Origin of the sequence: Phenylobacterium soli, assembly GCF_003254475.1 — a bacterium.
Classification (GTDB): Bacteria; Pseudomonadota; Alphaproteobacteria; order Caulobacterales; family Caulobacteraceae; genus Phenylobacterium; species Phenylobacterium soli.
This window is the reverse complement of the sequence record NZ_QFYQ01000001.1, coordinates 216,670-270,574: the sequence shown is the minus strand read 5'-3', so window position 1 is coordinate 270,574 and position 53,905 is coordinate 216,670. Positions and strand designations below refer to the sequence as shown.

The window sequence follows — 53,905 nt, the reverse complement described above, 5'->3', positions numbered from 1 at the left end:
TCGGGCCCTGGGAGCCGTGGATCAGCTTGCAGCTCTGGCCCTTGACGATGGCCACGCAGTCCATCGGCTCCATGGTCGCATGGGCCAGGTACGGGAAGTCGTAGGTGACCTCCACCGCCGCCTGGCCGCCTGCCGCCTTCGCCGCCTCGCCCTTGGAGCCGAAGGCCTGCCAGGCGGTCTTGCCCGTGGGCTGCGCCTTGCCGGCCGCGAGGTCGGCGTAGAGCTTGGAGAGCTGATCGGTGCCGCGGGTCTCCGCCTTGGTGAAGTCCCACTTCACCTTCAGGGCGTCGCGTCCCTGACGGGCGGCCCAGGTGTTGTCGGCCACGACCGCGACGCCGGTCGGGATCTGGAAGACGTCAACCACGCCGGGCACCTTGCGCGCCGCGCTGTCGTCGAACGAGACGACCTTGCCGCCGAACTTCGGCGCATGGGCGACCATCGCCGTCAGCATGTTCGGCAGGTGGATGTCCTGGGTGTAGGTGGCCGTCCCGGTGCTCTTGGCCACGGCGTCCTTACGGCGGACCCGGTCGGTGCCGATCAGGCTGAAGGTCTTCGGATCCTTCAGCACCGGAGCCTTGGGCGGCGCCACCTTGGCCGCGTCCGGCAGCAGCTCGGCGAAGGTCGCCTGCTGGGCGCCGCCGTTATGGCTGACGACGCCATTCTTCACGGCGATCTCGGCGACCGGCACGTTCCACTTCGTCGCCGCGGCCTGGACGAACATCGCCCGCGCCGCGGCGCCTGCGGTCCTGAGCTGCATCCAGGAGTTCGGGATGGCGGAGGAGCCCCCGGTGCCCTGAACGCCCATGGCCGAGTTGGCGTAGACCTTGGCGTTCGCCGCGGCGTGCTCGGTCTTCACCTTGTCCCAGTCGGCGTCCATCTCCTCGGCGGCGATGGCCGCCAGGCCGGCGTGGTTCCCTTGGCCGAATTCGATGTGCTTGCAGATCACAGTGACCCAGCCGTCGGGGGCCACCTTGATGAAGGGGCCGAAGGCGCCGAAGTCGTGCGGCGCGCCCATGCTCATGATGTCGACCATCATATTGGCGGGCGAGCAGCCGACCAGCAGGGCGCCGCCGGCGAGGGTCGCGCCGACGGTCAGGGCTTCGCGGCGGGTGGCGCCTTGCGCCAGGCGTTGCAGGGGCTTGTTCATCGTGCGGCCTCCCCTTAGACGCCGGCCGCCGGCTTCGGAGCCGGGACTTCGATCGGCGGCGGATTGGCGGCGACCTGCGGCAGGCCGGCGGCGTCCTTGATCGCCTCGCGGATGCGCTGGTAGGCCCCGCAGCGGCAGATGTTCCCGTCCATGGCCGAGGCGATCTCCTCGTCGCTCGGATGCGGCTTCTGCTCGAGCAGGGCGACCGCGCTCATGATCTGGCCGGACTGGCAGTAGCCGCACTGCGGCACATCGTGCTTCACCCAGGCCTGTTGTACCGGGTGGGCGCCGCCGAGCCCTTCGATCGTGGTGATCTTGGCGGTTCCCAGCACGCCGATCGGCGTCGAGCACGAGCGGATCGGCTGGCCGTCCGCGAGCACCGTGCAGGCGCCGCACTGGCCGACCCCGCAGCCGTACTTCGAGCCCGTCATCAGGAGCTCGTCGCGGAGCACCCAGAGCAGGGGCGTGTCGGCCGCCGCCTTCACGTCCACAGGTTTGCCGTTGATCTGCAGCGTCGTCGCCATGCGCGCCTCTCCCCGAACCGCTTTGCGTCGCGCCATCCTAACGCCGTTCAGACTGGCCCGTAAATCGCGCCGAGGGCTCTCCAGCAGTAGCCTCAAAGGTTGCCCCAAAGGTTGCCCTGGCGTCGCCTGGGCGGCTACTAGGCGCGGCAAGGGAAAAGAACAGGTTCGGGGACCCAGGACATGAAGACCTTTGGCTATGCCGCGGCGGCGCTCGCCATGAGCCTCGCGGCCGCGCCCGCCTTCGCCCAGGACGGCGCCCAGCTCTTCAACATGCAGTGCAAGATGTGCCACGGCCCGGCCAGCACGGTGATGGCCCCGGCGCTCGCCGGCGTCGCGGGCGCGAAGATCGCCGCCCGCCAGGATTTCGCCTATTCGCCCGCCCTCAAGGCCAAGGACGGCGCCTGGACCGACGCCAACCTCGACGCCTTCCTGAAGGCGCCGATGGCCTTCGCGCCCGGCACCCGCATGCCGGTGTCGGTGCCCGACGACGCCAATCGCGCGGCGATCGTCGCCTACCTGCACACCCTGAAATAGCCGCCGCCGATGGACGCCTTTCCCGCCTTCTTCCCCCTCGCCGGCCGGGTGGTGGTGGTGGCCGGGACGGGTCCCGCGGCCGAGGCCAAGGCGCGGCTGTTCGACGGCTCCCCCGCGCGGATCATTCGCCTCGCCGGGGAGGCGGCGTTCAATCCGAAGGCCTACGCCGGCGCGAGCCTCGTCTTCATCGGCTCCGATGACGACGCCTTCGCCGAGGCCGCTGCCGCGGCCGCGCGCGCCGCCCGCGTGCCGGTGAACGTGGCCGACCGGCCGGCCCTCTGCGATTTCACCACCCCGGCCGTGATCGACCGGGGCGAGGTGGTGGCGGCCATCGGCACCGGCGGCGCCTCGCCCATGCTCGCCACCCTGCTGCGTCAGGACATCGAGGCCCGTGTGCCGGAAGGCGCCGGCCGGGTCGCCGCCCTGTTCCGCGGCCTGCAGGACGAGGTCCGCCAGGCTCTGCCCGAGCCGCATCGCCGCCGCGCCTTCCTGCGCGCCGCCCTCAATGGGCCTGCCGCGCGGGCGGCGATGGAGGGCGACATGGAGCGCGCCTCGCGGCTGCTGCGCGACGCGCTCGCCTCCGGCCATGCCGGCGCCGGCATGGTGCAGTTCATCGACGCGCGCGGGCCCGCCGAGCGGCTGTCGCTGAAGGCCGCCAGGGCGCTCGCCGCCGCCGACGTGCTGATCGCGGACGAGGGCGCCGACGCCGAGGTCATGGGCCTCGCCCGGCGCGACGCCGACCGGCTGGAACATGGGGCGCCGGAGCGCCTGGCCGAGCTCGCCGCCCGCGGCCTCAAGGTCGCGCGTCTGGTCACCGCGGTCGAATGGCGTCGCGAGGCGCAGGCCCTGGCGGAGCTCGGGGTGGAGATCGAGGTCCTGCCCATCGCCACCTAAATAATGCCCGGATAAATATAGACAGGGAATTTTCGCCCGGGTATTAAGCCGGTTCATCTGGAGCCCGGCCATGCCTCACCCCATTCCCGAAGCCCGCCGCGCCGACGTCGCGGCCGCGCTCGTCGCCGCCTTCGGGACGTCCGAGCTGGACGCCGAGCCGGTCGTGCTCTCGGGCGGCCTCTCCGGGGCGCGCCTGCTGCGCATCCGGCTCGGTGGCGTGCCCTATGTGCTGCGGCTGGAGGCCGAAGCCTCGCCCTACGCCCCGCCGGCGCGGGCGCGGACCTACGCCTGCATGCGCGCCGCGGCCGAGGCCGTGCTCTCGCCCCGGGTTTGGCACGCCGATCCGGCGGCGGGGATCACCATCATCGACTTCATCCCCCAGGCGCCGCTCGCTGACTATCCCGGCGATGGCGAGGGGATGCTCGTCGAGCTCGCCCAGTCGCTGCGCGTGCTGCATCAGCTTCCGCCCTTCCCGGCGGAGGTGGACTTCCTGGACGGCGTCGCCGGCCTCATCGAGCGCCACCTCGCCGCGGGCCTGCTGTCGCCCGAGACGACGGCCGAGGTGTTCGAGCGCTTCCAGGAGCTGAGAACGCTCTATCGGCCCCGGCCGGCGGACCTCGTGTCGAGCCACAACGACCTCAATCCGGCGAACATCCTCTACGACGGGCGCCGGCTGTGGCTGATCGACTGGGAGGTGGCCTTCCTCGCCGACCGCTTCCTCGACCTCGCCGCGGTCGCCAACTGGTTCGGCCAGGACGCCTCGGGAGAGCGGCGGCTGCTCGGCGCCTACTTCGGACGCGAGCCCGAGGGCGACGAGCTCGGCCGCCTGCGGCTGATGCGCCAGGCCAACCACGTCTACTACGGCGTCATCTTCCTGATCGGCGCGGCCGCCGAACGGCCGGGCGTGCGGCTCGGCGGGGATGCGCTTCGCGGCCCCTCGCTCGAGGAACTTCGCCAGCGGCTGCGGACCGGCGGCCTGGACCTCGCGAGCTGGGAGAACCGCATCGCCTACGGCAAGGCGCGCCTCTCGGCGGCCCTCGTCGGGATGCGCGACACGACGTTCGGCGCCGCCCTCGCCGCCCTCTAGCGGTCGAGCGGGCGCTCCTTGGTCTCCGGCAGCAGCAACAGGCAGCTCACCACCGACAGGGCGGTGAAGGCGAACGGGTACCAGAGGCCGGAGTAGATGTTGCCCACGGCGGCGACGATGGCGAAGGCGGTGAACGGCACGAAGCCGCCGATCCAGCCGGTGCCGATGTTGTAGGGCAGCGACATGGCCGTGTAGCGGATCCGCGTCGGGAAGAGCTCCACCAGGCAGGCGGCGATCGGGCCGTAGAGCGCGGTGGCGGCGATCACGAAGACCAGCAGCACCGCGAAGGCGCCCGGCAGGTTCATGCGCGTCGGATCGGCCTTGGCGGGATAGCCGCCATGGGCGAGCGCGGCCTTCACCTTGGTCTCCACGCTGGTCTTCAGCGCCTTGGCGACGTCCTTCGGCAGGCCGCGCGCGTCGGCGGACGGGATGGTCACCAGCCCGACCCGGACCTGCGCCGTCGTGCCGGGCGGAGCGGCGACGTTCCGGTAGGAGACCCCGGCGTTGGCGAGCGTGCTCTTGGCGATGTCGCAGGAGGAGGTGAAGCTCGCCTTGCCGACGGGATCGAACTGCAGCGAGCAGTCGGCCGGATCGGCGACGACCGAGACCGGCGTGCGCGCCTCGGCCTCGGCCAGGGCCGGGTTCAGCGTCTTCGCCAGGCCATGGAAGCCCGGGAAGTAGGCGACCAGCATGAGGGTCATGCCGAACAGCATCACCGGCTTCCGACCGAACTTGTCGGACAGCCAGCCGAACACGACGTAGAGCACCGCGCTCACCGCCGTGGCGCAGATCATCAAGGTGTTGATGGTCTCCGGCGCAACCTTCAGGAACTTCTCCATGAAGGTCTGGGTGTAGAAGAAGGCGGTGTACCAGACCGCGCCCTGGGCGCTCATGATCGCCACCAGGGCGATCAGCACGATCTTCAGGTTCTGCCACTGGCCGAACGACTCGCGGAACGGCGCATCGGTGCCTTCGCCGCTTTCCTTCATGCGCGCGAACTCGGGGCTCTCGGAGAGCTTGAGGCGCATGAAGATCGAGATCGCCAGCAGGGCGGCCGACACCAGGAACGGGATCCGCCAGCCCCAGGCGTCGAAGGCCGCCGGGCCGAACGCCCGGCCGACGACGATGCGGCTCGCCAGGATCACCAGCAGGGCGGCGAGCAGGCCGAAGGCCGCCGAGGTCTGCACCCAGCCCGTGGACCGCCCGCGGGCGTTCACGGCCGCGTGCTCGGCAACATAGATCGCCGCCCCGCCGTATTCGCCGCCGAGCGCGAAGCCCTGGATGATGCGCATGAGCACGAGGAGCGCCGGCGCCATCAGCCCGGCGGTGGCGTAGGAGGGCAGCAGGCCGATGCCGACCGTCGCCCCGCCCATCAGGGCCACGGTCACCAGGAACGCGCCCTTGCGGCCCAGCCGGTCGCCGATCCGGCCGAACACCAGGGCCCCGATAGGGCGGAACAGGAAGCCCGTGCCGAACAGCGCCAGGGCGGCGATGTAGCCGGCGGTCTCGGGCAGGCCCGAGAAGAAGGTCTTGGAGATGATCTGGGTGAGGCTTCCGAAGACGAAGAAGTCGTACCACTCGAACGTCGTGCCGGCCGAAGACGCGGCCACCACCGTCGTCAGCGACGTCGTCTTAGCGGGCGCGCCTGCGCCCTCCGCGGAAACGTCCGCCATCCCGATCACCTCCCCGAACGCGAAGGGCAAGCTCTAGCACCGGTGATGGCTTTTCCAAGCCCGCGCGGTCAGGCGACGGCGCTGTTGTCTTCGACTTCCGCCCCCGCGACCTGGCTGAGCCGGGCGATCTCGGCGACCAGGGCGGCCGGCGAGATCGGCTTGCCGACCACCCCGTCCATGCCGGCGTCGAGATAGTGCCGCTGCTGGTGCGACAGCACATTGGCGGTCAGCGCGACGATCGGGGTGGCCGCGGCGGCCCCGCCCAGGGTGCGGATCCGGCGCGCGGCCTCCAACCCGTCGATGCCCGGCATCTGCACGTCCATCAGGATCAGGTCGAAGCCGCCCCGCTCTGCGGCCTCGATGCCGAGATAGCCGTCGGCCGCCGTCTCCACCGAGGCCCCGAGGCTCTCCAGCAGCTTGGTGGCGATCATGCGGTTGGTGGCGTTGTCTTCCACGACCAGCACCCTCAGGCCCTCGAGCACCGGCGCGATCTCGTCGGCCACCACCGCCTGGGCGTCGGCCGGCTCGGCGGCGATCTCCAGCCAGAAGGTGGAGCCCTGGCCCTCGGTCGAGACGAAGCCGACGTCGCCGGACATCATCTCGGCCAGGCGCTTGGTGATGGTCAGCCCCAGGCCCGAGCCGCCGAAACGGCGGGTGGTCGAGGCGTCGCCCTGGTCGAAGCGCTGGAAGATGCGGCCCTGGGCGTCGGCCGGAATGCCGACGCCGGTGTCCTCCACCTCGAAGCGCAGGGTGGACGCGGTCGGCGTGAAGCAGACGATCCTGACGTGGCCGGTCTCGGTGAACTTCACCGCATTGCCGACCAGGTTGAACAGCGCCTGGCGCAGCCGGACCGGGTCGGCGCGCACCCAGCCGACCTGGGCCGCCACGTCGGTCTGAAGCGTCAGGCCCTTGGCCTCCGCCTGGGGCCGCAACAGGCGCGCGACCCCCTCCACCAGGGCGGCGACGTCGACCGGCTCGCAGGCCAGCTCCAGGCGCCCGGCCTCGATCTTGGAGAAGTCAATGACGTCGTTGAGCAGCTCAGCCAGCATCTGGCCGCAGGACAGCGCCTCCTCCAGCATCCGCCGGCCTTCCTCGCTGATCTTCTCGGTCTTGAGGAGGTGCAGCACGCCCATGACCCCGTTCATCGGCGTGCGGATCTCGTGGCTCATGTTGGCCAGGAAGGCGGCCTTCGCCTCGGCCCCGGCCTCGGCCGCCTGCTGGGCTTCCCGGAGCGCGATTTCCTGGCGCTTGCGGGTGTCGAAGTCCTGGACGAGGCCCACGGCCTTCAGCCAGCGGCCGTTGCGGGCGACCTTGAGGTGGTGCGAGACGCGGATCCAGCGGGTCTCGCCGTCGGGGCGGACGATGCGCGCCTCGAACGCCTCGCCGGAGCGCTTCGAGCCGGTGTGCAGCGCCCGGAAGGAGGTGCGCACGTGCTCCAGGTCGTCCGGATGGAAGCCCGGGAAGCGCAGCTGGGTCGCCTCCTCGTAGGTGGCGTTCTTCTGGCCCGTCAGCCGCTGGAATTCGGGCGAGGCCCAGAAGGTCTTGGTGACGTGGTCGATCTCGTAGACGCCGGCGTCGGCGGCCGCGAGGGCGAGCTTGAGACGCCTTGCGTTGGCCTGGGCCTCGGCGCGGGCCTTGCGCATCTGCTGCTCGCCCCGGCGAGCGGCGTCGCGCGCCTCGGCCAGCTCGGTGATGTCCTCGGAGATGCCCTTCAGGACGAAGACGCCCTGCGCCGCCGGCTCGGTCCGCACGGTGACCCGCACCGTCATCCAGCGGTCGTGGGCCTTGATCTTGTGCTCGAACTGCGGCGCCTCGCCGGTCTTGGCGGCGCGGCCGAGGATCTTCTGCACACGCTTGCGGTCGCGAGGCTCCAGCAGGCCGGCGAAGTCGTCGGCGCTGACGACCTTCTCGCGGTCGAGGCCGATCATGCTGACGATCTCGTCGGACCACCAGATGCGGTCCTGCACGGGGTCGTAGCTCCAGATGCCGATGCCCGCCGAGGCGCCCAGCAGCTTGCGGGTCCGCCGCGCCTCGGCCAGCTCCTCGGCCCGCGCCCGCTCCTCGGTCGCGTCGCGCATGGTGACGATGTGGGAGCCGTCCTCCAGCATCTGGCGCCGCGCCGCGTACCAGGTGTGGGAGCCGTTCTTGCCGCGGATGCGGACCTCGGTCTCGAACACCCCGCCGGGCTTCGACTTGGCGAGCCGCGCGCGCACAGCCGGCCGGTCGTCGGGATGGAAGAAGTCGATGGCGGGGAAGCCGATGAGCTCGGCCTCGGTCCAGCCGGTCAGCCGCTCCCAGGCCGGGTTCACCAGCCGGAAGCGCCCGTCCGGGCCGACCACATGCATGAGATCCTGGCTGTTCTCGAACAGCCAGCGGATCATCTCAGGCTTGTCGGCCGCCGCGCTTGAAGCGCCTGTTCTGGCCATCGCGTTCCCTCACGAAGGGGACTCCCTTACACCTGTGAGGTAAACACAAGGTTTGACTGAGGGTGCGACCGATGGCGCACCCCAGGCCCTCTCCAAGCCTCTGTCCCGGAACGATTTTTGGCCTAGAACGCGTTTTCGCCGGTGATGGCGCGGCCGAGGATGAGCGCGTGCACGTCGTGGGCGCCCTCGTAGGTGTTGACCGTCTCGAGGTTCGCCGCGTGGCGCATCACGTGGTACTCGCCAGAGATACCGTTGCCGCCGTGCATGTCGCGGGCCTCGCGGGCGATGGCCAACGCCTTGCCGCAGTTGTTGCGCTTCATCATCGAGATCGCTTCCGGAACCCAGGCGCCCTCGTCGATCAGCCGGCCGAGGGCCAGGGCGCCCTCGAAGCCGAGCGCGATCTCGGTCTCCATGTCAGCGAGCTTCTTCTGCACCAGCTGGCGCGAGGCGAGGGTGCGGCCGAAGAGCGAGCGGCTGGAGACGTAGTCGCGCGCCGCGTGGAAGCAGAACTCCGCCGCGCCCATGGCGCCCCAGGCGATGCCGTAGCGGGCCTTGTTCAGGCAGGAGAACGGACCCTTCAGGCCGGAGACGTTCGGCAGCATCATGTCTTCGGGTACGAAGACGTCGTCGAGGGCGATCTCGCCGGTCACCGAGGCGCGCAGGCTGAGCTTGTTCTGGATCTTGGGGGTCTCGAAGCCCTTGGCCCCGCGCTCCACCAGGAAGCCGCGGATCACGCCGTCGAGCTTGGCCCAGACCAGGGCCACGTCGCTGATCGGCGAGTTGGTGATCCACATCTTGGCGCCCGAGAGCGAATAGCCGCCGGCCACCTTCTTCGCGACGGTGCGCATCGAGGCCGGGTCCGACCCGCCGTCCGGCTCGGTCAGGCCGAAGCAGCCGACGATCTCGCCCTTGGCCATGCCCGGCAGGAACTTCTTCTTCTGCGCTTCGGAGCCGAAGGCGAAGATCGGGTACATGACCAGCGAGGACTGCACGCTCATCGCCGAGCGGTAGCCGGAGTCGATGGCCTCGATTTCGCGGGCGATCAGGCCGTAGGCCACGTGGTTGACCCCGGCGCAGCCGTACTCCTCCGGGAGCGTCGGGCCGAGGAAGCCCAGCTCGCCCATCTCGGTCATGATCTCGCGGTCGAACCGCTCGTCGGCGAAGGCCGAGACCACCCGCGGCAGGAGCTTGTCGCGGGCGTAGGCGCGGGCCGCTTCCCAGACCATGCGCTCTTCCTCGGACAGCCGCGAGGCGAGGTCCAGCGGGTCATCCCAGCGGAAGGTCTTCTGGGCGGTCTTCTGGGGCGCGGTGTCGAGGGCCATGGCGGGTCTCCCTAGGTGAGCGGCGGCCTTATGGCCGGAAAACGGCGCGTCGGGTAGGCGCCTTTCCGTGTCGCGGGTGAGGTGGGGCCATTTTTGCAACTCATTCGCATTTACAGCTCAGATGGACCTAGTTAAGAACGCTTCGCAATTGCAACGGGAGAGCGTTCATGCGTCGCGTGTCGTCGGGCGTCGTCAGCTATCGGAAGCCGCGGGCGCGGCTGGCGGGGGCGCTGGCGGCGCTGGGCGGCGTCGCGGACGCGGGCGCGGCCCACGCCGATCAGGGCGTCGCCGTGGCCGCCGAGGTGCAGGGTGTGCAGGTCATCGGCCAGCGCCTGCCGCTCGACCGCGACACCGGCCTGTCGGTCCTGCCGAACAGCGTCCAGGACACGCCCCAGGCGATCAGCGTCATCGACCAGGCGCAGCTCAAGGCGCAGGGCGTGAACACTCTCGAACAGGCGCTGCGCAACGTGCCGGGGATCACCATCGCCATCGGCGAGGGCGGCACGCTCAACGGCGACCAGTTCAAGATCCGCGGCTTCGACGCCAAGGACGATGTCTATGTGGACGGCCTGCGCGACTTCGGCGTCTACACGCGCGACAGCTTCGCCTACGAGGAGGTCCAGGTGCTCAAGGGCCCCTCCGGCGCCCTCTTCGGGCGCGGGACCACGGGCGGGGCGATCAACACCCTGTCGAAACAGCCGAAGCTCGACGACTTCGGCGCGGTCGACCTCTTCGCCGGCTCGGGCGACTACTACCGGGCCCTCGCCGACGTGAACCACAGGATCGGCGAGACCTCGGCGATCCGCCTGAACCTCATGGGATCGAACACCGGCGTCGTCGACCGCGACCTCATCTATTCCAAGCGCTGGGGCGCGGCGGTCAGCGGCGGCTTTGGGCTGGGGACCGACACCACCGCGGTGGTCAGCTACCTGCACCAGCACGATCACCGCCGGCCCGACTACGGCTTGATCATCGTCCAGCCGCCGGGCAGCCTCACGGCGATGCCGGCGAGCGAATACGGCGTCGGGGTGGAGCGTTCGGCCTTCCTCGGCTTCCGCAACGACGTGGACCGGACCGACGCCGACATCCTGACCGTCCGCCTGACGCACAAGGCCTCGGAGGCCCTGACCTTCACCTCCGACACCCGCTACGGCGTCTATTCGCGCTACTTCCAGTACTCGACGCTCGACCAGTGCAACGCCGCCTGCACGACCGCCCTGTTCGACAAGGATCCGGCGACCGAGGCCTTCGGCGGCATCGGCGGCTCCAGCCCCTACGACATGGACGCCTGGGGCCTGCAGAACATCTCCACCGCCCGCTGGGACGCCCGGTTCGACCGGTTCCGCAACCAGGCGATCCTCGGCGTCGATCTCTCGAAGCAGGTGAACGACAAGTCGTTCCTCGCCTACGCCCTGCCGGCCGGCGTCACGACCCGGCCCAACATGCCCCATCCGATCGTCGACCCGAACCCGGACTTCCCGGCCGGCTACACGCTGTTCACCCCGATCCCCGGCCAGAACATCGCCTGCCCCAAGAGCGGCAACTGCACGACAACTGTCCTCGGCTCCACGGTCTTCACCAACGTCGCCGGCACGGGGACCCTGGCCAGCCGCGGCGAGAGCACCGACCTCGGCGCCTTCCTCACCGACCGGCTCTGGCTGATCGAGGAGTTGTCGCTGATCGGCAGCCTGCGGCTCGACCGCTACACCGCCGAACTGGAGAGCACCCTCTACAGCGGCGCGGCCTCGCCGCCCGGCGGCCTGAAGGTGCGCTCCAGCCTGACGAGCCCACGCGTCAGCGTGGTCTTCGAGCCTGCCGCCGATCGGACCTTCTATCTCTCCTGGGGCAAGTCGCAGACGCCGCAGGGAACCTCCGTCGTCGGCGCCGGCACGGCCCTGACCGTCACGGCCCGCGACCTCGCGCCGGAGGAGAGCGAGATCCTCGAGGCCGGCGCCAAGATGGCCATCCCGCACACGCGGCTGGCCGCCACCGCCTCAGTCTTCCAGGTGAAGAAGGACAACGCCCTCCAGGTCGACCCCGCAACGGGCTTCCTGCAGGCCCAGTCGGGCGAGCGCCAGGAGGTGAAGGGCCTCGAGCTCTCCCTCGCCGGCAAGCTGACCGGCGCCTGGCAGGTCTCGGCGGCCTACAGCTACCTGGACGCGAAGATCCAGGACTCCTCGTCCAACTGCGCCGTTCCGACGAGCACGAGCGGAACGCCCACCGGCATCGTCTGTCCGCTCGGCGTCACCGCAGCGATCCCCGTCCGCAACACCGTCGCCATCGGCCGCCAGGTCGCCTTCGTGCCGAAGCACGGGGCCTCGCTCTATTCGACCTACGACCTCTCCGGCTGGATCGAGGGGCTGAGCGTGGGCGGCGACGTGGTCTACCAGTCCAAGCTCAACCTCGCCTACCAGGCGCGCAGCCTGAGCTACGCCGACCGTTCGACCCTGGTGGCCTCCCGCATCGCCGAGGTCCCCGACAGCGTTACCCTCGACGCCTTCGTCAGCTACAGCCGCGGCCCGTGGCGCGTCGCGGTGAACGCCTACAACCTGGCCGACCGCCTGAACTACACCCAGGTGTTCTCGAACCGCGCGGTCCCGGCCCCCGGCCGCTCCGTCGTCCTCTCGCTGGGTGCGAGGTTCTGATGCTGATCACCCTCGAAGACGTCCTCTCCGCCGACCAGGTGGCCGATTTCCGCCGCCGCCTGTCGGCGACCGACTGGGTCGATGGCCGGGTCACCGCCGGCGAGCAGTCGGCCCGCGCCAAGCGCAACCTTCAGGTCCCGGAGGACGCGCCCCTGGCCCGCGAGCTCGGCGAGATCGTCCTCGGCGCGCTCGGGCGCAATCCCGCCTTCGTCTCGGCGGCCCTGCCGCTGCGGGTCTTCCCGCCGCTGTTCAATCGCTACGACCAGGGCATGGGCTTCGACACACATGTCGACAACGCGATCCGCTTCTCGGGCCCGGTCCGCTACCGGACGGACCTCTCGGCGACGCTCTTCCTCACCGATCCGGAGGACTACGAGGGCGGCGAGCTGATCGTCGAGGACTCCTATGGCGAGCACGACGTCAAGCTGCCGGCCGGCCACATGGTGCTCTACCCGGCGACCAGCCTGCACCGCGTCGCCCCGATCGTCCGAGGGTCGCGCTGGGCCTCCTTCTTCTGGATCCAGTCGATGGTCCGTTCGGACGAGAAGCGCGCCCTGCTGCACGATATGGACACCGCCATCCAGGCGCTCTCGGCCAAGGTCGGGCAGGGGGATGCGTCGGTGGTCAGCCTCGCCGGCTCGTACCACAACCTCATCCGCATGTGGGCGGAGGTCTGAGCACCGGCTCGGCCGCCCGCGCGAGGAGACGCCATCTTTGATGACGCTCGGCGCAACCGCCGGGCGGGTTCGGTGTTCCACCGGAGAACCGTGGCGCAAGGAACGGCCGCATGATCGCCGCCCTGGCATTCGCAAGACCCTTCGCCGTGCTGGCGGCGTTCGCCTTCCTCGCCGGATTTCTCGGCTACACGGCGCTCGGCCATCCGGCGCGGGCCATGGCCCAGGTCGAGCTGCGGCCCGCGGCGTCCTCGGGGCCGGCCTCCGACGACTGGAACCTGCCCAAGCACACCTGAGGCTGCGGCGGCTCAGCCGCCGCGCGCCACGAACCAGCCGTTCTTGAAGCCGTCCTGCGCCTTGCCGTAGCCGAAGGCCTCGCCCTCCGGCGTGGTGACGCGGCCGCCCGCCGCTTCCAGCACCGCGTGGCCCGCGGCGATGTCCCACTCCATGGTCGGTCCGTGCCGCGGATAGATGTCGGCGGCGCCCTCGGCGATCCGGCAGAGCTTGATCGAGGAATCCATCGCCTGCTCGCGGTGGAAGCCGTACTGCCCGCGCAGCGCCTCCAGCGTCTCGGGCTTCATGGTGTGGCTGATCAGGACCAGGGCCTTGCCCTCGGGCCAGCGGCGCACATGCACCGGCTCCGCCGCGCCGCCCTCGACCCGCTTCATCGCCTTGCCGCCCGAGGTGAACCAGCACTCGCCGGTCGGCGGGCAGGCCACCGCGCCGGCCACCGGCCGGTGGTTCTCGATCAGGCCGATGTTGACCGTGAAGCTCGGATCGCCGCGGACGAAGGCCTTGGTGCCGTCCAGCGGGTCGACCAGGAAGAAGCGCGGGCCGATGGCGTCGGGCGTGCCGTAGCGCGCCGCGTCCTCCTCGGAGATGATCGGCGTGTCGGGGAATTCCTTGCGCAGCGCCTCGAGGATCAGCGCCTCGGCGCGATGGTCGGCCTCGGTGACGGGGCTCTCGTCGGCCTTGTGCGTCACCGCCACGCCCGACCGCCACAGCGGCAGGATGAGCCGCGCGGCGGCCTCGCAGATCTCGGCCAGCTTCGGCCCCACGTCATTGGCCGCCACGTCGTTCATCGAATTTCCCTCGGGTCATCGCCCACGAACACCAGCCGGATGACCTCGGCGTCGATCACCTGCTTTCCGGCGTTCTCGAAGTTCACGGTCACCTTGCGGCCAGCCACCGACTGCACCTGGCCGAGCCCCCAATCCGCTTCCGCCGGGTGGCGCACGAGGACGCCCGGTTCGAGGAATGGATCCAGATGAGGTCGCATGGCTGGCGCTCTCATATGGGCCCGAGGGCGTTTTCCAAAGGCTCAAATCACGCCAAGGTCCCGACCATGACCGACATGCCGGCCCCCGAACCCAGCGCCGACCCGACCGCCGCGGCCGTGCGCCCGGCCGAGCTCGCCGCCTACCTGGCGGCGCGCATGTGTCACGACTTCATCAGCCCGGCGAGCGCCATCGTCTCGGGCCTCGACCTCCTGGAAGACCCCTCCGCGCAGGACATGCGCGAGGAGGCCATGTCGCTGATCGCCACCTCGGCCCGCAAGCTCGCCGACCTGCTGCAGTTCAGCCGGGTGGCGTTCGGCGCCTCGGCCTCGGCCGAGACCTTCGATTCCCGCGATCTCCAGAAGCTTGCCCAGGGCGTCTTCGCCCACATGCGGGCCGAGCTGGAATGGGTGGTCGAGCCTCCGGCGCTCAACAAGCCCGCCGCCCGCACCCTGCTCAACCTCGCGCAGATGGCCGGCGCGGCCCTGCCGACCGGCGGCGTGGCGCGGATGCGCGTGGTGCAGGAGGCCGGGTCGGTGGCCATCGCCGCCGAGGCCGTCGGCCCGCGGGCGCGGCTGCGTCCCGAGGTGCTGCGCGGCCTGCAGGGCCAGCCCCTGGGCGAGGGCCTGCACGGCCACTGGGTGCAGGCCTACTACGTGCATCTGTTCCTCACCGATGCGGGCGGCCGGGTGTTCGCCGACGTCAGCGAGGAGAAGGTCGTCTTCGCCGCCACCGTGCCGGTCTGATCCGCCGGGATTCCCGGCGGTAACGCTACCGGTCCTTAACCATCCCCGCGCGAGAATGGCCGGCGAGGATGGAGCCTTCTCACGTGAAGACCTGCCTGGTCGTCGACGACAGCCGCGTGGTGCGCAAGGTGGCGCGCCGGATCCTCGAGGATCTCGGCTTCGACGTGGCCGAGGCCGGCGACGGGGCCGACGCGCTCTCCTTCTGCCGCGCCACCATGCCCGACGCGATCCTGCTCGACTGGCACATGCCGGTGATGAGCGGGCCCGAGTTCCTGCGGCGTCTGCGGCTGGAGCCGGGCGGCGCCGATCCGCGGGTTATCTTCTGCTCCGGCGAGACGCGCATCGCCCGCATCCGCGAGGCGCTCGAAGACGGCGCCGACGAGTTCATCATGAAGCCCTTCGACGCCGACATCGTCATGGGCAAGCTGGCGCAGGCGGGCGTGGCATGACGCCCAAGGAGCGCGACTACATCGCCGGGCTCTGCGCCACCCACGCCGGCCTCAACATCGACACCGAGCGCGCCTACCTGATCGAGAGCCGCATGGCCGCGGTCGCCCGCCGCGAGGGCTTCGGCTCGGTGGAAGAGCTGGTGCGGGCGGTCCGCGACCGCGGCGAGGAGCAGGTGATCTGGACCGTCGTCGAGGCCCTGGCCCCGGCCCAGACGGCCTTCTTCCGCGAGCCTGCGGTGTTCGAAGCCTTGCTGCGCGAACTCCAGGAAGGGGTCGAGCTCGGCGCTTCGCTGCGCGTCTGGAGCGCGGCCTGCGGCACGGGACAGGAAATCTACTCCCTGGCCATGCTGCTCGAGGAGCGAGGCGTGGAAGGGATCGAACTCTTCGCCTCCGACCTCAACGGTCGGATGATCGAGAAGGGCAAGGCGGGGATCTACAATCAGTTCGAGGTGCAGCAGGGCCTCTCCGCCCGGCGCCTCGTGCGCCACTTCGACAATCACGAGGAGGCGTTCATCGTCTCCGCCGACCTGCGCCGCGCGGTGCGCTGGCGGCGGCACAACCTGATCGAGACGCCCAACGGCATGGGCAGCTTCGACGTCATCCTCTGCCGCAACGTCCTCGGCGCTCTGCTGCCCGCCGCCCGCGACAAGGTCCTGGCCCACCTCGCCGGCGCCCTGCGCATCGGCGGCCGGCTGGTGCTGGGCGCCGCGGAGACCGTGACGCCCAAGAGCGGCCTCGTGGCCGTGGCCGGCGAGCCGGGGGTGTTCGAACTGCCGGCCGCGGTCCGCGTCGCCGCCTGATCCGCAAAGCAAAAGCCCCGCCGCTGAACGACGGGGCCTCAAACCAGGATGCCCCTGGTCCTAGGGCTTTGACCTAGTGCTTGGCGTCCTGAGCCGTTTCGGAGACGGCCTGGCCGGCGGCCTGGACGTCCTTGCCGGCGCCTTGAACGGTGTTGCAGGCGGCCACGGCGAGGCTGGCGGCCAGGGCCGCCAGGACGACGATCTTCTTCATGGGGTCTTTCTCCCGGGAGTGTTGCGAGTCGCGTTCGCCGAACGCCTAAGCTGCCGCCTGGTTCCCGTTGGAGGCCTGGGGCTCCGCGCCCGGATTGGGGAAGATCAGGCGGGCGGTGACGCCGCCCCGCGGATTGCGCACCAGTTCGGTCCGGCCGCGCAGCTGCCGGGCGAAGGCGGTCATCAGGGTTCGCCCGACGCCGGAATTGGCGAGGGAGTCGTCGTTCGTCTCCCCGTCGTCGCTGATCTCCAGCTCGGCCTCGTCGCCGCGCACGGTGAAGCTCACGGTCAGCAATCCGCCGCGCTCGTGGAAGGCGTGCTTCTGGGCGTTGGTGATGGCCTCGACGGCGAACAGGGCGAGCGGCGCCAACCGGTCCGGATCGATGACCAGGGCGTCGACGGCAAGCTCCGTCTGCACCGCGGGCCCGTGGAGCATCTCGCCGGCCACCAGCTGGGCGGTCAGCTCCTCCAGGAAGGGACGCAGGTCGACGCGCTTGAGATCCGGGCCCTGGTAGAGCGCGCGGTAGATGAGGGCGAGGGCGGTGATCCGCTGGCGGGTGTCCGACATGGCCGCTCGCGCCGCCGGGTCGGACAAGGAGCGCTGCTGCATGTTGAGCAGGGACGAGATGACCTGCAGGTTGTTCTTCACCCGATGATGGATCTCGCGCATCAGCGCGTCCTTCTGGGCGAGGGAGTCCCGCAGCGAGGCGTCGCGCCCGACGATGGCGTCGGCCATGTCCTCCAGGGTCTCGGCGAGGTCGCGGATCTCCGGCGGCATCTGGTCGGCCTGGATCGGCCGGACCGAGAGGCGGCCGCGGGCGTAGAGGGCGGCGATGCGCTGCAGATAGGTGATCCAGCGCACCACCACGCGGTCGGTCACCAGCAGCACCGCCATGAGCGCCAGGGCGAAGGTGATCAGCGGGAAGACGATGCCGGAGAGCGGGTTCAGCCACGCCCAGGACAGCAGGCCCGGCGACTTAGCCGACAGCACCACATACACCGCCTCGCCGACCACGGGGGCGGCCGAGTAGACCCGCCGCTGGCCGCCCGGGTCGCGGTCGTACCAGACGTCGGACCCCTGGGTGCGGATCCGCGCGCGCCAGTCGGCCGGCAGGGTGGTGAAGGCCCGCGGGTTGGTCAGGGTGATGTAGCGGCCGGTGGCGTCGGCCAGGGCCACCTCCGAGTGGGCCGGCAGGATTGGGTCGGTCACCGAAGGCTCGAGGCTGGCCAGCCGGATCACCGCCACGAAGGCCCCGTCGAAGCGCCCGTCGGGGGCGGTCGCGCGCACCGCGGTGAGCACCGTCGGCTCCTGGGCGTAGGCCGAGCTGGCGTCGCGGGTGATGACCAGAGGCTGGCCCGCGGCGAGCTGCTGGAACCACGGCCGGGCGGCGCGTTCGCTGTCCGCCGGCACGTCGCCGGCGGCGCAGGCGACCCGGCCGCGGCTGTCGAAGCGGATCAGGTTGGCGTAGCCGGGGATCCGCTGGGTGACTTCGGCCAGGCGCTGGGCGCACTGGAAGCCGACCGAGCCCGGGGCCAGGGTCTGCAGCAGGATGTCGGCGCCTTCCATGCGGGCGCGGGCGGTCGCCGCGCTGCGCTCGGCGGCGAAGCCGAGGTTGCGTCGAAGTTCGACGCGCTCACGGTTGAAGGCGATCGCCGATTGCAGGACGCCGAGCAGCAGCACCGGCAGCAGGGCTGCGGCGAGGGCCGCGGTCAAGCGGACCCGGATCGTGCTCAAGGATTCCCAGGGCAGGCTCGCCATTAGCCCGTTTCCGTCCTACCGGACGGTGCTTAGCCGCTCCGCATCGGCGAGAATAGAGCGCATCGCATCGCTCGCCGGCTCCCCGTCGCGGTCGTAGGCGCCGCCCTCGAGGATGGCGTGCAGGGCGCGCCGCGCGCGGCTCACACGGCTCTTCACCGTGCCCACCGCGCAGCCGCAGATGTCCGCCGCTTCCTCGTAGGCGAAGCCGCCGGCGCCCACCAGGATCAGGGCTTCGCGCTGTTCCGGCGGCAGCATGGCAAGCCCCTGGCGCAGCTCGTCGAGGGCCACCGGCGCCTCCGGATCGTCGACGGCCACGAGCGTGCGCTCGGCCGCTTCCTGGTCGAGCTGGCTCTGGCGCCACGACCGGCGCTTCTCGGAATAGAACTGGTTGCGCAGGATCATGAAGGTCCAGGCCTTCATGTTGGTGCCCATCTGGAAGCTGGCCCGCGCGTCCCAGGCCTTCATCATCGCGTCCTGGGCCAGATCGTCCGCCGCGGCCGGGTCGCCGCACAGGGTGCGGGCGAAGGCGCGCAGATGCGGGATCAGCTGCACCAGCTCACGCTTGAAGGCTTCGTCATCCGCGGGCGCGGACGGCTTTTCCATGTCTTCGGCCATCAGCCGTTCTCCGAGGAGCGGCTGTCGGCCCGGCGCAGGATCTCGAGGAATTCGTCGGGCACGTCTTCGTTGACCACCTGGTCGAACATCTGACGCAGGCGCACGCCGATCGCCTGCTGGCGCAGGCGGGCTTCATCCAGGGCGGCGGACGACTTGCGCCGTTCGCCAGGAGGCCGTTGTTCAATCATATCGTCGGCGTCCCGCTCGCGCGGCGGCCGCCCCCTCATCGCATTCTCGTCGTCGCTCAACGCCCGACTCCGCGCTCGGTTCCCGCAGATGGGCGGACAAGATGCGAAAAACCGGCCAGTTTGGGAACTAGTTCCCCAGGCTGACGTTTTTGGACCATCATGGGGCCAGCGGGTGGGGTGTCCCTCCCGCATGGCCGCCACGCTCCACCCAGGGAGGGGTCATCCTTGAGTCTTCTCGCTCGACTCGCGCCACATCTGCCTTACGTGCGCCGCTACGCGCGCGCCCTTACCGGTGACCAGACCACCGGCGACCATTATGTCCGCGTGGCGCTGGAAGCGCTCGCCGCGGGCGAACGCGTTCTGGACCCCAATCTCACGCCGCGCGTGGCGCTGTATCACGTGTTCCACGCCATCTGGTGCACCTCCGGCGCCCAGCTCGAGGCGCCGCAGGACGAGGAAGCCGCGGTCGACGACACCACCCGCCGTCTGATGCGCATCGCGCCGCGGTCGCGCCAGGCGTTCCTGCTCACCGCGCTCGAGGGCTTCACCCCCTCCGAAGCGGCCCAGATCCTCGGCACCGACTTCTCCGACGTCGAGAAGCTGATCGCCGAAGCCCAGGCCGAGATCGACGCCGAACTCGCCACCGACGTCCTGATCATCGAGGACGAGCCGGTCATCGCCGCCGACATCGAGGCGCTGGTGAAGGAGCTCGGCCACTCGGTGGTCGACATCGCCGCCACCCGCACCGAGGCCATCGACGCGGTCGCCCGCAAGACGCCGGGTCTGGTGCTGGCCGACATCCAGCTCGCCGACGGCTCCTCGGGCATCGACGCGGTGAAGGACATCCTGGCCCGCTTCGACGTGCCGGTGATCTTCATCACCGCCTTCCCCGAGCGCCTGCTGACGGGCGAGCGGCCGGAGCCGACCTTCCTGATCACCAAGCCGTTCCAGCCGGAGACGGTGAAGGCGGCGATCGGCCAGGCCCTGTTCTTCCATCCGCGCAAGGCGTCCAAGCAGGCCGCCTGAGCCCGCGCAAGCGTCGCCGGAACGGCCTGCCCGGGCCGGCGTTGAAATCCGGGAGGGCGTCGCACCCGCGGCGCCCTTTTTGGTTTCGAGAGGAGCGCCTGCCATGCTGGGCTGGTCCCTGGTCTTCGCGGTGCTGGCGGTGATCGCCGGCTTCTTCGGTTTCTTCGGCCTGGCGGGCCTGGCGGCGACGATCGCCAAGGTCCTGTTCCTGGTCTTCCTGGTGCTGCTGGTGGTCAGCTTCTTGATCCGGGCCATCCGCGGCCAGTCGGTCGTCTGACCGCCGAAACGCTCGCGCAAACGACAACGGCCGCCGTTCACACGGCGGCCGTTTCCGTTCGGACTGTGGCTCGGATCAGGACGGAGGATTCTGCGGGTTGCCGCCCTTGGGCGCGAGCGGCGCGCCCTTCTGGTAGTTCTGCCGGCTCACCGCGCCGGGCTGCGGGGCGTTGAAGCTGGCCGCCTCGCTCGGCGCCGGGGTGTTCTTGGGCTGGGTCGAGGCGAGGTCGCCGGCCTTCCAGGCCCATGTGGCCGCGAAGCCCAGCACCGTCAGCGCGATGCCGAAGACCAGCACCCAGAAGATGTTGCGGCCGAGCCGGCCCTGGCGGGCGCGGGTGGCGCCGAGAGTGGAACGTTCTTGTGACGAATAGGCCATCTGGGGCCGCCTCCTACTGGTGCGGGAAATAGCTGAACGGGCCGGTCGAAGCCTGGTCGGCCATGCTCGGCGCGTCCGCGCCGGGCCGGTCGTTCTGGGATGCGCTCAACGAGCCGATCAGCCCGCTCGCCAGGGCCAGGCCCAGCACCGCGCAGATCGCCATCAGGCGCCGCCTGGCCGCCACCTGGCGGTGGCTCGGCGTCTTCAGCAGGGTGAAGCCGGCCGGGTGAGCGAACCGCGATCCGACGCTCGAACGCATGGCGGGCCCTCCTCTCGCCGGCGGGCTCGTTTTGCGCCCGCCAAGCTCGTAACGCCCGGCGCTTCCCCGCCGTTCCAAGCCATCCCGGCCCCGCGCCGGGCAAAGAAAAAGGGCGGGACCTCGCGGCCCCGCCCTCGTTCCTGGCGATGTCGTTCGACTTAGAAGTCCATGTCGCCCATGCCGCCCGGCATGCCGGGGGCCGCGGGCGCGTTCTTCTTCGGCGCTTCGACGATGGCCGCTTCCGTCGTGATCAGCAGGCCGGCGACCGAGGCCGCGTCCTGCAGGGCGGTGCGGACCACCTTGGCCGGGTCGATGACGCCGGCCTGCACCAGGTCGACGTACTCTTCGGTCTGGGCGTTGAAGCCGAAGGTGGCCGAGCCGTTCTCGAGCACCTTGCCGACCACGATCGAGCCTTCGACCCCGGCGTTTTCCGAGATCTGACGGATCGGAGCCTGCAGGGCGCGGCGCACGATGGCGATGCCGGCTTCCTGGTCGTCGTTGTCGCCCTTGAAGCCGTCGAGCACCTTGGAGGCCTTCAGCAGGGCGACGCCGCCGCCCGGCACGATGCCTTCTTCCACGGCCGCGCGGGTCGCGTTGAGGGCGTCGTCGACGCGGTCCTTCTTCTCCTTCACCTCGACTTCGGTGGCGCCGCCGACGCGGATCACCGCAACGCCGCCGGCCAGCTTGGCCAGACGCTCTTGCAGCTTTTCCTTGTCGTAGTCGGAGGTGGTGTCCTCGATCTGCTTCTTGATCTGGGAGATGCGGCCTTCGATGCCGGACTTGTCACCCGAGCCGTCCACGATCGTGGTGTCGTCCTTGGTGATGGTCACCTTCTTGGCGCGGCCCAGCATGTCGAGGGTCACGTTCTCGAGCTTGATGCCGAGGTCTTCGCTGATCAGCTGACCGCCGGTCAGGATCGCGATGTCTTCCAGCATGGCCTTGCGGCGGTCGCCGAAGCCCGGAGCCTTGACCGCGGCGACGCGCAGGCCGCCACGCAGCTTGTTGACCACCAGGGTGGCCAGGGCCTCGCCTTCCACGTCCTCGGCGATGATGAGGAGCGGACGGCCCGACTGCACCACGGCCTCGAGGACCGGCAGCAGCGGCTGGAGCGAGGAGAGCTTCTTCTCGAACAGCAGGATCAGCGGCTCTTCCAGGTCGGCTTCCATCTTCTCCGCGTTCGTAATGAAGTACGGGGAGAGGTAGCCGCGGTCGAACTGCATGCCCTCGACCACGTCGAGCTCGGTCTCGGCGGTCTTGGCCTCTTCGACGGTGATGACGCCTTCGTTGCCGACCTTTTCCATCGCGCGGGCGATCATCTCGCCCACTTCGAGGTCGCCGTTGGCGGAGATGGTGCCGACCTGGGCGATCTCGCTGTTGGCCGAGACCTTCTTGGCGGTCGACTTGATCTCTTCGATGACCTTGGCGACGGCCTTGTCGACGCCGCGCTTCAGGTCCATCGGGTTCATGCCGGCGGCCACCGACTTCAGGCCTTCCACGACGATGGCCTGGGCCAGCACGGTGGCGGTGGTGGTGCCGTCGCCGGCCTTGTCGTTGGTCTTGGAGGCGACTTCGCGGATCAGCTGGGCGCCGAGGTTCTCGAACTTGTCAGCCAGTTCGATTTCCTTGGCGACCGACACGCCGTCCTTGGTCGAGCGCGGGGCGCCGAAGGACTTTTCGATGACGACGTTGCGGCCCTTGGGGCCGAGGGTCACCTTCACCGCGTTGGCGAGGGTGTTGACGCCGCGGAGCATGCGGTCACGGGCGTCGGAGGAGAAATAGACGTCTTTGGCAGCCATTGTTGGCGTCCTTTTTCTGGAATGGGGGGAGGGGTGCGGTCGTCCCGCGGCCTCAGCCGCTTAGGCGAGCACGCCCAGGATGTCGCTTTCCTTCATGATCAGCAGGTCCTTGCCCTCGAGCTTGACCTCGGTGCCGGACCACTTGCCGAACAGGATGCGATCGCCGGTCTTCACGTCGAGCGGCTGGACCTTGCCGTTCTCGTCGCGCGCGCCGGGGCCGACGGCGACGACTTCGCCTTCCTGCGGCTTTTCCTTCGCGGTGTCGGGGATGATGATCCCGCCCTTGGTCTTCTCTTCTTCCTCGACGCGCTTGACGAGGACGCGATCTCCCAGGGGACGAAACGCCATGATGCTCTTTCTCCGTTCGAGACGGTTGTGAATTCAGGTGACGATGGCGGTAAGGCGAGGGTTGTTAGCAGTCCCAGCCCTTGAGTGCCAACGCCGGCGGGGGACGTAGGAAAACAGCTTTCCGGAGTCAAGAGACCGGCGCCGCGAACGCGACGGAACCGGGTTCTCATAAGCCCGTCCGCGGAACCTTGGCCTTGGGGCCGCCGTTGATCCCTCGGCAGGGATACGAGGGCGCCATGGCTTTGCATGCCTATCTGCGACGGGTGATCCGGGAAGGCGACCTCACCGTCCGCCTTCCCGGCGGCGAGGCCATCGTCCTGGGCGACGGGACGGGTATGGCGATCCGCGCGATCATCACCAGCCGCCGCTGGCTGGCCCGCATCGCCGCCAATCCCTCCATGGCGCTGGGCGAGGCCTATATGGAAGGCGGCCTCGTGCTGGAGTCCGGGACCATCCACGACCTCATCGACCTCGCCGGCCGCAACGCGCGGTATCGGCCCCTCAAGAGGGCGGGCGCCCTGCAGCGCTGGTGGCTGGATCGCCGGCTGCAGGCCAATGCCCGCCGCCAGGCCCGCGCCAACGTCGCCCACCACTACGACCTGTCGGTCGACCTCTATCGGCGCTTCCTCGATGTGGACCTGCAGTATTCCTGCGCCTATTTCCCGCATCCGGCGGCGAGCCTCGAGGAGGCCCAGGTCGCCAAGAAGCGCCACCTCACAGCCAAGCTGCTCCTGGCGCGCGGCCAGCGGGTGCTGGACATCGGCTGCGGCTGGGGTGGGCTGGCGCTCAGCCTCGCCGAGGCCGCGCAGGTGAACGTCGACGGCGTGACGCTCTCCACCGAGCAGCTCAACCTCGCCCGCGCCCGGGCCGAGGCCGCGGGCCTGTCCGACCGCGCACGGTTTTCGCTCACCGACTATCGCGACGTCGCCGGTCCCTACGACCGCATCGTCTCGGTGGGCATGTTCGAGCATGTGGGGCGGCCGAACTACCAGACCTATTTCGATCAGGTGGCGCGGCTGCTCGCCGACGACGGCGTGGCGGTGATCCACTCCATCGGACGGGCGGACGGGCCGGCCTTCACCCAGCCGTGGATCGCCAAGTACATCTTCCCCGGCGGCTACATCCCCGCGCTCTCCGAGGTGCTGCCCTGCGTGGAACGGGCCGGACTGATCGTCACCGACGTCGAGATCCTGCGGCTCCACTACGCCGAGACGCTCGCCGCCTGGCGCGCGCGCTTCCAGGCCCGGCGCGAGGAGATCGCCGCGCTCTACGACGAGCGGTTCTGCCGGATGTGGGAGTTCTATCTGTCGTGCAGCGAGATGGCCTTCCGCCACCGCGGGCACTTTGTCTTCCAGCTGCAGCTCGCCAAGCGCATCGACACCGTGCCGATCACCCGCGACTACATCGGCGAGGCCGAGGCGCGGCTGGCGACGCCGGCCCGGCGCGTGGCCGCCGCCTAGCCGGACGCGGCCAAACGGCTCCCCTCGTCGGCTAGCCCTTGTTCCGGAAGCCAACGTCTGTTTGAACTCTGGCGGACACGCTTCCGGAGAGAAACGCCATGCGTCGCGCCCTCGCGCTTGCCAGCCTGATCGCCCTTGCCACCGCTTCCACCGCTTCCGCCGAGACCTGGAAGAAGTACACCGAGACCAATGGCATCGCCTGGTCCTACGACGCCGACTACGCCTACAAGGACAAGGCCTCCGGCCGCGTGGTGGTTATGCAGGCGATCTCCAAGCCGGCCGCCAACCTCGGCCCCTCCGCCCCGGGCAAGCCCGATGGCGTCGGCAACGTCGTCGCCCTCGACTGCCAGAACAAGAACATGATCGTGCTCGGCGACTACAAGCCGTCCAAGCCGCTGGCGATCGCTGCCGGCTGGCGCTCGGAGACGCCGAAGAAGGTCACCGGCTCTGACAACGAGGCCCTGCTCGGCGCGGTCTGCGCCGGCGCCTCGGCCTACCCCGAGAAGTAAGCGCCTTTCCGCCTCCCGGGCCGCGGTCTAGCCTGACCGCGGCTCAAGAGGAGGACGAGATGCTCGATCACGTCAGCCTGAAGGTCGCCGACTTCACCCGCTCGGCCGCCTTCTACGACGCCGCCCTGCAGCCCCTGGGCCTCCGGCGGCTGATGGGTGACGGCCAGAACTACACCGGTTACGGCGACGACCGTCCGTTCTTCTGGATCGGCCGCGGGGGCGATCCCGGCTCGGGCGCGCACGTCGCCTTCGTGGCCAAGGACCGCAAGACCGTCGACGCCTTCTATGCGGCGGCCATCGCCGCCGGCGGGCGGGACAATGGCGGACCCGGGATCCGCGCCCACTATCACCCCACCTACTACGGCGCCTTCGTCCTCGATCCGGACGGCCACAACGTCGAGGCCGTCTGCCACGCGCCCGCCTGAGGCGAACCTGTCCAAAGCTTCACTGGAAACTCAAGGCCGAGCTTCCTATCTGAGCCGCAATGGGGTGGCTCCTGAAACTCATTCCAGCGATCGCGGCGCTCGCCCTGGCGATCGCGCTGATCTGCCTGGGCGCGGCGCCGCCGCTCTACAGCTAGCCCCGAACAGCTAGGCCCGGGGCTCAGCGCATGCCCACCGGGATGCGCTCGGAGTCCTTCTCGACGGCCGCGCGCTCGTTCTGGCCGCGGTATTTGGCGAACTCCAGGCGGGCGATGGTGCGGTTGTGGACCTCGTCCGGGCCGTCGGCGAGGCGCAGGGTGCGCTGGCCGGCGTAGAGCCTGGCGAGGCCGAAGTCGGAGGTGACGCCGCCGCCGCCGTGCGCCTGGATGGCGTCGTCGATCACCTTCAGCGCCATGGTGGGCGCCTGGACCTTGATCATGGCGATCTCGGTGCGGGCGATCTTGTTGCCGGCCTTGTCCATCATGTCCGCCGCCTTCAGGCAGAGCAGGCGCGTCATCTCGATGTCGATCCGTGCGCGGGCGATCCGCTCCTCCCACACCGACTGCTCGGCGAGCGCCTTGCCGAAGGCCTTCCGGGTCAGGAGCCGCTTGCACATCTTCTCCAGCGCCACCTCGGCCGCGCCGATCGTGCGCATGCAGTGGTGGATGCGCCCCGGGCCGAGGCGCGCCTGACTGATCTCGAAGCCCTTGCCCTCCTCCCAGATCAACGCGTCCTTGATCGGCACGCGGACGTTCTCCAGCACCATCTCGGCGTGGCCGTGCGGGGCGTCGTCGTAGCCGAACACCGGCAGCATGCGGATCACCTTGACGCCCGGCGCGTCGAGCGGCACCAGCACCTGGCTCTGCTGGATGTGCATCGGCGCGTCGGGGTCGGTCTTTCCCATGACGATCGCCACCTTGCACCGCGGGTCGCCGACGCCCGAGGACCACCACTTTCGGCCGTTGATCAAATAGTCGTCGCCGTCGCGCTCGATGCGCGTCTCGATGTTGGTGGCGTCGGAGGAGGCGACCGCCGGCTCGGTCATCAGGAAGGCCGAGCGCACCTCTCCGTCCATCAGCGGCCTGAGCCACTGATCCTTCTGGGCGCGGGTGCCGAAGCGCTCCAGCACCTCCATGTTGCCGGTGTCCGGCGCCGAGCAGTTGAACACCTCCGAGGCGAAGCCCACGCGGCCCATGATCTCGGCCACCGAGGCGTATTCCAGGTTGGTGAGTTGCAGGCCCTCGAAGCGGAAGCTCTCGTCGATCGGCGGGTGGCCGGACCAGGGCGGCATGAACATGTTCCAAAGGCCCGCCGCCTTGGCCTTCTTCTTCAGCTCCTCGAGGATCGGGATCACTTTCCAGCGCTCGCCCTCCTCGTGCTGCTGCTCGTAGGTGGGAACCGCCGGGTAGACGTACTCGTCCATGAAGGCCGAGACGCGACCCATGATCTCCTTCTGGCGGGGGGAGTAATCGAAATCCATGGCGGTTCTCTGGGAGGTCCTGTTCCGGCCCCAAGCGCGGGCGCCTCGGAAAGTTGCATCCGCCGTTCAAACGCTTGTTTGACTTGGGTCAAAATAGGCGCCAAGGGTTTCGCGGGACCGCAGGCGCCAGCGCCGGCGGAGATTGGATTTGGAGCGACCAGGATGACGATGACCGCCGAGCGGCCGGAGAGCGGATTTGGGCTGAGCCCGCAGGACGAGCTGAACGACCTGCGCATGTCGGACAAGGCTCTGCCGCTCTACAATCAGGTGAAGCAGTTCATCCGTGACGTCGTCGAGCCGGCTTCGGAGGAATTCCACCGCCTGGGCGAAGGCCGCCCGGACGTCTGGCAATACGCCCCCGGCCAGCTGGAAGTGCTCGAAGCGGCGAAGGACAAGGCCAAGGCCGCCGGCCTGTGGAACTTCTTCCTGCCGAACGCCGAGACCGGCGAGGGCCTCTCCAACCTCGACTACGCTTACATCGCGGTCGAGCTCGGCAAGAACCGGCTGGCGTCGGAGATCATGAACTGCGCCGCGCCGGACACCGGCAACATGGAAGTGCTGGAGCGCGTCGGCACGCCGGAGCAGAAGGAAAAGTGGCTGAAGCCGCTGCTCGAGGGAAAGATCCGCTCGGCCTACTGCATGACCGAGCTGAACACCGCCTCCTCGGACGCCAAGAACATCGACACCCGCGCCGTGCGCGTCGGCGACGAGTACATCATCAACGGCGAGAAGCACTACATCTCGGGCGCCGGCGACCCGCGCTGCAAGATCATGATCACCATGGTCAAGACCGGCGAGGAGAACGCTCCGCCGCACCTTCAGCAGTCTCAGATCCTGGTGCCGCTGCCCTGCGAAGGCGTGGAGATCATCGGCGGCCAGCAGGTGTTCGGCGACTATGACGCGCCGCACGGCCACATGCACATCCGCTTCAACAACGCCCGCGTGCCGGCCTCCAACATGCTGCTCGGCGAAGGCCGCGGCTTCGAGATCAGCCAGCTGCGCCTCGGCCCGGGCCGTATCCACCACTGCATGCGCGCCATCGGCTCGGCCGAGAAGGCCCTCGACCTGATGGTCACCCGCGGCATGAGCCGCGTGGCGTTCGGCAAGCCCATCATCCAGCTCGGCGGCAACCTTGAGATCGTGTCCCGCGCGCGGATCGAGATCGAGGCCATGCGCCTGATGGTGCTCAAGGCCGCCAAGGCCATGGACGTGCTCGGCAACCGCGAGGCCCGGGTGTGGATCCACATGGTCAAGGCCATGGTGCCGGAGCGGGTCTGCAAGATCATCGACCAGGCCATCCAGATGCACGGCGCCCTCGGCGTTTCGCAGCACACCCCGCTCGCCCGCATGTACGCCAACACCCGCACCCTGCGGATCGCGGACGGCCCCGACGAGGTCCACCACATGGTGGTCGGCCGCAACGAGCTGCAGCAGTTCCGCGAAGGCCCGCACGACAGCTCGATGTCGGCGGTGTTCCGGAACTAAGCGTCGCGATTATCGAGACGGAGAGGGCGGTCCAAGCGGCCGCCCTTTTCTTTTGCGCGGCCGCCAAGCTGTGCTGAAATCCGCCCAACAAGAACGGGTTGGGAGGATCACCATGAAGCGGATGCTGATGGCCGCGGGCGCGGCTATGGCCTTGACGGCGCCGGGTCTGGCGCACGCCGAGACCGCCTGCGCGGACATGGCCAAGGCGGCCCTGCCGCACGCAGAGGTGCTGTCGGCGAAGGTCGAGAAGGCCGGTCAGCTCGAGGCCTGCCGCATCGCCGTGGCGAGCCACCCGACCAAGGACTCCGACATCCGCATCGAGGTCTGGATTCCGCTCGGCGAGGCCTGGAACGGCAAGTTCCTGCAGGTCGGCAACGGCGGCTTCGCCGGCAAGGTCCCGGTGGCGCTGATCAGGTCGATGGCGGCCCGCGGCTATGCGGCGGCCGGCACCGACGACGGCCACGACAGCCCGGTGGGCACGAACGCGGCCTGGGCCCTCGGCCATCCGGAAAAGGTGGCCGACTTCGGCTGGCGGGCGCTGAAGGAGACCACCGACATCGGCAAGGCCATGGTCGTCGGGCAGAAGGGGCTCAAGCCCAAGCGCTCCTACTTCGCCGGCTGCTCGGACGGTGGGCGCGAGGCGCTGATGGAGGCCCAGCGCTATCCGGCCGACTTCGACGGCGTCGTCGCCGGCGCCCCGGCCAACTACATGAGCCAGCTGTTCGGCATCTCCGCGGCCCAGCAGCAGGCGCTCTCGGCGCCGGGCGGCTATCTCGGCGCAGCCCAGCTCCAGCTGATCCAGAAGGCTGCGCTCGCCCAATGCGGCGGCGGCGAGGCCTTCATCCGCGATCCGGGGGCCTGCCATTTCGACCCCGGCAAGCTGCAGTGCAAGGCCGGCGAGGCCGACGGTTGCCTGACCACCCCGCAGGTGCGCGCGGCGCGCGCGATCTACGACGGCCGCCGCGATCCGCGCACGGGGAAGATCGCCTTCCCCGGCTTTTCGCCGGGCGCCGAGGCCCAGCCCGGCAGCTGGCAGGCCTGGATCACCGGTGCGGATGAGGCGCGCCATTCCCAGGCCGCGGGCTATCAGTTCTCGTCCAACGCCTTCAAATACTTCGCCTTCGGAGATCCCGCCTTCGACTTCCTGAAGCTGGATCTCGGCGCGCAGTTCGATCGGGCGCACCGCAAGATGGCGCCGGTGATCGACTCCGACAGCCCGAACCTCGCGGCCTTCAAGGCCCATGGCGGCAAGCTGATCCAGTACCATGGCTGGAATGACCCGGCGATCCCGGCCCGCTCCTCGATCCGCTATTACGAGGACGTCCGCCGCACGATGGGCGAGCCCTCGGGCTTCTACCGGATGTACCTGATCCCCGGCATGCTCCACTGCGCCGGCGGGCCCGGGCCGGGCGAGGTGGACTGGGTCGGCCTGCTCGACGCCTGGGTGGTCGAGGGCAAGGCGCCTGAGGCCGTGGAGGCGAGCGCGGGGAACAACGCCGCCGCCGCGGCCAAGACCCAGCTCCTCTGCCCCCATCCCGGCGTCGCCCGCAAAACCGGGGACGCCTGGAGCTGCGCGGCGCGCAGGCCGTCCAAGACGAAGGGTTGATCCGCTCGATCAACCTTGGCGGAGCGGCAGCTTGGGTGTAGGCGAGCCCCGTTCCGCCATGGATCCCGCAACCGGCATAAGGCGCCCGGCGCATGAGGCGGCGTCTGGACGCGCAGACGCCCCGCGCCGCGAATCCGACGGACCTCCCCGGCTGAGCCATCTTCCGGCGCCGCGTATCGGCGACGTGGATCCGGCTCGCCCTCTTTCCGCGCGCGCGTCGCGCAGCAGACCCCGAACCGGAGCGGCCTGTGCCCGCCCCGTGGGAAGGGTCGCAACCCCGGAGGCAAACTGTGGCTCTTCTTCCCGCGATCTTCCTGATCGCCTCGGCGTTCGTCACCTCGGCGATCTCGGGCGTGTTCGGCATGGCCGGCGGCCTGATGCTCAAGGGCGCGCTGGCGCTCGTCCTGCCGGTCTCGGCGACCTTCGTCGCCCACGGGATCCTGCAGCTCGTCGCTAACGGCTGGCGGGCGATCCTTCACCGCAAGCACCTGGACTGGCGCATCGTGGCGGTGTTCGCCATGGGTTCGGTGGTGGCCGGCGGGATCATGGCCCTGATCGCCGTCGAGCCATCGAAGGCCACCCTCTACCTGCTGATGGGCGTGGTCCCGGCCCTGCTCTGGATCCCGCAGGGCTGGATCTCCCTCGACGCCGCCCAGCCCCGCCAGGCGCTGCTCTGCGGGGTTTCGGTGACGGGCCTCAACCTGACCGCCGGCGTCGCCGGGCCGCTGCTCGACATCTTCTTCGTGCGCACCGCCCTGACCCGGCACCAGATCGTCGCCACCAAGGCCGGGACCCAGGTCTTCTCGCACCTGGCCAAGATCGTGGTCTACGGCGCGCCGCTGATCGCCGTGCACGGCCAGGGCCTGCCGCCCTTCTGGGTGTTCGCGCTGGCCATCCCGCTCTCGATGGTGGGGACGGTGGTCGGCGGCCGCGTGCTGGAGATGATGGACGACCGCAACTTCAAGCGGATCTCGCGCTGGATCGTGACCGTCACCGGGCTGGTCTACCTGGTCGGCGCGGCCCAGCTTTACCTGGCGGGCTAAGCAAGAGCTGCGGAGCAAAAAAACAGCCGGGTTCTTTCGAACCCGGCTGGGGAAGTCATTAGGGAGGAAACGCCCAGGATGGGCGGACCCTGAAATAGGCAGGCCCGCGGGCCATGCAAGGCCCTCCCGCGATTATTTTCGCCGCGGTTGTGGAAAAACCGGTTTGCGCGTTCCGGACGTAGGTGCGGACCCCGGCGTCAGGCCCGCCTCACGCGGGCGTCAGGCCCAGCCGCCGCACGTCCACCGGCTCGCGGAAGAAGACCTGGTCGGCATGGGCCGCGACCTCCTCGGCGGTGTAGGGCCGCCCCGGCTGGAAGCCCTCGGTCTCGACCATCTTGATCTCGCGCACCCCGCGCGAGGAGACGCCGAGGATCTTGCCCGAATGGTCGGCCGCCAGGTCGCTGACCATGTAGAGCACGCCGGGCGCGATGTTCTCCGGCAGGGACAGGGGATCGGGCTCGCGGTCCTTGCGGCCGGGCAGGTCGGCGGTCATGCGGGTGTAGGCGCCGGGCGCGAGGCCCATGACCCGGATGTTGTACTTGCGGCCCTCGATGGCCATCACCCGGACCATTCCGTAGATGCCGGCCTTCGCCGCCCCGTAGTTGGTCTGGCCGAAGTTGCCGTAGAGCCCCGACGTCGAGGAGGTGAGCACCATCGCCCCGCCGCCGTGGTCCTTCATGTGCTTCCAGACCGGCAGGGCGGTGCAGTAGGTTCCCTTCAGGTGGACCTTGATCACCGCGTCCCAGTCCGCCTCTGAGGTGTTGGCGAAGCTCCGGTCGCGCAGGATGCCGGCGTTGCAGACCAGCACGTCGACCTTGCCGAAATTGTCGAGCGCGCTGGCCAGGATGTTCTCGCCACCCTGCACGGTGGAGACGTCGTCGCCGTTGGCCACCGCCCGGCCGCCGGCCGCGACGATTTCATCGACCACCTTCTGCGCCGCCGAGCGGTCCGCGCCGGTGCCGTCCCGCGCGCCCCCCAGGTCGTTGACCACCACGCTCGCCCCTTCCTGGGCGAACAGCTTGGCGTAGGCCTCGCCCAGTCCGCCGCCCGCGCCCGTGACGATGGCGACCTTGCCGTCCAGCAAACCCATGACCAACCTCCCACTGTTCTGATGTTGTGGGCGCATCCTCACGCCCGCATTGGGCGGTTGGCAAGCAGGTCTGCTTACGGGCTGCCCTTGCGGCGGGCGCGGAAGAAGCTGCGGAGCAGCTCGCCCGCCTCCTCGGCGAGAACGCCGCCGGTGACCTCGGGACGCCAGTGGCAGGTGGGCTGGGCGAAGAACTTCGGCCCGTGGACCACGGCGCCGCCCTTGGGGTCCTCGGCCCCGAACACCACCCGTCCGATGCGCGCGTGGCTGATGGCGCCGGCGCACATGGCGCAGGGCTCCAGGGTGACCACCAGGGTGAGGCCGGTCAGGCGGTAGTTGCCGAGCTTCTTCGCCGCCTCGCGGATGGCGACGATCTCCGCATGGGCGGTCGGGTCGTGGGCGCCGATCGGACCGTTGGCGCCGGTGGCGATCACCTCGCCGGTTTGCGGATCGACGATGACCGCCCCGACCGGCGTCTCGCCGCGGTCGGCGGCGGCTTGCGCCGAGTCGAGCGCGATGCGCATGTTCCGAACATCATGGTCCACGATCCGCTACGAACCCGTCCGGCCGGCGCCGGTCAAGCTCCCGCGGGCGATTCCGGCGAGCGGGTCGCCAAGGCCCTGGCCCGCGCGGGGGTCGCCTCGCGGCGCGAAGTGGAGCGGCTGATCGAGGCCGGGCGCGTCGCCCTCAACGGCGAGGTGCTGACGACGCCGGCGGTGAAGGTCGAGCCGGGCGACGTGCTGACGGTCGACGGCGAAGTGGTCGGCGAGCCGGAGCCCGCGCGCCTGTTCCGCTACCACAAGCCTGTCGGCCTGGTGACGACGCACAAGGACCCGCAGGGCCGGCCCACGGTGTTCGAGGCCCTGCCGCCGGGCTTGCCGCGGCTGATCTCGGTCGGCCGCCTCGACCTCAACACCGAGGGCCTGCTGCTGCTGACCAACGATGGGGGCCTGGCGCGCGAGCTGGAGCTGCCCGCGACCGCCCTCGTCCGTCGCTACCGCGCCCGGGCGCATGGCCGGATCACCCAGGAGCGCCTCGACACCCTCAAGCGCGGCGTCACCGTCGATGGCGTCCACTACGGGGCGATCGAGGCGAGCCTCGACAAGGTCAAGGAAAGCCCGCCCGGAAGCCCCTCCGGCGCCAACGTCTGGATCACCCTGACCCTCTCCGAGGGCAAGAACCGCGAGGTCCGGCGGGTGCTGGAGTCGCTGGGACTGAAGGTGAACCGGCTGATCCGCCTTTCCTACGGCCCCTTCGCGCTCGGGACCCTGGGCGTGGGCGAGATCGAGGAGGTGGGCCCGCGGGTGATCCGCGAGCAGCTTGCCGCCCACATTGCCCCGGAGAACCTGCCCAAGGGCGAGCGCGCCCAATGGCGCCGGCCCGCCGTCCAGGTCCAGCGCCGCGCGCCGGCTCAGGCCGAGAGCGAGCGGAAGGCGGAGGCCGAGGCGCCGAAGAAGAAGGAATACAAGCCGGGCTGGGCCAAGCCGAAGGCCAAGCCCGCCGGCCGGGCCGCCCCGCCGCCGAAAGGCGCCGCCAAGGGCGCGCCACGGAGCGGGCCACAGGGCGGGCCCAAGGCTGCGGCCAAGGGCAAGCCTAGACCTTCTGGATCTCCGCGGGCCGACGGCCGGACGCCAGGCCCTCGCGGGCCGAAGGCTGCGCCATCACCTCAAGGAAGGCATGGCGCTCGTCCGCCAGGCCGTCCCAGGTCGGGCGGTCCAGGGCGGCGCGGGTGAGGCGCTTGGCGTAGGCGATCCCTTCGGCGCCGCGCCCTTCCCATTCACCGGCGATCTCCAGGGCCCGGCCCAGCGGATCGGCGTGGAGCTCGTGCACGAGCCCGATGCGGTGCGCCTCCTCGCCGGTGAAGGTGAGGCCGCGCAGGATGATCTCCAGGGCCTTGGCCTCGCCGACGACGCGCGGCAGGCGCTGGGTCCCGCCGCCGCCGGGGAAGATGCCGATGCGGGTCTCGGGCAGGCCGATCGCCGCCACCGCCGGGCTGGCGATGCGCAGGTCGCAGGCCAGGGCCAGCTCGAAGCCGCCGCCCATGCAAAGGCCATTGATCGCCGCCACCACCGGCTTGGGCGCCTCGGCGATGAGGTCCGCCAGCGCCAGGAAGCCGCTCGACGGCCGCTCGTTCGAGGCCGGCCGCGGCGGCGCGCCCTGCAGCGCCTCGCTCATGGCGAAGAGCTCGTCGACGTCGTAGTGGCGGATGAAGATCCCGGGCAGGCCGCCCGTGAGCACGATGGACCGCACCTGTGGATCGGCGACCAGCGGCCGGATCGCCTCCAGCATCTCCTGCGCGCCCGCCGCGGTCATAGTCCCGAACGGCGGATTGGCGTAAGCGACGACCGCGGTCCCGCCGCGGCGCTCGACGGTCACCAGACCCATGTCTCTCTCCCTTTTGCGAGGAGCTTGGATCGCTGGCCGCCGCGCGGCAAGGTCGGGCGCGTCACGAGGGGTGTCGAAGCTTGCGCATCGTTTCAGGGGAGTTCCGCGGCAAGGCGATCAAGGCGCCGGCCGGCTCGGCCACGCGGCCGACGTCCGACCGCGCCCGCCAGGCCATCTTCAACATCCTCGAGCATGCGCCCTGGTCGAGCGGCCTGCGCGAGGCGCGGGTGATGGACCTGTTCGCCGGCTCGGGCGCGCTGGGCTTCGAGGCCCTGTCCCGCGGCGCGGCCTTCTGCCTGTTCGTCGAGACTGACGAGGCGGCGCGGGGCGCCATCCGCGAGAACGTCGACGCCATGCACCTGTTCGGGCGCACGCGCGTCCACCGGCGCGACGCGACCGAGCTCGGCGTTCGCCCGGGCGCCGACGGCCCGGCCTTCGACCTCGCCTTCCTCGATCCGCCCTACGCCAAGGGCCTGGGCGAGACGGCGCTGGAGAAGCTCGCGGCCGGTGGCTGGCTCGCGCCTGGCGCCATCGCCGTCTTCGAGCGCGGCGCCGAAGAGCCGCCGTTCGCCGTGGCCGGTTTCGAAGAGCTGGACGCGCGCCAGTACGGGGCGGCGCGCGTCCACTTCCTCAGGTTCGCCGGCTGATCACCAGGCCTTGGCGCCGACCCGGTTGTCGAGCTGGCTCCTCAGGTTGCGCAGCCCCTCACGGGTGATGCGGTAGGGCTGGCCGCCCTGGCTGGCGACCAGTCGCTTGCGCTTCAGGCTCCTGAAGACCTCGAGCGTGCAGTCGCTGAGGGTCCAGCCCTCGTGAGTGACGCAGGCGACCTCGACGACGTCGCCCTTCTGGTTCTTCTCGAAGACGATGCGCCCGCCACGGGCGAGCGCGTGCAGGGTCCGCTGCTGCGGTTTTGAGATGTTCAACAGGATGTTCCGGATCGAGGCGTGCGACGACGCGCGCGCAAAGGGCGGCGCGCGTTGGGCGATGGGCCTGATCAGGAGCCGTGGCGGACGAGGACCGGTACGGCTCTTAGGCCCGGGCCTCGCGGACATTCTCGGACATGGTTCGATCTCGCGTCGGATCTGGGCGCAGGATGGCGGGCCGCGCCGGCTTCGTCCAGCGCCTAGGCGGCCGCGGCGGCGTCGAAGTCGAGGCCGAAGCGCTCGCGCAGGCTGGCGCGGCCTGCGGGCGTCAGGCGGGCAGCCCGCCCTTCCGGTCCGCGCTCCAGCCAGCCGAGGGCGAACAGGCGATCGAGCAGGCGTGCGGCGACCGGCCCGGCGAGGTGCCGACGGCGCTCGGTCCAGTCGATGCAGGGACGGAGCGGACCGCGGCGATTGCGCGGCAGTCCGGAGAGGTCGACGCCGAGTTCGGCCAGGCGCGCCTCGCCCGCCGGCGTCAGGTGGCAGCGGTCCTCGCCCTCGGCCGCGATCAGTCCGGCCTCTTCCATCGCGTCGGCCAGGGCGACTCCCAGGCGGCCGGCCAGGTGGTCGTAGCAGGTGCGCGCCTCGCGCAGGCTGCGCGCCTTGGGCGACAAGGGCGGGTCCAGCGGCCTGGGCACCGCGCCGATGCGGGCCAGCGCCTCCAGGGCCTGGGCGACCTCCTCGCCGGCCAGCCGATAGTAGCGATGGCGGCCCTGCGCGTGGGCGACCACGAGCCCGCCCTCGGCAAGCTTGGCGAGGTGGTTGCTGGCGGCCTGGGGGCTGACGCCGCCGATCCAGGCGAGCTGCGTCGCCGGCAGGGCCCGCCCGCCCAGCAACGCCATGAGGATGGCGGCGCGGACCGGATCGCCGATCAGGGCGGCGGGCAGGGCGATGTTGGCGTCCATCGGAGGCCTCCTTGGCGCGCCATCTTAAGGCCGTTCGGCCTCCGACGCTTCACGGGCGGCTGAAGTGACGGCGGCAGAAGAACCGCTCCCCGAATATTCCACTGTATTTCCAATCGTCTGAGAGGGATGCGCGTAGCAAGCCGGATTTGAGTGTCACAAAATCGTCTCAAAACATTCGCGAAGCACAGCCGGAAACATAACCTTGCATTAGCCGTCGCAGGTCATTCCTCCGCGCCGATGACGTTGCTTCTCGACATCGCGCCCTTCATCCCGCCCGTGTCCCCGACCGTGACCGGCCGCGAGATTTACCAGCGCTTCGAGGACGAGCCGGACACCCTCTGCATCGCCGTGGTGGACGAGGAGGGCCGGCCCGTCGGCCTGATCGAGCGCAACGCCTTCCTCGTGCGAATGGCGGCCCAGTACGGCTACGCCCTGTGGTCGAACCGCCCGGTGTCGCGCTGGATGCGGACCGACCCGGTGATCGCCGACGGCGACATGACCGTGGCCGAATTCTGCGGCCGGGTCATGGAGGAGCGGCCGTCCGAGCTGTTGCAGGGCTTCATCGTCACCTGCGGCGGCCGCTACGCCGGCGTCGGCACGGCGCTCTCGCTGCTGCAGGCGACCGCCTCGGCGACCTCCACCTACGCCCAGGAGATGACGCGCCTGGCCGAAGACGCGCAGGCCTCGCTGGCCGCCAAGGGGCGGTTCCTGGCGGTGATGAGCCACGAGATCCGCACGCCGCTCAATGGGGTGCTGGCGGTGGCCGAGATCGTCCGTCGCAAGATGAGCGATCCGGAACTGTCGCCCTTCGTCGAGACCATCATCGAGTCCGGCGGCGCCCTCCTGCGGCTCCTGAACGACGCGCTCGACCTGTCCCGGGCGGAGGCTGCGGCCCTGGGGCTTGAGGAAGAGCCCTTCCCGGTCGCCCGCCTGGTGGAGGACGTGCGCAGCCTGTGGTCGCCCAAGGCCGAGTTGCAGGGTCTGGCCTTCCAGGTCCACTACGACGGGCCGGACGAGACCTGGATGCTCGGCGACCGGGTGCGCCTGCAGCAGGTGTTCAACAACCTGATCGGCAACGCCCTGAAGTTCACCGAGCGCGGCGTGGTCGACGTCTGGATCTCGGCGACCCCTGAGAGCGGCTATGTGCGGCTCCGCGGCCAGGTGGCCGACACCGGTCCCGGCGTGCCCGCCGACCGCATGGCGAGCATCTTCGAGCCCTTCCAGCAGACCGATGTCGGCGCGCGCTTCGGCGGAGCAGGCCTCGGCCTGGCGGTCTGCCGCCAGATCGTCGAGCGCATGGATGGCACGATCGCCGTCCATCCGAATCCTGGCGGCGGGGCGCTGTTCACCTTCGAGGTCCCGCTGCACCATCTGCCGGGCCAGCCGGCTCAGGCCGCGCCGGAAGCGGCGGAGGGGACCGAGCGCGCGCTGCACGTTCTGATCGCCGACGACAACGCCGTGAACCGCACGGTGGCCCAGACCCTGTGCGAGATGTTCGGCTGCACCAGCGAGGCGGTGGAGGACGGGGCGGCGGCCTGGCGGGCGGCCGAGAGCGGCCGCTTCGACCTGGTGCTGATGGACGTCAAGATGCCGGTCATGGACGGGGTCGAGGCGACGCGGCGCATCCGCTCCGGACCCTCGTCCAGCTCGCAGGTGCCGATCCTCGCGGTCACCGCCAACACCGATCCCGACGATGCGGACCTCTACCGGCGCGCCGGCATGAACGGCGTGGTCGAGAAACCGATCAAGCCCGAGCGCCTGCTGGCGGCGATGAACGTGGTGCTGGATCTCGAGGCCGCCGCGGCCGGCGAGCGCCAGGAAGCGGCGGGATAGGCTCAGCGCCGGCCGAACAGCCGCTCGATGTCGGCGAGCTTCAGCTCCACATAGGTGGGCCGGCCGTGGTTGCACTGGCCCGAATGAGGCGTCGCCTCCATCTGCCGGAGCAGGGCGTTCATCTCGGCCGCGTTGAGGCGCCGGCCGGCGCGTACCGAGCCGTGGCAGGCCATGGTCGAGCAGACCTCGGCGAGGCGCTCCTTCAGCGCCAGGGCCTGGCCGTTCTCCGCAAGGTCGTCGGCGATGTCGCGCACCAGGCCCGCCGCGTCGGTCTCGCCGAGCAGGGCCGGGACCTCGCGCACCAGCACCGCGCCGGGCCCGAAGGACTCGACCACCAGGCCGAGGGCCTCCAGCTCGGCGGCGCGCGCCACGACCCGCTCGGCCTCGGCCGCATCGAGCTCGACCACCTCGGGCAGCAGCAGGGCCTGCCGAGCGACGCCGCCCGCGTCCATCTGGGCCTTCATCTGCTCGTAGACGAGCCGTTCGTGCGCCGCGTGCTGGTCGACGATGACCATGCCGTCGCGCGTCTGGGCGACGATGTAGGTCTCGTGCACCTGGGCCCTGGCCGCGCCCAGCGGATAGTCCAGCGGATCGAACACGGCGGCGGTCGGCGCGCCCTGCTCGGCCATGCCGGGGGCGGCGTGGGCCTGCGGCTGCCAGGCCGCTTCCCACGCCGGTTCGGCGCGCGCGGAGACCTCGGCGAGGCCGGGCAGGATGGCCGCGGCGGCCGCGGCCGGCTGCGGCGTCCAGCCCCCGCCGCGCCAGGCGGAGAAGCCGGCAGCCGGCGGCGGCGGCGCCCAGCCGCCCTCCCGGAAGCTGCCCAGCGCCTGGCCGGCGACCGTGGTGGCCGCGCGGTGGCCGGCGGCGGCGAGCGCGTGGCGCAGCGCCCCGATGATCAGGCCGCGCACCAGGCCCGGATCGCGGAACCGCACCTCGGCCTTGGCCGGGTGGACATTGACGTCCACGAGCCCGGGGTCGAGCTCGATGTACAGGGCCGCGAGGGGGTGGCGGTCGCGGGCCAGGAAGTCGGCGTAGGCGGCGCGCAGGGCGCCCTGCAGCAGCCGGTCACGCACCGGCCGGCCGTTGACGAACAGGTACTGGTGGGCCGCGTTGCCGCGGTTGTAGGTCGGCAGGCCGGCGAAGCCGGTCAGGCGCACGCCCTCGCGTTCCTGGTCGAGCTCCAGGGCGTTGTCGGAGAACTCGCGTCCCATGATCGCCGACAGCCGGGCGAGCCGCCCCTCCGCGCCGGCCTGCTCGGCGGGGAGGCGCAGGGTGCGGCGGCCGTCGAGGTCCAGGGTGAAGCTCACCGCCTCGTGGGCCATGGCCTGGCGCTTCAGCTCCTCGGTGATGGCGAGGGCCTCGGCGCGGTCCGACTTCATGAACTTCAGGCGCGCGGGGGTGGCGTAGAAGAGGTCGCGGACCTCGACGCGCGCCCCGTGCGGGCCGGGAAAGGCGCTCGGCTGCACCGCCCCCACGGCCCCCGCGTCGACCAGGATGGCGTGGGCGTCGGCCTGGCCCTTGGCCCGGCTCTGGATCGACAGGCGCGCCACCGATCCGATCGAGGGCAGGGCCTCGCCGCGGAAGCCCAGGGTGGCGATCCGCAGCAGGTCGTAGTCGCCGTCCTCGCCCGGCCGCAGCTTGGAGGTGGCGTGGCGCTCCACGGCAAGGGGCAGCTCGTCCGGCGGGATGCCGGAGCCGTCGTCGGCGATCAGGATGCGGGTGAGCCCGCCGCCGTCGGCCTGCACCTCCACCGAGGTCGCGCCGGCGTCGAGGGCGTTCTCGATGAGCTCCTTGACCGCGCTCGCAGGCCGCTCCACCACCTCGCCGGCGGCGATGCGGTTGATCAGATCGGGCGGCAGACGGCGGATGGGCATGAAACGGCCTTCAAGAACCGCCTACTATAGGACGATTCCGGAGCGGCGGATGACCATGCGACATCGTCTTCGGCCGGCGATCCTGCGCGGCGTCTTGGGGCCCCTGGCCGCGATGGCGCTGGCCGGGGCCGCCACGGCTCAGAGCCAGGTCCAGCTCCCGCCGCCGGGACCCGACCCCGACGCCGTGATCCTCGAGGAGCTGGTGGTGGTGGCCCGCGACAAGGGACCCGCCTGGTGGTCGGTCTCGGACGGCGACACCACGGTCTACGTCCTCGGCGTGCCCTCGATCGCGCCCAAGCACATGCAGTGGGACCGCACCGCCTTCGCGCGCCGGCTGGCCGGCGCCAGCGCCGTCATCCTGCCGTTCCAGGACGTGCGGGTGCGCTTCTCCAGCTCCCTCGGCGCGGCCTGGAACTACATGCGGCTGAGGTCCGCCACCCCGTTCGAGGAGACCCTGGATCCGGAGGCGAGGGCCCGCTTCGCCGACGCCCGCGCGCGGCTCGGCCAGCCGGCGAAGCGCTACGCCACGAAGAACGCCCTGGCGGCGGGCCTGCTGCTGCTGACCGACTATCGGGATCGTTCGGGGCTGACGAACACCGACCCGATCAAGCTCATCAAGGGCCTCTCCAAGGAGGCGCACGTCCCGATCTGGCAGAAGAGCTACGACATCGCCCCGCAGCTCGGGGCGATCCTCAAGACCTCGCCGGCCGCGGGGCGCGCCTGCCTCGACGAGGTGATCGCCCAGGTGCGCGCCGGTCCCGGCGGGACCCTGGCGGCCACCCGGGCCTGGGCGGAGGGCGACGTGCCGGCGGCGCTGGAGAACGAGCGGACCTACGAGCGCTGCATCGCCCTCGTCCCCGGGGCGGCGGCCTTCGACGCGCGGGTGAAGTCGGACCAGGTCGCCGAGATCGAGCAGGCGCTGAAGACGCCCGGGCACGCCATCGCGGTGGTGCAGCTACGCCCCCTGCTGGCGCAGGGCGGCGTGCTGGATCGCCTGCGGAGCGCGGGCTTGACCGTGAAGACGCCGGGCGAGGAATGACGCCCCGGGCGAGGCCGGGTCAGAAGTCCGACAGCTTGAGAGCGGGCGAATAGTCGCCGGGCGCGTCCCTGACGATCGCCTGGCCGCAGATGACGCGGCCCTTGACCGGATCGAAGGTGAGGGTCGGGTCGCCGTGCAGCGACCAGCCGCGGTTCAGCGCCTCGGTGACCCGATGGCAGAAGGCGCTGTCATCGGGGCCGGTCAGGTAGCGGTAGAGCTTCATCGGCGGGGACTTAGAGCCCCGGGAGCTTGATCTTCCGCTGGCCTTCGCGGGCGATGACGATGTCCTTGCCACCGGTCAGCTTGGCGATGCGATCGGCTTCCTCGGCCGCGTCGACGGGCGCCGGGGTGTCGGCGGCGACGGTGGCGTCCGACTTCGGGCCCTTCGAGCCGCGCCAGAACATCACGCGGTCGGCGAAGCTCTTTTCCTTGTGGGCGACGTCGCCGAACTCGTCGTCGACCACGTAGCGGATCAAGGGGTCGGCCTTCTCGGCGCCGGCCTTGGAGGCCAGCAGCTTCTCGCCCTCGGAGCGCTGTTCGCCCTCACGCTGGCCGAGCAGGGCCAGGCGCGCGGCGCTTTCGGGCTGCAGTTCCTGCGGACGGGGCTTGCCGGGCGCCGGCGGGCGCAGGGCGAAGTCGGGCGGCACCACCAGCGGCGCCTTGGTGACGACGCGGAATTCGTCGGGGGTCACCTTGGTCATGCCCAGGGCCTGGGCCGTGGACTGGCACCCGGCCAGGCCAAACGCCGCCATCAGCGCGGACGCCGCGATCACTTTGCTGACGTTCATGAACCTCAAGGACTCCTTGGGCCGCCCCGGCCTTGGATGGTGGATAGCTCAAAGATCGCGGGACGCCAACGTCATCCCGCGGCGTGTTCTCGCCGCAGGCTGTCGAGCAGCAGGCAGATGACGCCCACGGTGATGCCGCTGTCGGCGATGTTGAACACCCAGGGGAAGAAGCCCAGCCGCTGGACGTCGATGAAGTCGACCACCGCCCCGAAGCGGGCGCGGTCGATGGCGTTGCCGATCGCGCCGCCGGCGATCAGGCCATAGCCGAGCGCCTGCAGCGTGCGATGGCCGCGCCGCGCCCAGAAGATGATCAGGACGGCGACGACCAGCGAAAAGGCGACGAGGCCCCAGCGGGCGAGGTCCTGGTCGGCGCGCAGGAAGCCGAACGAGACGCCCGGGTTCATCACCAGGGTGAGGTTCAGCGGGCCGCCGACCGGAACCGTCGGCCGGTCCTGCAGGTGCAGGCCGGTCAGCACCCAGTACTTCACCGCCTGGTCGAGGACGATGACCACGGCGGCGAGGGCATAGGCCGCCCAGCCGTGGCGCGTGACGCGATTGATCATGCTGCTCCTTTGGCGTCGAGCGCTTCCACGGCGTCGTCGCAGCGTTCGCAGAGGAACCGCGGCGCCTTCACTTCCGGCAGGATGCGCCAGCAGCGGGCGCACTTGCAGCCCTCGGCGGTGCGCGGCTCGACGGCGACGTCCTTCACCTCGGCCAGGCGGAAGGCCCCGGCCGGGCCCTCGCCGGCGACCAGTTCGGCGGCGCTGGTGCGCAGCACCTCGGCGACGTCGAGTCCGTCGAAGGCCAGGCGCAGGTCGTGGTCGGAGATGTGCACCTTGGGCGCGGCTTCCAGCGAGGCGCCGATGCGCTTCTCGCGCCGCTCCACCTCGAGCGCGCCGGTGACCACGGAGGTCACCGCCTGGACCTTGGCCCAGCGCTCCGCCTCCGCGTCATTGCGCCATTCCGCCGGCGTCGCCGGGAACTCGCGCAGGCAGTTGGAGCCGGCGTCGGGGAAACGCGTCGTCCAGGCCTCTTCCATGGTGAAGGGCAGCAGCGGCGCGAGCCACGCCGTGAGCCGCTCGAACACCGCGTCCATCACCGTGCGGGCGGCGCGGCGGCGCACTTCGCCCGGCTGGTCGCAGTAGAGGCTGTCGCGGCGGATGTCGAAGAACAGGGCCGACAGCTCCTCCTGGCAGAAGGCCAGCAGGGCCCGCGTCACCGCCTGGAACTCGTAGTTCCGGTAGGCCTGGCGGACCTCGCCGTCGAGCTCCCACAGCCGGTGCAGGATGAACCGCTCCAGCGGCGGCAGCTCGGCCAGCGGCAGGCGTTCGGCCGCTTCGAAGCCGCCCAGGGCGCCCAGCATGTAGCGGATCGTGTTGCGCAGCTTGCGGTAGGCGTCGGCGGTGGTCTGCAGGATCGTCTTCCCGATCCGCTGATCCTCCGTGTAGTCGACCATGCCGGCCCACAGGCGCAGGATCTCCGCGCCCATGTCCTTGATCACCTCGGCCGGCTCGACCGCGTTGCCGAGCGACTTCGACATCTTCTCGCCGGCCTCGGTGACGGTGAAGCCGTGCGTCAGGATGGCGTCGTAGGGGGCGCGGCCGCGGGTGCCGGCGCTCTCCAGCAGCGAGGACTGGAACCAGCCGCGGTGCTGGTCCGAGCCTTCCAGGTAGAGGTCGGCCGGCCAGCGGGTGTTGGCGCGGTTCTCCAGCACGAAGGCGTGGGTGGAGCCCGAGTCGAACCAGACGTCGAGGATGTCCTCGACCCGCTCGTAGCGGTCGGGATCGTGGGCGCCGAGGAAGTCTGAGGCCGGGCGGGTGAACCAGGCGTCGGCGCCATCCTTGGCGATCGCCTCGACGATGCGCGCGTTGACGTCGGCGTCCACCAGCGGCTGGCCGGTCTCCTTGTCGACGAACATGGCCAGCGGCGCGCCCCAGGCGCGCTGCCGGCTGATCAGCCAGTCGGGCCGGCTCTCGACCATCGCCCGGATGCGATTGCGGCCGGTCTCCGGGAAGAAGGCCGTGGCGTCGATCGACTCCAGCGCCGTCTCGCGCAGGGTGCGGCCCTTGTGCTGGGGCGTGTCCAGCGGGTGGTCCATGCGGATGAACCACTGCGGCGTGTTGCGGAAGATCACCGGCGCCTTGGAGCGCCAGGAGTGCGGATAGGAGTGCTCCAGCCGGCCGCGGGCCAGCAGCGTGCCGGCCTCGATCAGCTTGCCGATCACCGCGTCGTTGGCGGGGCCGAACTTGCCGGCCTTCTTGCCCTCGGTCTCCAGCACCTTCAGCCCGGCGAACAGGGCGACGTGCGGATAGTAGGCGCCGTCCGGATCGACCGTCTCCGGGATCTCGCGGTGGCCGTGGGCCAGCCAGACGATGTAGTCGTCGGCGCCGTGGCCCGGCGCGGTGTGGACGAAGCCGGTGCCGGCGTCCTCGGTGACGTGGTCGCCGGCCAGCATCGGCACGGCGAAGCCGTAGTGGCTGTCGAGCCCGGCCAGCGGGTGGGCGCAGACCATGCCCTGGCAGTCGACCGTCTCCACCTTGTGGAACCTGGCGACCTTGGCGGCGGCCATGACGTCGGCCGCCAGCCGCTCGGCCAGGATCAGCCGGTCGCCGGCCTTGGCCCAGGGCTCGAACGGCAGGCCCTCCTCGATCGCCTCGACCTCGTAGACCGCGTAGGCGATGTCGGGGTTGTAGGAGATCGCCCGGTTGGCCGGGATGGTCCAGGGCGTGGTGGTCCAGATCACCACCGAAGCGTTGGCGGCGGCGTTGGAGCCCTCGGTGACGGGGAACTTCACCCAGACCGTCGGGCTCGTGTGGTCGTGGTACTCGACCTCGGCGTCGGCCAGGGCGGTGCGCTCCACCGGGCTCCACATCACCGGCTTGGAGCCGCGGTAGAGCTGGCCGGTGACCACGAACTTGTGGAACTCCGCGACGATCGCGGCTTCCGAGCCGTAGTCCATGGTGGCGTAGCGGTTCTCCCAGTCGCCGATGACGCCGAGCCGCTTGAAGCCGTCCATCTGCACGCCGATCCACTTCTCGGCGTACTCGCGGCAGCGGGCGCGGAACTCGGCCTTGGAGACCTCGTCCTTGCGGCGGCCCTTGGCGCGCAGCTCCTCCTCGACCTTCCACTCGATCGGCAGGCCGTGGCAGTCCCAGCCGGGCAGGTAGTCGACGTCGTAGCCGAGCGCGAAGCGCGAGCGGACGACGAAGTCCTTCAGCGTCTTCTGCAGGGCGTGGCCGATGTGGATCGCGCCGTTGGCGTAGGGCGGGCCGTCGTGCAGCACGAAGAGCGGGCGGCCGTCCTTCTGCCGCTGCCGGCGGATGGCATGGTAGAGGTCGATCTCCTTCCAGCGCTCCAGGATGCCCGGCTCCTTCTGCGGCAGGCCCGCGCGCATGGGGAAGGGCGTGTCGGGAAGGAAGATGGTGTCGCGATAGTCGCGGGAAGGCTTGTCGGCGTCGTCGGCCATAACTCTATCCAGCTGGTTCGGATCGTTCAGATGTGCGGGAAACCCGGCGCGCGCTGGAGCTCGTCCGGCGGCGTCACGCCGGGCGGTTAAATTCGCAGGCTCGTCCGAACCGAAGTCATCGGCGAGGCTCTAACAGAGGCGGGCGCCGAACCCAAGCCTCCTCTCCCCCACCGCGTGGTGACCGGGTCAGTGATGGCCCAGGATGCGCCGCGCCTCGGCGGCGTCCTTCAGGACCTGCTCGGTCATCTCGTCGAGGCTGGCGAACTTGGCCTCGGGCCGCAGGAAGGCGACGAGGTCGGTCTCGATGACCTGGTCGTAGATGTCCTCGTCGAAGTCGAACAGCCAGACCTCCAGCCGCGGCGCGATCTCGCCGTCGACCGTCGGGTTGACGCCGATGTTGGCGACGCCGGCCAGCTTGCGCCCGTCGGGCAGGCGGGTGCGCGTGGCGTAGACCCCGAAGCGCGGCACGACATAGTCCTCGAGCAGCACGTTGGCGGTCGGATAGCCGAGCTTGCGGCCGAGCTGGCGGCCGCGCACCACCTCGCCCTCGATGGCGAACGGGCGGCCGAGCACCCGGGCGGCCTCCTCGGGATGGCCATCGCGCAGGGCGTCGCGCACCGCCGTGGAGGAGAACTTCTCGCCGTGGACGTCGGTGACCTCCTCGGCCACCGAGACCCCGAAGCCGAGCTCCTCGCCATAGCGGCGCATGCTCTCCGGCGTGCCGGTGCGGTCCTTGCCGAAGGAATTGTCGAAGCCCAGGGCCACGTGGCGCACGCCCAGTCCCTGGTGCAGCACCTCGGCGGCGAAGTCGCGGTCGCTGACGTTGGCCAGCTCCGGGTAGGGCAGGACGTAGAGCACGTCGACACCGAGCGCCTCCAGCGCGCGCGCCTGCTGGTCGCGCTTCATCAGGCGGAAGGTCGGCTCCTGCGGCCGGTGGTAGACGCGCGGGTGCGGATCCAGGGTGATCACGCCCAGCGGGCAACCCAGGTCGCGGGCGGCGTCGGCGGCCAGGGCGATCACCTTCTGGTGGCCGCGGTGGACCCCGTCGAAATTGCCCATGGCGATGGAGGCCCCCCGGTCGCCGTCGGGCAGGTTCTTCCAGCCGGTGATGACCCGGATGCGCCGCATCAGCGCGCGGCGTCCCGCTTGGGGGCCAGCACCACGGCCTCGCCGTCGAGCACGGCCTTGCCCCCGACGAGGCAGACGGTCTCCAGCGTCACCTGGCCACGTTTCTCGTCGAGCGCCGTGACCGTCACCCGCGCGGTCACCTCGTCGCCGATCTTCACCGGCCGGCGAAAGCGCATGGACTGGGACAGGTAGATGGCGCCGGGCCCCGGCAGCTGGGTGCCCAGCACCGCCGAGATATAGGCCGCCGACAGCATGCCGTGGGCGATGCGGCCGCCGAAGGTCGTGGTCCTGGCGTAGGCCTCGTCCAGGTGCACCGGATTGGTGTCGCCCGAGACCGCGGCGAAGGCCTCGATGTCGCCCGCGCCCACCACATGACTGCGCTCGGCGCTCTGGCCGATGCTCAGCTCGTCGAAATAGAGACCCTGCTGCACCGCTCTCCCCTTCGGCTCGTCACTTAGCGACGAATGCGCCCTCTCACCAGACCGGCGCTCACCAGACCGGCGCTCACCAGACCAGCTCGGCCATGGCCCAGGTGGCGGTCACGCCCTCGGTCTCGAAGACATGGTCCATCATGGCCACGTCCAGGCTGCCCTTGCCGAGGATTTCCTGCCCATGGATGCCGGCGGCGATGAACAGGACGTCCAGCCCCTGGGCGTTGGCGCCGCGCAGGTCGGTGCGCGGCCCGTCGCCGACGCAGCAGACCCGCTCCCGCTCGACCGCCCCGCCGCGCAGGCGCGCCGCCTCGGCCAGCGCCAGGTCGTAGATCATGGAGTGCGGCTTGCCGGCCATCAGCACCTGGCCGCCGAGCGCCTCGTAGAGCTCGCCCAGCGCGCCGCCGCAGTAGATCAGCTTGTCGCCGCGCTGCACGACGATGTCAGGGTTGGCGCAGATCATCGGCAGCTTGCGGGCGGCGCAGGCGCGGAACCGCTCGCGATAGTCCTCCGGAGTCTCGGTCTCGTCGTCGAACGGGCCGGTGCAGGAGATGAAGCTCGCCGCCTCCATCTCGCCGAACTGCAGCCCGAGCCCCTCGTACAGCGGATCGTCGCGATCGGGGCCGATCTTCCAGGCGGGGCCCGGCGCATGCTCGGCCAGCAGCTTGCGGGTCGCGTCGCCGGAGGTGACCACCAGAGACCAGGCCTCGCGCGGCACGCCCAGCCGGTCGAGCTGCTCGATGACCCCGGCGTTGGGGCGCGGGGCGTTGGAGATCAGGATCACCTCGCCGCCCCCGGCGCGGAACGCGGCCAGGGCCTCGCAGGCGGCGGGGAAAGCCTCGCGCCCGTTGTGGATCACGCCCCACACGTCGCAGAGCAGCACGTCATAGAGGCTGGAGAACGCCGAAAGCCCGACGGCGAGGGTGGGGGAGGTCATGGCCGCGGGGGCTAAAGCGCCGGGGCGGCGGGGTCAACCGGCGAGCGTGGCCCGGGAGTCGCCATTCGCGGCAGCGATGCTAACCTCGGTTAAGCGGAAGGCTTGGGGAACGGCCATGAAGGCTCTGGTCCTGGCAGGCGTATGCTTGGCGGCGCTGGCCGCGCAGGAGGCGGCGGCGAAGGGCGCGCGGACGCCGCGGCTCGACGGTCTATGGACCAACAATTCGCTCACCTCCCTGGAACGCGACGACGAGCTGAAGACCCTGTCGCCGAGCTCGGCGGAGGTCGGGGCCTATGAAGCCAAGCACCTTGGCAAGGCGCCGCAGATCCCGGGCGACACCGTCGGCGGCGCGGAGTCGGAGTATTGGGAGACGGACGTCGGCCTGGCGCGGATCCGCGGCCAGGCGCGCAGCTCCTGGATCGTCTCGCCGGCGGACGGAAAGATCCCCTACACGGCTGCGGCCAAGGCGGCCAACAAGGCCCGCGGCGACCGCTACAAGACCAATTTCGACGGGCCGGAGGCGCGGCGGGCGAGCGAACGCTGCCTGACGACCGAGGCGTCCGGCCCGCCGCTGCAGAACGGCGGCTACAACGACAACTACGAGATCGTCCAGACCCCTGGCGCGATCGCGATCTACGCCGAGTTCAATCACGACGTGCGCGTCATCCGCATGGGGCGGGGGCTCCGTCACCCGCCGGCCGGCGAGCGGCGCTGGATGGGCGATTCCATCGGCCACTGGGAGGGGCGCACCCTGGTCGTGGAGACCACCAACTTCATGCCGGCCGAGATGATGGGCGCGCCGCTCGATCCGGCGGAGGACATGACAGTGGTGGAGCGGATCACGCCGATCGCGGGCGACCAGCTCCTCTACGAATTCCGCGTCACGGATCCAGTGCGCTTCGTCCAGACCTGGCGCGGCGAGATGGTCCTGCGCCGCACCAAGGGGCCGATCTACGAATACGCCTGCCACGAGGGCAACTATTCGATGGTCAACATGCTGCAGGGCGCCAGGGACGCCGAGGCCGCGGCGAGGAAGGCTGGCCCCTGAGGCGCGCTCAGCGCCCGCCGGCGGCGCGGCGCTGGAAGTGGGTGCGCAGGTAGGCCGAGGGCGGGTCGGCCTCCGCCAGGACGGCGTCGCGGATGGCCCGCGGCTCGCCGAACAGGTGGCCCTGGCCGTAGCCGATGTCGAGGTCCAGCACGTCGACCACCTGCCGCTCGGTCTCGATCTTCTCGGCGATCACCTCGACGCCGTAACGGCGGGTCAGGGCGGCGAAGTCCTCGGCGGCCAGATCGGGCAGGGAGCGCAGGATCAGCCGGCCGTCCACCTCGGTGAGTTCGTCGAGCAGCAGCTGGCCGGCGACCTTCACGAACTTGACGTCCGAGCGCGACAGGTCCTGTAGGTCGAGGTCGAGGTCGACCACCTTGTCGAGGCTGAAGCGGAAGCCGAGGTCGGCCAGCTTGCCCATGTTGCGCGCCTCCAGGGAGGTGCGGCCCTCGAACGCCGCCTGGCCGACCTCGAAGATCAGCGCCCCGGCGAGGTCGCGGTTGGCGGTCAGCAGGTCGAGGAACTGCGGGAAGAAGCTGTCGTCGGCGAGGCTCGCCATGGAGATGTTGCAGAAGATGCCGATCTTGCGGTCCTGCTTGGCGAGGCGGCGCACGATCTGCACGCAGCGGAACAGAAGCAGGTTGTCGATCGCGGTCATCAGGCCGGCCGGCTCGGCGACGGACAGGTACTCGGCCGGCATCAGCACCCGGCCGCTCTCGTCGCGCAGCCGCGAGAAGCTCTCGTAGAACACCGTCCGGCGCTGCGGCAGGCCGACGACCGGCTGCAGGTAGAGATCGACCCGGTTCTCGGCGAGCGCGTCGCGGATGGTCTCCAGGAGGGCCGGCGAATGGCGGCGGGCGGCGGGCGCGCCGCGCTCCTCGGAGATGTAGTTGGCGCCGTGATCGTCGAGCTGGCGGCGCATGCGGTCCACCAGGCTCTCCAGCATGTGGACCTCGTCGGCGAGCTGCTCGGAGCGGCGCAGGGCCGCCTCGGCGACGCTCTCGGCCACTTCGGTGACCCGGGCGTCGAGGCGCTCGACCTGGTCGATGAGGATGCGCTGGGCGTCGCGCACGCCCTCGATCTCGCCCTTGATCGCGCCGGTCTCGAGGATGCGCTCGATCATGCCGTGGAAGGCGAAGCAGAGGCCCAGCCCACCCGCGAGCGCAGCCACGCCCGCGCCCCAGCCGCCGCCGTACCGCCACAGCGTGAGCGCGACGATCAGCGAGAGGCAGAGGTAGGTCGCACAGAGAAGCGCAAGCGTAAGGCGGCGCATCGTCCCAGCCATCCGAATCACCTGGGAGTATCCGACGCCGAATCCCGGGAAGTCGAATGGATTAACCGCCGCAGGGTTGTGGCGCGGCGTGCGAAACGCTGGCGTTCGCGGCGCAGTTATGTGATCGGTGATCAGATAAGGCTTCGGGGGAAGCCCCAAGAGCACATCTGAGGGCGCTATGGCGGACGAATATTTCGATGTGGTGATCGTGGGCGCCGGCCTGTCCGGCATCGGCGCCGGCTATCACCTGCAGACCGAGGCGCCCGACCGCTCCTACGTGATCCTCGAGGGCCGCGAGACCAGCGGCGGCACCTGGGACCTGTTCCGCTATCCGGGCATCCGCTCGGACTCGGACATGTACACCCTCGGCTACAACTTCAAACCCTGGCGCGAAGCCAAGGCCATCGCAGATGGTCCTTCAATCTTGAAGTATGTTCGCGACACGGCGCGCGACCACGACATCGAGCGCCACATCCGCTACGGCCACAAGGTGGTCTCGGCTGCCTGGTCGAGCGAGGACGCCTGCTGGACGGTGACGGCGCAGAAGGACGGCAAGCCCGTCCGCATCGCCTGCAACTTCCTGTTCCTGTGCGGCGGTTACTACGACTACGACCAGGGCTACACGCCGGACTTCCCGGGTCGTTCAATGTTCAAAGGTTCGGTCGTCCATCCCCAGCACTGGCCGGCGGATCTCGACTATTCCGGCAAGCGGGTGGTGGTGATCGGGTCCGGCGCTACGGCCGTGACCCTGGTGCCGGAGATGGCCAAGACGGCCGCCCACGTCACCATGCTGCAGCGCTCGCCGACCTATGTGGTCTCGCGCCCGGCCGAGGACGCCTTCGCCAACTGGCTGCGCCGGCGCCTTCCGGCCAAGCTCGCCTATCAGATCGTCCGTTGGCGCAACGTGCTGTTCGGCATGTATTTCTACAACCTGGCGCGGAAGAAGCCGGAGGCGGTGAAGGCCAACATCGTCAAGATGGTCCGCGAACAGCTCGGCCCCGACTATCCGGTCGAGAAGCACTTCACCCCGACCTACAATCCCTGGGACCAGCGGCTGTGCCTGGTGCCCGACGCCGACATGTTCGAGGCCATCAAGGCCGGCCGCGCCTCGGTGGTCACCGACCATATCGAGACCTTCACCAAGGACGGCATCGAGCTGTCGTCCGGCGAGGAGCTGAAGGCCGACGTGATCGTCACGGCCACGGGCCTGAACCTCAAGGTGCTCAACGGCGTCGACCTCACCGTCGATGGCCGCCACATCGATCCGGCCGGCGTGCTCTCCTACAAGGGCATGATGTACGAGGGCGTGCCGAACCTCGCCTCCTCGTTCGGCTACACCAACGCCTCCTGGACGCTGAAGTGCGACCTGACGTGCGAGTACGTCGGGCGGCTGCTCAATCACATGAAGGCGACGGGGAACCGGCAAGTGACGCCGGTCAACGCCGACCCGACCATCGCCCAAGAGCCGTGGCTCGACTTCTCGTCCGGCTACGTCCAGCGCTCGATCGGCAAGTTCCCCAAGCAGGGCTCCAAGGCGCCCTGGAAGCTGCACCAGAACTACGCGCTCGACCTGATGAACCTGCGCTACGCGAAGATCGAGGACGGGGTGCTGCAGTTCGGCAACCCGGCGCCGCGCGCCAACGTCCGATCCGCCAAGGAGAAGGTGGCCGCCTGAAGTTCCTCCCCCCGCCTGGGGGAGGTGGCTCAGACAGCCGGAGCGGGTCTCCGCCTCGGATTACCGCGTCGGCACCGGGACATCGCCTCGGTAGTCGTAGAAGCCGCGGCCGGTCTTGCGGCCGAGCCAGCCGGCCTCGACGTATTTCACGAGAAGCGGGCAGGGCCGGTACTTGGAGTCCGACAGGCCGTCGTAGAGCACGTTCATGATCGACAGCACGGTGTCGAGGCCAATGAAGTCGCCGAGCTCGAGCGGGCCCATGGGATGGTTGGCGCCGAGCTTCATCGCTGTGTCGATGGCGTCCACCGTGCCGACGCCCTCGTAGAGGGTGTAGATCGCCTCGTTGATCATCGGCACCAGGATCCGGTTGACGATGAAGGCCGGGAAGTCCTCGGCGTTGGCCGTGGTCTTGCCGAGCGACTGGGCGAACTTGACGGCGGTGTCGTAGGTCTCGGCGTCGGTGGCGATGCCGCGGATGATCTCCACGAGCTTCATCAGCGGCGCCGGGTTCATGAAGTGGAGCCCGATGAAGCGCTCCGGCCGGTCGGTGGCCGAGGCCAGGCGCGTGATCGAGATCGACGAGGTGTTGGACGCCAGCAGGGTGTCTGGACCCAGGTGGGGCTGCAGCGCCTTGAAGATGGTCTTCTTGACCTGCTCGTCCTCGGTGGCCGCCTCGATGGCGAGGTCGGTCGCGCCCACCGCCTGCAGCTCGGGCGCTGGCTTGACGTGGGATAGGGCGGCGTCCATCGCCTCCTGGCCGATGATCCCGCGGACCACCTGGCGGCTCAGGTTCTTCTTGATGAGCTCGACGCCCGCCTCGATGCGATCGGGGCTCACGTCGTGCAGCAGGACGTCGTAGCCGCCCAGGGCGCAGACGTGGGCGATGCCCGACCCCATCTGGCCGGCGCCGATCACGCCGACCTTCCTGATTTGAACCATTCGGCGAAGCCTCGCTGAGCGGGCGCTCGCACACGCGCCACCCGCAGGAAAACGGGTTTCTAACACGCGTTTACCGCTATGCGGCAACCCTTTTGCTGCGCCGCAGCGTGACCGGACCGTCGGCCGCCGCAAAAAGAAAGGGCGGCTCCCGCAGGAGCCGCCCTCGTTTCTTCGGCGATGAGGCGCGGGCTCAGCCCAGCGCGGACATCAGCTCCGGCACGGCGGCCTTGTAGTCGGCCACCAGGCCGTAGTCGGCCACCTGGAAGATCGGGGCGTCCGGATCCTTGTTGATCGCCACGATCACCTTGGAGTCCTTCATGCCGGCCAGGTGCTGGATGGCGCCCGAGATGCCGATGGCGACATAGAGCTCGGGGGCGACGACCTTGCCCGTCTGGCCGACCTGGTAGTCGTTCGGCGCGTAGCCGGCGTCCACCGCGGCGCGGCTGGCGCCCACCGCCGCGCCGAGCTTGTCGGCGAGCGGCTCGATGACCCGCTGGAACTCCTCGGCCGAGCCCATGGCGCGGCCGCCAGAGACCACGATCTTGGCCGCGGTCAGTTCCGGACGGGCGCTCTTCACGAGCTTCTGGTCGACGAAGTGGGTCTTCGCCGGCGCGCCGGGGGCGGCGATCGTCTCGACCGAGGCCGAGCCGCCTTCGGCCGCCGCCTTGAAGGCGGTCGGGCGGACGGTGACGACCTTCTTGGCGTCCGACGACTGGACGGTCTCCAGCGCGTTGCCGGCGTAGATCGGGCGCACGAAGGTGTTGGCGTCGACCACCTCGATGGCGTCCGAGATCTGGGCCACGTCGAGCTTGGCGGCGATCCGCGGGGCGAAGTTCTTGCCCTGCGAGGTCGCGGGCACCAGCACCGCGTCGTAGTTGGCCATGAGCGGCACGACGAGGGCCTCGACGGCCTCGGCCAGGCCCTGGCCCAGCTCGGCGCTCTCGGCCAGCAGCACCTTGCGCACGCCCTGGATCTTGGCGGCGGCGTCGGCGACGGCCTTGGCGCCCTGGCCGGCGACCAGGATGTCGATGTCGCCCGACACCTTCTGGGCGGCGGTGACCACCTTGGCGGTGTCTTCCTTCAGCGACGCGTTGTCGTGATCGGCGATGACGAGAACGGCCATG

54 protein-coding genes and 1 pseudogene (1 of these 55 cut by a window edge) are annotated in these 53,905 nt (G+C 70.2%); 23 read left to right on the top strand and 32 right to left on the bottom strand.

Going from position 1 to position 53,905, the window contains the following annotated elements; translation table 11 throughout:
• Positions 1-1,147 carry the 5' portion of a xanthine dehydrogenase family protein molybdopterin-binding subunit gene (locus tag DJ017_RS01360; RefSeq protein ID WP_111527022.1) on the bottom strand. Its footprint begins 1,055 nt before the window's first position, so 1,147 of the gene's 2,202 nt are visible here — the first part of the coding sequence; its start codon is at positions 1,145-1,147; its stop codon lies beyond the left edge, outside the window.
• A 14-nt stretch (positions 1,148-1,161) separates the two neighbouring features.
• Positions 1,162-1,671 (bottom strand): (2Fe-2S)-binding protein, encoded by a 510-nt coding sequence (locus tag DJ017_RS01355; protein WP_111527021.1) that lies wholly within the window; start codon positions 1,669-1,671, stop codon positions 1,162-1,164.
• Positions 1,672-1,851: 180 nt separating this feature from the next.
• On the opposite strand from DJ017_RS01355, the gene DJ017_RS01350 reads away from it, so the two are divergent.
• The 3 genes from DJ017_RS01350 (at position 1,852) to DJ017_RS01340 (ending at position 4,186) form a co-directional block, all read left to right on the top strand.
• Positions 1,852-2,205 carry a c-type cytochrome gene (locus tag DJ017_RS01350; protein WP_111527020.1) on the top strand — a complete coding sequence of 118 codons (354 nt, stop codon included), beginning with the start codon at positions 1,852-1,854 and terminating at the stop codon, positions 2,203-2,205.
• 9 nt (positions 2,206-2,214) lie between these two features.
• Positions 2,215-3,099, top strand: a complete 885-nt coding sequence (locus DJ017_RS01345) for an NAD(P)-dependent oxidoreductase (RefSeq protein ID WP_111527019.1) — start codon at positions 2,215-2,217, stop codon at positions 3,097-3,099.
• Positions 3,100-3,169: 70 nt separating this feature from the next.
• On the top strand, positions 3,170-4,186 hold the full coding sequence (locus tag DJ017_RS01340; protein ID WP_111527018.1) for a phosphotransferase: 1,017 nt from the start codon (positions 3,170-3,172) through the stop codon (positions 4,184-4,186).
• Here the strand turns inward: DJ017_RS01340 and DJ017_RS01335 are convergent.
• From DJ017_RS01335 to DJ017_RS01325, 3 genes are all read right to left on the bottom strand, one after another.
• Positions 4,183-5,859, bottom strand: a complete 1,677-nt coding sequence (locus DJ017_RS01335; RefSeq protein ID WP_111529917.1) for an MFS transporter — start codon at positions 5,857-5,859, stop codon at positions 4,183-4,185. The two genes, DJ017_RS01340 and DJ017_RS01335, sit on opposite strands and share 4 nt — an antisense overlap.
• Positions 5,860-5,927: 68 nt before the next feature.
• Positions 5,928-8,285 carry a PAS domain S-box protein gene (locus DJ017_RS01330; protein ID WP_226999975.1) on the bottom strand — a complete coding sequence of 786 codons (2,358 nt, stop codon included), beginning with the start codon at positions 8,283-8,285 and terminating at the stop codon, positions 5,928-5,930.
• A 122-nt stretch (positions 8,286-8,407) separates the two neighbouring features.
• Positions 8,408-9,607, bottom strand: a complete 1,200-nt coding sequence (locus tag DJ017_RS01325) for an acyl-CoA dehydrogenase (protein ID WP_111527016.1) — start codon at positions 9,605-9,607, stop codon at positions 8,408-8,410.
• A gap of 167 nt (positions 9,608-9,774) precedes the next feature.
• Between DJ017_RS01325 and DJ017_RS01320 the strand changes: the two genes are divergently transcribed.
• The 3 genes from DJ017_RS01320 (at position 9,775) to DJ017_RS01310 (ending at position 13,222) form a co-directional block, all read left to right on the top strand.
• Positions 9,775-12,252 carry a TonB-dependent receptor gene (locus DJ017_RS01320; protein WP_111527015.1) on the top strand — a complete coding sequence of 826 codons (2,478 nt, stop codon included), beginning with the start codon at positions 9,775-9,777 and terminating at the stop codon, positions 12,250-12,252.
• Positions 12,252-12,929, top strand: a complete 678-nt coding sequence (locus tag DJ017_RS01315; protein WP_111527014.1) for a Fe2+-dependent dioxygenase — start codon at positions 12,252-12,254, stop codon at positions 12,927-12,929. Before DJ017_RS01320 ends, DJ017_RS01315 begins: the two co-directional genes overlap by 1 nt.
• Before the next feature lie 110 nt (positions 12,930-13,039).
• Positions 13,040-13,222, top strand: coding sequence for a hypothetical protein (locus tag DJ017_RS01310; RefSeq protein ID WP_111527013.1), 183 nt, complete (start codon positions 13,040-13,042; stop codon positions 13,220-13,222).
• A gap of 12 nt (positions 13,223-13,234) precedes the next feature.
• Here DJ017_RS01310 and cysQ read toward each other — a convergent pair whose 3' ends face one another.
• Positions 13,235-14,008 carry a 3'(2'),5'-bisphosphate nucleotidase CysQ gene (gene cysQ / locus DJ017_RS01305; protein ID WP_111527012.1) on the bottom strand — a complete coding sequence of 258 codons (774 nt, stop codon included), beginning with the start codon at positions 14,006-14,008 and terminating at the stop codon, positions 13,235-13,237.
• Positions 14,005-14,205 (bottom strand): DUF3553 domain-containing protein, encoded by a 201-nt coding sequence (locus tag DJ017_RS01300; protein WP_111527011.1) that lies wholly within the window; start codon positions 14,203-14,205, stop codon positions 14,005-14,007. The genes cysQ and DJ017_RS01300 overlap by 4 nt, the downstream gene beginning before the upstream one ends.
• A gap of 66 nt (positions 14,206-14,271) precedes the next feature.
• Between DJ017_RS01300 and chpT the strand changes: the two genes are divergently transcribed.
• From chpT to DJ017_RS01285, 3 genes are all read left to right on the top strand, one after another.
• Positions 14,272-14,949: a histidine phosphotransferase ChpT gene (chpT, locus tag DJ017_RS01295; protein WP_111527010.1), complete on the top strand. Its 678-nt coding sequence runs from the start codon at positions 14,272-14,274 to the stop codon at positions 14,947-14,949.
• Between the two features lie 83 nt (positions 14,950-15,032).
• On the top strand, positions 15,033-15,398 hold the full coding sequence (locus DJ017_RS01290) for a response regulator (protein WP_111527009.1): 366 nt from the start codon (positions 15,033-15,035) through the stop codon (positions 15,396-15,398).
• Positions 15,395-16,198, top strand: coding sequence for a CheR family methyltransferase (locus DJ017_RS01285; protein WP_111527008.1), 804 nt, complete (start codon positions 15,395-15,397; stop codon positions 16,196-16,198). Before DJ017_RS01290 ends, DJ017_RS01285 begins: the two co-directional genes overlap by 4 nt.
• A gap of 73 nt (positions 16,199-16,271) precedes the next feature.
• Here the strand turns inward: DJ017_RS01285 and DJ017_RS01280 are convergent, their stop codons facing one another.
• From DJ017_RS01280 to nepR, 4 genes are read right to left on the bottom strand one after another with little or no spacing between them, the layout of a single operon-like run.
• The gene (locus tag DJ017_RS01280; protein WP_111527007.1) at positions 16,272-16,409 is read right to left on the bottom strand and encodes an entericidin A/B family lipoprotein; all 138 of its coding nucleotides are present in this window, start codon (positions 16,407-16,409) and stop codon (positions 16,272-16,274) included.
• Positions 16,410-16,454: 45 nt separating this feature from the next.
• A complete protein-coding gene (gene phyK, locus DJ017_RS01275) occupies positions 16,455-18,167 on the bottom strand; it encodes a sensor histidine kinase PhyK (RefSeq protein WP_111527006.1) in 1,713 nt (570 codons plus the stop codon).
• Positions 18,168-18,182: 15 nt separating this feature from the next.
• Complete coding sequence (locus DJ017_RS01270) at positions 18,183-18,782, bottom strand: sigma-70 family RNA polymerase sigma factor (protein ID WP_111527005.1); 600 nt, start codon at positions 18,780-18,782, stop codon at positions 18,183-18,185.
• Complete coding sequence (gene nepR, locus DJ017_RS01265) at positions 18,782-19,030, bottom strand: anti-sigma T factor NepR (protein WP_319417936.1); 249 nt, start codon at positions 19,028-19,030, stop codon at positions 18,782-18,784. Before nepR ends, DJ017_RS01270 begins: the two co-directional genes overlap by 1 nt.
• A 165-nt stretch (positions 19,031-19,195) precedes the next feature.
• On the opposite strand from nepR, the gene phyR reads away from it, so the two are divergent.
• Both phyR and DJ017_RS01255 read left to right on the top strand, forming a co-directional pair.
• Positions 19,196-19,996 carry an anti-anti sigma factor/receiver protein PhyR gene (gene phyR, locus DJ017_RS01260; RefSeq protein ID WP_111527004.1) on the top strand — a complete coding sequence of 267 codons (801 nt, stop codon included), beginning with the start codon at positions 19,196-19,198 and terminating at the stop codon, positions 19,994-19,996.
• A 103-nt stretch (positions 19,997-20,099) separates the two neighbouring features.
• On the top strand, positions 20,100-20,273 hold the full coding sequence (locus tag DJ017_RS01255) for a DUF1328 family protein (RefSeq protein ID WP_111527003.1): 174 nt from the start codon (positions 20,100-20,102) through the stop codon (positions 20,271-20,273).
• A 75-nt stretch (positions 20,274-20,348) separates the two neighbouring features.
• On the opposite strand, the gene DJ017_RS01250 is transcribed toward DJ017_RS01255, so the two are convergent.
• The 4 genes from DJ017_RS01250 to groES all read right to left on the bottom strand — a co-directional run bounded on the left by DJ017_RS01250 (position 20,349) and on the right by groES (position 23,051).
• Complete coding sequence (locus DJ017_RS01250) at positions 20,349-20,648, bottom strand: hypothetical protein (protein ID WP_193539986.1); 300 nt, start codon at positions 20,646-20,648, stop codon at positions 20,349-20,351.
• 13 nt (positions 20,649-20,661) lie between these two features.
• On the bottom strand, positions 20,662-20,907 hold the full coding sequence (locus DJ017_RS01245; RefSeq protein WP_111527002.1) for a hypothetical protein: 246 nt from the start codon (positions 20,905-20,907) through the stop codon (positions 20,662-20,664).
• Positions 20,908-21,065: 158 nt separating this feature from the next.
• Positions 21,066-22,703 carry a chaperonin GroEL gene (gene groL / locus DJ017_RS01240; RefSeq protein ID WP_111527001.1) on the bottom strand — a complete coding sequence of 546 codons (1,638 nt, stop codon included), beginning with the start codon at positions 22,701-22,703 and terminating at the stop codon, positions 21,066-21,068.
• A 60-nt stretch (positions 22,704-22,763) separates the two neighbouring features.
• Positions 22,764-23,051 carry a co-chaperone GroES gene (gene groES / locus DJ017_RS01235; RefSeq protein WP_111527000.1) on the bottom strand — a complete coding sequence of 96 codons (288 nt, stop codon included), beginning with the start codon at positions 23,049-23,051 and terminating at the stop codon, positions 22,764-22,766.
• A gap of 236 nt (positions 23,052-23,287) precedes the next feature.
• On the opposite strand from groES, the gene DJ017_RS01230 reads away from it, so the two are divergent.
• The 3 genes from DJ017_RS01230 to DJ017_RS01220 all read left to right on the top strand — a co-directional run bounded on the left by DJ017_RS01230 (position 23,288) and on the right by DJ017_RS01220 (position 25,445).
• Positions 23,288-24,511 carry an SAM-dependent methyltransferase gene (locus DJ017_RS01230; protein WP_111526999.1) on the top strand — a complete coding sequence of 408 codons (1,224 nt, stop codon included), beginning with the start codon at positions 23,288-23,290 and terminating at the stop codon, positions 24,509-24,511.
• Positions 24,512-24,609: 98 nt separating this feature from the next.
• A complete protein-coding gene (locus DJ017_RS01225) occupies positions 24,610-25,020 on the top strand; it encodes a hypothetical protein (RefSeq protein ID WP_111526998.1) in 411 nt (136 codons plus the stop codon).
• A gap of 59 nt (positions 25,021-25,079) precedes the next feature.
• Entirely contained in the window at positions 25,080-25,445 is a 366-nt protein-coding gene (locus DJ017_RS01220) for a VOC family protein (protein ID WP_111526997.1), read from the top strand.
• A 178-nt stretch (positions 25,446-25,623) separates the two neighbouring features.
• On the opposite strand, the gene DJ017_RS01215 is transcribed toward DJ017_RS01220, so the two are convergent.
• Positions 25,624-26,922 carry an acyl-CoA dehydrogenase family protein gene (locus DJ017_RS01215; RefSeq protein WP_111526996.1) on the bottom strand — a complete coding sequence of 433 codons (1,299 nt, stop codon included), beginning with the start codon at positions 26,920-26,922 and terminating at the stop codon, positions 25,624-25,626.
• Between the two features lie 162 nt (positions 26,923-27,084).
• Between DJ017_RS01215 and DJ017_RS01210 the strand changes: the two genes are divergently transcribed.
• From DJ017_RS01210 to DJ017_RS01200, 3 genes are all read left to right on the top strand, one after another.
• Positions 27,085-28,407, top strand: a complete 1,323-nt coding sequence (locus DJ017_RS01210) for an acyl-CoA dehydrogenase family protein (protein ID WP_111526995.1) — start codon at positions 27,085-27,087, stop codon at positions 28,405-28,407.
• Between the two features lie 112 nt (positions 28,408-28,519).
• Positions 28,520-30,013 carry a tannase/feruloyl esterase family alpha/beta hydrolase gene (locus DJ017_RS01205; protein WP_111526994.1) on the top strand — a complete coding sequence of 498 codons (1,494 nt, stop codon included), beginning with the start codon at positions 28,520-28,522 and terminating at the stop codon, positions 30,011-30,013.
• A 290-nt stretch (positions 30,014-30,303) separates the two neighbouring features.
• The gene (locus DJ017_RS01200; RefSeq protein WP_111526993.1) at positions 30,304-31,056 is read left to right on the top strand and encodes a sulfite exporter TauE/SafE family protein; all 753 of its coding nucleotides are present in this window, start codon (positions 30,304-30,306) and stop codon (positions 31,054-31,056) included.
• A gap of 208 nt (positions 31,057-31,264) precedes the next feature.
• Here DJ017_RS01200 and DJ017_RS01195 read toward each other — a convergent pair whose 3' ends face one another.
• Both DJ017_RS01195 and tadA read right to left on the bottom strand, forming a co-directional pair.
• Complete coding sequence (locus DJ017_RS01195) at positions 31,265-32,146, bottom strand: SDR family NAD(P)-dependent oxidoreductase (protein WP_111526992.1); 882 nt, start codon at positions 32,144-32,146, stop codon at positions 31,265-31,267.
• Between the two features lie 74 nt (positions 32,147-32,220).
• Positions 32,221-32,667, bottom strand: coding sequence for a tRNA adenosine(34) deaminase TadA (gene tadA, locus DJ017_RS01190; protein WP_111526991.1), 447 nt, complete (start codon positions 32,665-32,667; stop codon positions 32,221-32,223).
• Between the two features lie 12 nt (positions 32,668-32,679).
• On the opposite strand from tadA, the gene DJ017_RS01185 reads away from it, so the two are divergent.
• Entirely contained in the window at positions 32,680-33,876 is a 1,197-nt protein-coding gene (locus DJ017_RS01185) for a pseudouridine synthase (protein ID WP_111526990.1), read from the top strand.
• Here DJ017_RS01185 and DJ017_RS20680 read toward each other — a convergent pair.
• Positions 33,833-34,456: pseudogene (locus DJ017_RS20680) on the bottom strand (enoyl-CoA hydratase/isomerase family protein); the annotation flags it as partial. The gene DJ017_RS01185 and the pseudogene DJ017_RS20680 overlap by 44 nt on opposite strands.
• Before the next feature lie 104 nt (positions 34,457-34,560).
• Between DJ017_RS20680 and rsmD the strand changes: the two are divergent.
• Positions 34,561-35,175, top strand: coding sequence for a 16S rRNA (guanine(966)-N(2))-methyltransferase RsmD (rsmD, locus tag DJ017_RS01175; RefSeq protein ID WP_111526988.1), 615 nt, complete (start codon positions 34,561-34,563; stop codon positions 35,173-35,175).
• On the opposite strand, the gene DJ017_RS01170 is transcribed toward rsmD, so the two are convergent.
• Positions 35,176-35,451 carry a YjhX family toxin gene (locus tag DJ017_RS01170; RefSeq protein ID WP_111526987.1) on the bottom strand — a complete coding sequence of 92 codons (276 nt, stop codon included), beginning with the start codon at positions 35,449-35,451 and terminating at the stop codon, positions 35,176-35,178.
• A 200-nt stretch (positions 35,452-35,651) separates the two neighbouring features.
• Entirely contained in the window at positions 35,652-36,353 is a 702-nt protein-coding gene (locus DJ017_RS01165) for an ArsR/SmtB family transcription factor (RefSeq protein WP_111526986.1), read from the bottom strand.
• A 237-nt stretch (positions 36,354-36,590) separates the two neighbouring features.
• Between DJ017_RS01165 and DJ017_RS01160 the strand changes: the two genes are divergently transcribed.
• Positions 36,591-38,186, top strand: a complete 1,596-nt coding sequence (locus tag DJ017_RS01160) for an ATP-binding protein (RefSeq protein WP_111526985.1) — start codon at positions 36,591-36,593, stop codon at positions 38,184-38,186.
• 2 nt (positions 38,187-38,188) lie between these two features.
• On the opposite strand, the gene mutL is transcribed toward DJ017_RS01160, so the two are convergent.
• Positions 38,189-40,060: a DNA mismatch repair endonuclease MutL gene (gene mutL, locus DJ017_RS01155; protein WP_111526984.1), complete on the bottom strand. Its 1,872-nt coding sequence runs from the start codon at positions 40,058-40,060 to the stop codon at positions 38,189-38,191.
• A gap of 49 nt (positions 40,061-40,109) precedes the next feature.
• Between mutL and DJ017_RS01150 the strand changes: the two genes are divergently transcribed.
• Positions 40,110-41,099 (top strand): TraB/GumN family protein, encoded by a 990-nt coding sequence (locus DJ017_RS01150; RefSeq protein WP_111526983.1) that lies wholly within the window; start codon positions 40,110-40,112, stop codon positions 41,097-41,099.
• Positions 41,100-41,118: 19 nt separating this feature from the next.
• On the opposite strand, the gene DJ017_RS01145 is transcribed toward DJ017_RS01150, so the two are convergent.
• The 7 genes from DJ017_RS01145 to DJ017_RS01115 all read right to left on the bottom strand — a co-directional run bounded on the left by DJ017_RS01145 (position 41,119) and on the right by DJ017_RS01115 (position 47,849).
• Positions 41,119-41,322: a DUF1737 domain-containing protein gene (locus tag DJ017_RS01145; RefSeq protein WP_111526982.1), complete on the bottom strand. Its 204-nt coding sequence runs from the start codon at positions 41,320-41,322 to the stop codon at positions 41,119-41,121.
• 10 nt (positions 41,323-41,332) lie between these two features.
• Positions 41,333-41,887 (bottom strand): DUF3035 domain-containing protein, encoded by a 555-nt coding sequence (locus DJ017_RS01140; RefSeq protein ID WP_111526981.1) that lies wholly within the window; start codon positions 41,885-41,887, stop codon positions 41,333-41,335.
• Between the two features lie 71 nt (positions 41,888-41,958).
• Positions 41,959-42,450, bottom strand: a complete 492-nt coding sequence (gene lspA / locus DJ017_RS01135) for a signal peptidase II (protein ID WP_111526980.1) — start codon at positions 42,448-42,450, stop codon at positions 41,959-41,961.
• The gene (gene ileS, locus DJ017_RS01130; protein WP_111526979.1) at positions 42,447-45,353 is read right to left on the bottom strand and encodes an isoleucine--tRNA ligase; all 2,907 of its coding nucleotides are present in this window, start codon (positions 45,351-45,353) and stop codon (positions 42,447-42,449) included. The genes lspA and ileS overlap by 4 nt, the downstream gene beginning before the upstream one ends.
• A 186-nt stretch (positions 45,354-45,539) precedes the next feature.
• The gene (locus DJ017_RS01125) at positions 45,540-46,481 is read right to left on the bottom strand and encodes a bifunctional riboflavin kinase/FAD synthetase (RefSeq protein ID WP_111526978.1); all 942 of its coding nucleotides are present in this window, start codon (positions 46,479-46,481) and stop codon (positions 45,540-45,542) included.
• On the bottom strand, positions 46,481-46,912 hold the full coding sequence (locus DJ017_RS01120) for a MaoC family dehydratase (protein WP_111526977.1): 432 nt from the start codon (positions 46,910-46,912) through the stop codon (positions 46,481-46,483). Before DJ017_RS01120 ends, DJ017_RS01125 begins: the two co-directional genes overlap by 1 nt.
• Before the next feature lie 73 nt (positions 46,913-46,985).
• Complete coding sequence (locus DJ017_RS01115; RefSeq protein WP_111526976.1) at positions 46,986-47,849, bottom strand: TIGR01459 family HAD-type hydrolase; 864 nt, start codon at positions 47,847-47,849, stop codon at positions 46,986-46,988.
• Positions 47,850-47,964: 115 nt separating this feature from the next.
• Between DJ017_RS01115 and DJ017_RS01110 the strand changes: the two genes are divergently transcribed.
• A complete protein-coding gene (locus DJ017_RS01110; RefSeq protein WP_133255358.1) occupies positions 47,965-48,897 on the top strand; it encodes a hypothetical protein in 933 nt (310 codons plus the stop codon).
• A 7-nt stretch (positions 48,898-48,904) separates the two neighbouring features.
• Here the strand turns inward: DJ017_RS01110 and tipF are convergent, their stop codons facing one another.
• The gene (gene tipF, locus DJ017_RS01105) at positions 48,905-50,167 is read right to left on the bottom strand and encodes a flagella assembly cyclic-di-GMP phosphodiesterase TipF (protein WP_111526974.1); all 1,263 of its coding nucleotides are present in this window, start codon (positions 50,165-50,167) and stop codon (positions 48,905-48,907) included.
• 178 nt (positions 50,168-50,345) lie between these two features.
• On the opposite strand from tipF, the gene DJ017_RS01100 reads away from it, so the two are divergent.
• Positions 50,346-51,842, top strand: a complete 1,497-nt coding sequence (locus DJ017_RS01100; protein WP_111526973.1) for a flavin-containing monooxygenase — start codon at positions 50,346-50,348, stop codon at positions 51,840-51,842.
• Between the two features lie 60 nt (positions 51,843-51,902).
• Here DJ017_RS01100 and DJ017_RS01095 read toward each other — a convergent pair whose 3' ends face one another.
• Together DJ017_RS01095 and DJ017_RS01090 are read right to left on the bottom strand one after the other, a co-directional pair.
• The gene (locus tag DJ017_RS01095; protein WP_111526972.1) at positions 51,903-52,781 is read right to left on the bottom strand and encodes a 3-hydroxybutyryl-CoA dehydrogenase; all 879 of its coding nucleotides are present in this window, start codon (positions 52,779-52,781) and stop codon (positions 51,903-51,905) included.
• Between the two features lie 190 nt (positions 52,782-52,971).
• Positions 52,972-53,904: an electron transfer flavoprotein subunit alpha/FixB family protein gene (locus tag DJ017_RS01090; RefSeq protein ID WP_111526971.1), complete on the bottom strand. Its 933-nt coding sequence runs from the start codon at positions 53,902-53,904 to the stop codon at positions 52,972-52,974.
• Position 53,905 lies beyond the last annotated feature (1 nt).

Excerpts from the sequence above, each read along its gene's own strand:
- DJ017_RS01355 (WP_111527021.1), bottom strand. The coding sequence starts at position 1,671 with ATGGCGACGACGCTGCAGATCAACGGCAAACCTGTGGACGTGAAGGCG.
- DJ017_RS01350 (WP_111527020.1), top strand. The coding sequence starts at position 1,852 with ATGAAGACCTTTGGCTATGCCGCGGCGGCGCTCGCCATGAGCCTCGCG.
- DJ017_RS01345 (WP_111527019.1), top strand. The coding sequence starts at position 2,215 with ATGGACGCCTTTCCCGCCTTCTTCCCCCTCGCCGGCCGGGTGGTGGTG.
- DJ017_RS01340 (WP_111527018.1), top strand. The coding sequence starts at position 3,170 with ATGCCTCACCCCATTCCCGAAGCCCGCCGCGCCGACGTCGCGGCCGCG.
- DJ017_RS01335 (WP_111529917.1), bottom strand. The coding sequence starts at position 5,859 with ATGGCGGACGTTTCCGCGGAGGGCGCAGGCGCGCCCGCTAAGACGACG.
- DJ017_RS01330 (WP_226999975.1), bottom strand. The coding sequence starts at position 8,285 with ATGGCCAGAACAGGCGCTTCAAGCGCGGCGGCCGACAAGCCTGAGATG.
- DJ017_RS01325 (WP_111527016.1), bottom strand. The coding sequence starts at position 9,607 with ATGGCCCTCGACACCGCGCCCCAGAAGACCGCCCAGAAGACCTTCCGC.
- DJ017_RS01320 (WP_111527015.1), top strand. The coding sequence starts at position 9,775 with ATGCGTCGCGTGTCGTCGGGCGTCGTCAGCTATCGGAAGCCGCGGGCG.
- DJ017_RS01315 (WP_111527014.1), top strand. The coding sequence starts at position 12,252 with ATGCTGATCACCCTCGAAGACGTCCTCTCCGCCGACCAGGTGGCCGAT.
- DJ017_RS01310 (WP_111527013.1), top strand. The coding sequence starts at position 13,040 with ATGATCGCCGCCCTGGCATTCGCAAGACCCTTCGCCGTGCTGGCGGCG.
- cysQ (WP_111527012.1), bottom strand. The coding sequence starts at position 14,008 with ATGAACGACGTGGCGGCCAATGACGTGGGGCCGAAGCTGGCCGAGATC.
- DJ017_RS01300 (WP_111527011.1), bottom strand. The coding sequence starts at position 14,205 with ATGCGACCTCATCTGGATCCATTCCTCGAACCGGGCGTCCTCGTGCGC.
- chpT (WP_111527010.1), top strand. The coding sequence starts at position 14,272 with ATGACCGACATGCCGGCCCCCGAACCCAGCGCCGACCCGACCGCCGCG.
- DJ017_RS01285 (WP_111527008.1), top strand. The coding sequence starts at position 15,395 with ATGACGCCCAAGGAGCGCGACTACATCGCCGGGCTCTGCGCCACCCAC.
- DJ017_RS01280 (WP_111527007.1), bottom strand. The coding sequence starts at position 16,409 with ATGAAGAAGATCGTCGTCCTGGCGGCCCTGGCCGCCAGCCTCGCCGTG.
- phyK (WP_111527006.1), bottom strand. The coding sequence starts at position 18,167 with ATGGCGAGCCTGCCCTGGGAATCCTTGAGCACGATCCGGGTCCGCTTG.
- DJ017_RS01270 (WP_111527005.1), bottom strand. The coding sequence starts at position 18,782 with ATGGCCGAAGACATGGAAAAGCCGTCCGCGCCCGCGGATGACGAAGCC.
- DJ017_RS01255 (WP_111527003.1), top strand. The coding sequence starts at position 20,100 with ATGCTGGGCTGGTCCCTGGTCTTCGCGGTGCTGGCGGTGATCGCCGGC.
- DJ017_RS01250 (WP_193539986.1), bottom strand. The coding sequence starts at position 20,648 with ATGGCCTATTCGTCACAAGAACGTTCCACTCTCGGCGCCACCCGCGCC.
- DJ017_RS01245 (WP_111527002.1), bottom strand. The coding sequence starts at position 20,907 with ATGCGTTCGAGCGTCGGATCGCGGTTCGCTCACCCGGCCGGCTTCACC.
- groL (WP_111527001.1), bottom strand. The coding sequence starts at position 22,703 with ATGGCTGCCAAAGACGTCTATTTCTCCTCCGACGCCCGTGACCGCATG.
- groES (WP_111527000.1), bottom strand. The coding sequence starts at position 23,051 with ATGGCGTTTCGTCCCCTGGGAGATCGCGTCCTCGTCAAGCGCGTCGAG.
- DJ017_RS01230 (WP_111526999.1), top strand. The coding sequence starts at position 23,288 with ATGGCTTTGCATGCCTATCTGCGACGGGTGATCCGGGAAGGCGACCTC.
- DJ017_RS01225 (WP_111526998.1), top strand. The coding sequence starts at position 24,610 with ATGCGTCGCGCCCTCGCGCTTGCCAGCCTGATCGCCCTTGCCACCGCT.
- DJ017_RS01220 (WP_111526997.1), top strand. The coding sequence starts at position 25,080 with ATGCTCGATCACGTCAGCCTGAAGGTCGCCGACTTCACCCGCTCGGCC.
- DJ017_RS01215 (WP_111526996.1), bottom strand. The coding sequence starts at position 26,922 with ATGGATTTCGATTACTCCCCCCGCCAGAAGGAGATCATGGGTCGCGTC.
- DJ017_RS01210 (WP_111526995.1), top strand. The coding sequence starts at position 27,085 with ATGACGATGACCGCCGAGCGGCCGGAGAGCGGATTTGGGCTGAGCCCG.
- DJ017_RS01205 (WP_111526994.1), top strand. The coding sequence starts at position 28,520 with ATGAAGCGGATGCTGATGGCCGCGGGCGCGGCTATGGCCTTGACGGCG.
- DJ017_RS01195 (WP_111526992.1), bottom strand. The coding sequence starts at position 32,146 with ATGGGTTTGCTGGACGGCAAGGTCGCCATCGTCACGGGCGCGGGCGGC.
- tadA (WP_111526991.1), bottom strand. The coding sequence starts at position 32,667 with ATGCGCATCGCGCTCGACTCGGCGCAAGCCGCCGCCGACCGCGGCGAG.
- DJ017_RS01185 (WP_111526990.1), top strand. The coding sequence starts at position 32,680 with ATGGTCCACGATCCGCTACGAACCCGTCCGGCCGGCGCCGGTCAAGCT.
- DJ017_RS01165 (WP_111526986.1), bottom strand. The coding sequence starts at position 36,353 with ATGGACGCCAACATCGCCCTGCCCGCCGCCCTGATCGGCGATCCGGTC.
- DJ017_RS01160 (WP_111526985.1), top strand. The coding sequence starts at position 36,591 with ATGACGTTGCTTCTCGACATCGCGCCCTTCATCCCGCCCGTGTCCCCG.
- mutL (WP_111526984.1), bottom strand. The coding sequence starts at position 40,060 with ATGCCCATCCGCCGTCTGCCGCCCGATCTGATCAACCGCATCGCCGCC.
- DJ017_RS01150 (WP_111526983.1), top strand. The coding sequence starts at position 40,110 with ATGACCATGCGACATCGTCTTCGGCCGGCGATCCTGCGCGGCGTCTTG.
- DJ017_RS01145 (WP_111526982.1), bottom strand. The coding sequence starts at position 41,322 with ATGAAGCTCTACCGCTACCTGACCGGCCCCGATGACAGCGCCTTCTGC.
- DJ017_RS01140 (WP_111526981.1), bottom strand. The coding sequence starts at position 41,887 with ATGAACGTCAGCAAAGTGATCGCGGCGTCCGCGCTGATGGCGGCGTTT.
- lspA (WP_111526980.1), bottom strand. The coding sequence starts at position 42,450 with ATGATCAATCGCGTCACGCGCCACGGCTGGGCGGCCTATGCCCTCGCC.
- ileS (WP_111526979.1), bottom strand. The coding sequence starts at position 45,353 with ATGGCCGACGACGCCGACAAGCCTTCCCGCGACTATCGCGACACCATC.
- DJ017_RS01125 (WP_111526978.1), bottom strand. The coding sequence starts at position 46,481 with ATGCGGCGCATCCGGGTCATCACCGGCTGGAAGAACCTGCCCGACGGC.
- DJ017_RS01115 (WP_111526976.1), bottom strand. The coding sequence starts at position 47,849 with ATGACCTCCCCCACCCTCGCCGTCGGGCTTTCGGCGTTCTCCAGCCTC.
- DJ017_RS01110 (WP_133255358.1), top strand. The coding sequence starts at position 47,965 with ATGAAGGCTCTGGTCCTGGCAGGCGTATGCTTGGCGGCGCTGGCCGCG.
- tipF (WP_111526974.1), bottom strand. The coding sequence starts at position 50,167 with ATGCGCCGCCTTACGCTTGCGCTTCTCTGTGCGACCTACCTCTGCCTC.
- DJ017_RS01100 (WP_111526973.1), top strand. The coding sequence starts at position 50,346 with ATGGCGGACGAATATTTCGATGTGGTGATCGTGGGCGCCGGCCTGTCC.
- DJ017_RS01095 (WP_111526972.1), bottom strand. The coding sequence starts at position 52,781 with ATGGTTCAAATCAGGAAGGTCGGCGTGATCGGCGCCGGCCAGATGGGG.
- DJ017_RS01090 (WP_111526971.1), bottom strand. The coding sequence starts at position 53,904 with ATGGCCGTTCTCGTCATCGCCGATCACGACAACGCGTCGCTGAAGGAA.